Origin of the sequence: Arthrobacter sp. ISL-48, from assembly GCF_018613805.1 — a bacterium.
Taxonomy (GTDB): domain Bacteria; phylum Actinomycetota; class Actinomycetes; order Actinomycetales; family Micrococcaceae; genus Arthrobacter.
The window spans coordinates 1-56,541 of record NZ_JAGGPL010000022.1 but is presented as its reverse complement, the minus strand read 5'-3'; the positions used below and the strand labels follow the sequence as shown (position 1 = coordinate 56,541).

Genomic DNA, 56,541 nt, shown 5'->3' with positions numbered 1-56,541 from the left:
CTTCCAACCGGCTCCAGAACGTCTACGAGGTCACCGACAAGGTGTGGCAGTACCGGATCGACGACGTGGACGAACACCTCGCCCGGTCTGGCAGGGTCCTTGAGGTACTCAGCGAGCACCTGTGCCAGGGCTGGCTGGAAGGTTATCTCCTGACCGGCCGGCACGGCGTGTTCAGCTGCTACGAGGCCTTCATCCACATCGTTGACTCGATGTTTAACCAGCACGCGAAGTGGCTCAAGGTTCACCGCAAGCTTCACTGGCGCCAGCCGGTGGCCTCCCTGAACTACCTGCTGTCCTCGCATGTCTGGCAGCAGGACCACAACGGGTTCTCCCATCAGGACCCCGGCTTCATCGACCACGCGGTGAACAAAAAGGCCGAGGTCATCCGGGTGTATCTGCCGCCGGACGCGAACACCCTGCTGTCCGTCATGGAGCACTGCCTGGCATCGACGGATTACGTGAACATCGTGGTCAGCGGCAAGCAGCCTTCGCCCACCTGGCTGGGTCCCGCAGACGCCGCGCACCACTGCCAGCGCGGGCTGGGGATCTGGGAGTTCGCGGGTTCGGAGGTGCCGGGTGAGGAGCCGGACGTGGTGCTCGCCTGCGCCGGCGATGTGCCCACCGTGGAGACTGTGGCCGCAGCGGAACTGCTCAAGAAGGGTGCTCCCGGGCTGAAAGTCCGTGTGGTCAATGTAGTGGATCTGATGCGGCTCCAGGACGCGGGCGAGCACCCGCACGGCATGACGTCACGCGACTTCGACGGCGTCTTCACGGCGGACAAGCCGATCATCTTCGCGTACCACGGCTATCCGTCGCTGATCCATCGACTGGCCTACCGCCGCTACAACCAGGAGGGCCTGCACGTGCGCGGCTATAAGGAGGAGGGGACCACCACCACGCCGTTCGACATGGCCATGCTCAACGGGATCGACCGCTTCCAGCTGGCCATTGACGCTATTGACCGTGTTCCGGGCATGGCGGAAAGGCACTCTCTGCTCCGCCAAAACCTTCAGGACCAGCAAATCCGGGCCCGCGAACACACCCGCACCCATGGCGAGGACCCGGAGGAAATCAGGAACTGGTCGCTCGGTACCTGAATAACCGCTCAGTCCCGTGAGACGCTGCACGGATTTTGGTCAACATCTGGCGGCTTTGCCACTTCGGAAGTCGCCGTGGCTGGACAAAACCCCGGTTTACGCGGAGCGGTACCGGAAGGCGCCGGGCATGCCGCCGCTGTGGCCCAAGCCGTCCCCCCGGGCAAAGGATGCCCAGAGCCCCCGCAACGCCCGTCCGACGTCGTCGATCTCTTCCCAGGTGGCGCCGTCGAGAAGCCCGGCAGCTGCCCAAGTCTTCTGGTTTCCAAATAGCAGCGGCAGGTCCACAGTATGGGCGGCGCCGTAGTAGTTCCCGGGCGCTCCCCACGAGAGCACGTACCTGTGTGCCCTGCCGCCGGCGCGGGCGTGGCGGCGTGCAAACTTCCGGGCTGCCCGTCCATACACTGCTTCCGTTACCACCCGGCTGATCATCCTGACGGCGGTCCTGCCGACAACAGGGACTTTGCCCAGTTGACTGACCAGGGGGCTGCGAGGCAGGAACAGGCGCGCCTCTTCGGACGTGTGTCCGATCAGCACCTCGATCCCCGGCGCGGCGCGGTTCCACGCAGCTTCGATGCCGGCTTCCTCCGGCAGCGGCGCGTGGCCGTACTGTGTCCCGAAAGGCATTGCTGCCAAGATCCCGAATTTGCGGGCCACCTGGGCCACGTCGTCCTCCCGCGCCACCACATCCATCGCCGGGGTCTCCGCGGTGACGGCCTCCGCCGCGATGCCCATGGCGTGGTTCATCCTGCCCCTCCCCCGGGCGATGCCCAGGGGTGCGCTCTGGATGATGGCGCGCTGGAAAAGCGACGGCGCCTCCGGGGTGGCCATCAGGTGGGCGATAGCGTCACCGCCCGCAGACTGGCCGAAGGCGGTAACCCGGCCCGGGTCGCCGCCGAATGCGGAAATGTTCCGTTGCACCCAGCGGAACGCCTCCAACTGGTCCAGCAGGCCCAGGTTCCCCGGACGGCCTGACCGTGTGGCCAGGAATCCGAACAGGCCCAGCCGGTACGTCACGGACACCACCACCACGCGGTTTTCGGCCACCAGCACGGCGGGGTCGAAGATGGCCAGGTCGCCGGAACCCGTGGTGTAGGAACCGCCGTGGATCCACACCATGACGGGCAGCCGTTCATCCGTGCCGAGGTCGGCCGGCATGGTGATGGACAGGTTCAGGCAGTCTTCACTGCCGGGGAGTTCGCCGTACCGGGTGCCCAGGATGTCGTCGAGAAACGGCACCGGTGCTTGCGGGCAGGCTGGCGCTGGGGATGTTGCCTCAAGGACCTCAGTCCAGGCAGCCGCTGGGAAAGGCGGCTGAAAACGCCCGGCAGTGGCATAGGGGATCCCGGTGGCGCGGATCACTTCCCCATCCCGCCAGCCGGCGACGGGCCCGCACGGCGGGGCAAAGGCCGGTTTCACCTGCATAAGTCCCACACTTCCTAGTCGTCCAGCATCAGAGCTGTTAAACGCCGACGGCGGCCGCCCGGTTCCGCGGAACCCGGCAGCCGCCGTCGTGCTCCCCTGGGGAGCAGGGGATGAGGCTAGTGGGCTACCGGAACGTAGCGCTTGATGGAGGCTTCGAGCTCGGCTTCGGCGGCGGCGCGGTCGCCCCAGCCCTCGGCCTTGACCCATTTGCCCGGCTCCAGGTCCTTGTACCGGGTGAAGAAGTGCTCGATTTCCTTGATCAGGAATTCGCTGACATCGCTGACTTCCTGGATGTGGTCAAAGCGGGCGTCAACCGGGACGCAGAGAACCTTGGCGTCTCCGCCGCCGTCGTCGGTCATGTTGAAGACGCCGATGGGGCGGGACTCGACGATGACGCCGGGATGCAGATCGAAGTCCTGCAGGAGCACCAGTGCATCCAGCGGGTCGCCGTCTTCGCCCAGGGTGTTCTCGAAGAACCCGTAGTGCGTGGGGTACTGCATGGAGGTGAAGAGGACGCGGTCCAGGCGGACGCGGCCGGTCTCGTGGTCAACTTCGTACTTGACGCGGGATCCCTTGGGAATCTCGATGGTCACGTCATGCTTCATGGAATGCTCCTCGGCAATTGCAGGGGGTTCGCGGCACAACTTAACGCTCGGCAAAAGGAGGGTCAGTGCCGCCGACTACTATTGAGGATATAGCGAGAGGCCCAAGTTTCAGGAACTGTGGGGAATTTTCGGGACTTGAGGATCAGCACCAGCATGAAGGAAACAAGCCGCCCGCGGGCTGTCGAGGGCGCGCCCCAGCGCCTCAACAAGGGCACGGTCAGCCGCCTGTTGAAGGCCTGGCCCGACCTTCTGCTGCTCGTGCTGATCGTCGTGCTTGCCATCCCCGCGGCCCTGGTCGTGGCGCCGGCCTTCGTCGGTCCTGAACAGCCAGCCGCCACCCCCCTGCCGCCGTCGTGGCAGCAGCCCCCTGCCACGCTCGCCCCGCGTCAGGGCCTGCCCCCGCTGCAGGACAAGGCGCAGGTCCCGTTGCCTTCCGCCGTAACGGCGCAGCTGGAGCCGCTGTTGAAGGCCGACGGCGGCGGCGGCTTTACGGGGCTCGTCCAGGATGCGCTCACCGGCCAGGTCCTCTTTGACCACGGTGGATCCGACAACAGGATCCCCGCCTCCAACATGAAGCTGCTGACCGCCGTTGCTGCTTTGCGGGCCATGGGGCCGGACCGCCGGTTCAGCACCAAGGTCCTCGCCGGTCCCGCGGCGGGGCAGGTAGTACTCACCGGGGGAGGCGACGTCCTCCTCGGCCCCGGCGAATCTGTGCCAACCCAAGTGATGGGCCACGCCGGACTGGCCACGCTCGCCGCATCAACCGTTGCGGCGCTGCAGAAGAGTGGTACCACCGGGCAAGTGACGGTCCTGGTGGACGATTCGCTCTTCAGCGGGCCGGCCCTGAACCCGGCGTGGGCGCAAGGTGACGTGGACGCCGGTGAGGTGGCACCGCTCTATCCGCTCGCACTGAACTCTGCCCGCTTTGACCCTGCCGTCACCACCGGTGCCCGGCCCCAGGACGGGGCGGCCGCCGCAGCAGAAGCGTTCGCCGTTCAGATCAAAGCGGCCGGTGCCGCTGCCGGTCTCACCGTGGCGGACGGCGTCGGGCGTTTCCAGGCTTCTTCCGCGCCGGATGCAGGTGCCGGCGCACCGGCCGTCCTGGCAGAAGTGCAATCCGCCACGGTAAGCCAGCAGGTGGACCTGATGCTGCAGACCTCGGACAACTACCTGGCCGAGGCCCTTGGGCGGATGTCCGCAGTGGCCGCCGGGCAGCCGGGCAGCAACGGTGCGGCCACGGAGGCAGTACGGAGGCAGCTCACGGAGCTGGGCATCCCCACGGACAACATGAGGCTTGCGGACGTGTGCGGGCTGGCGCTGGATAACCAGGTCTCTGCCCGCCAGTTCGCGGAAGTGGTGCGTGCCATCACCTCCGGCGCGGACACCAGGCTCCGCGCGGCTCTGGCCGGATTCCCGGTGGCCGGTCTCACCGGAACCCTTGGTACCCGTTACGGGGACGACGCCACGGCCCGCGGCGCCGGCCTGGTGCGGGCCAAGACCGGGACGCTGAACTCGGTCATCGCACTCAGCGGCTACGTGGTCGACGCGGATGGCCGCCTCCTAATCTTTTCCTTTATCGGCAATGGACTGACGCCTGGAGCCGCAGGCAACAAGGAAGCCCTGGACCGGGCGGCCACGGCGCTGGCGGCCTGCGGCTGCCGCTAAACACCGGTGCGGAACGGATCGGGCAGGATCGGAGAAGCAGTCACGGAGGCCGCAGCCTAAAGTCAAATGCACGACCCACCCGACTCACCGAAGGACCTGCCATGACTTCCATAGAATCCGTAACCCTCGAAGTACCCGACCCCGCGGCCGCCACTGCCTTCTATGCCGCCGCCTTCGGACTGGGCCCGCGGTTGCGCGTGCGAGCCTCGGATACCTCGACGACAGGCTTCCGTGGGTTCACGCTGTCGCTCATCGTGTCGCAGCCGTCCACCGTCAGCAGCCTCATCGACACCGCACTGGAGGCTGGCGCAACGCCACTGAAGCCGGTCAATAAGTCGATCTGGGGCTACGGCGGCGTCGTGCAAGCTCCGGATGGCGCCATCTGGAAGGTCGCGACGTCGGCGAAGAAGGACACTGGTCCGGCCACTCGGGCGGTCGAGAAGATCGTGCTCCTGATGGCAGCCACGGACGTGGCTGCGAGCAAACGGTTCTACGTTGACCAGGGCCTCACAGTAGGTAAGAGCTTCGGCAAGTACGTCGAGTTCGCCATGCCCTCGAGTCCGGTCAAGCTGGGGCTCTACGGGCGCCGCGCCCTCGCCAAGGACGCCGGCGTCGACCCCGACGGCTCCGGATCCCACCGGCTCGCGATCGGCAGTAATGCCGGGCCCTTCACCGACCCGGACGGGTTCACGTGGGAGGCCGCATAAGCCTGGGCAAAAGGGAATAGGATATGTTCAGCCGAGACTTTTTGGGGGACAGGCAGTGGAACCGATCACGGTTGAAGGCGGCAAAGGCACGGTAGCACTTGAGGCCGATCAGATTATCCACCTTGTGTGGAGGCAAAGCGTCAGGATCGAAGCGGTCGACGCCCACGCTGCAATGGCGGCAGTTAATGAGGCCGCCGATGGGTCGGAGTATCCGATGCTGGTTGACATGGCCACCACGGCATCTGTGAGCCGTCAGGCCCGCGCCGTTTTTTCCATCCCCTGCGCGGCCTCCCGGATCGCGTTGCTGGGATCCAGCCCCGTGGACCGGGTCCTCGCCAACTTCTTCCTCGGCGTGCACATCCCACCCTGCCCCACCCGCTTTTTCAATTCGAGGACCGACGCCATGAATTGGCTGATGGAGGAGCGCGCGCCGCAGTCCTGATTCCCGTCGCGAGGGGCCGGACCGTGGCACAGGCGTTCGCCGGTCAGCGAACTTAAGGCCGATCCGCCGTCGTCTGTGGTCTGATGGGAACTATGGAGTCCACAGCACGTGATTCGTCCGCACAAGCGTCGCCCGGCCCGGCCCAATCCCTCATTAACTGGGACCTCGCCGCCTCCACCGCAGCGCGCCTGGCGTCCGCGGGCCCTCTGCTGGATTCGGCCGAAATCGGTGATGCCGTCGACAGCCTGCGCCGCCTCGCCGACGCCTCGGTACCGCATGTTCACGAAATCACCGGCCTGGAAGCCGCCCGGGACCTCCGCGACTCGTCGGTCCTGGTGGTGGACCGTGCCAACTGGGCCAAGGCCAACACCCAAAGCTTCGCGGTGATGCTCAAACCAGCTATGGAGAAGATGCTCGAAAGCCGCCGCGGCAGCATGAGCCCCGCGGCAGCCAGCGTCAGCGGCGCCATCACAGGCAGCCAACTGGGCGCCGTTCTGGCCTTCCTGTCCAGCAAGGTACTCGGCCAGTACGATCCATTCGCCGCCCTGGCAGAGGGTTCCACGGCACCGTCCGGTGGGCGGCTGCTGCTGGTGGTCCCTAACATCGTTTCGGTGGAGCGCCAGCTTAACGTCGTCCCCGAGGACTTCCGGCTCTGGGTCTGCCTGCACGAGCAAACCCACCGGGTGCAGTTCGCGGCGGCTCCCTGGCTCCGCCACCACATGCTGGCCGAGATCGACAACCTCAGCGGGCACTTGCTGGGGAACGTGGACTCGCTCATGGAACGCGCCTCCGCCGCGGCCCGCTCGCTCAAGGACCGCAGCGCCGGCGGCGACGCCCCAGGCCGCGGCGCCATCCTGGATCTCCTGCAGAATCCGGAAGAGAAGGCGTCCCTGTCCCATCTGACGGCGGTCATGAGCCTCCTGGAAGGCCACGCAAACGTGGTCATGGACGCCGTGGACGCAAGCATTATTCCGACCGTAAAGACCATCCGGCAGCGCTTCAACGACCGCGGCAAGGACCGTGGCGTGATCGAGAAATTTATCCGCAACCTGCTGGGCCTGGATGCGAAGATGCGCCAGTACTCCGACGGCGCCAGGTTTGTCCGCGCGGTAGTGGATGTAGCCGGGATGGACGGGTTCAACAGGGTTTGGGAGTCAGCCGACAACCTGCCCACCGAACCGGAAATCCACGACGCCAAGCTATGGCTTGACCGGATGGGCCTGTAATTGCCCGGACTTCCAAGCGGACGACGCCGGCCCGGCAGGTTGGCGCCCGTCGTTGGCAAGGCGCGGAAACTGGTTGAGGACGCCTTGGCCCAGGCGGGATACCCGGAACATGTGCTCGTGGCCTGCAGCGGCGGTCCGGACTCCCTGGCGCTCGCGTCGGTGGCCGCCTACTTTGGCCGCCGCGGTCATGTTGGCGGGCACCCCGTGACCGTAGGGGCGGTGGTGGTGGACCATCAGCTTCAGCACAGCTCGGCCGACGTCGCTGCCCGTACTGCCCGTGTCCTGGCGGAATTGGGACTTTCGCCAGTGGAAATCCGGACGGTGGATGTCGACGGGACTGGGATGGGCCCTGAGGCCGCTGCACGGGACGCGCGCCATACCGCGCTGGAAGCAGCGGCCGCCGAACAAGGAGCCGCCGCAATCCTGCTGGGCCACACCCTGGATGACCAGGCCGAACAGGTCCTGCTGGGCCTGGCGCGGGGCTCGGGCACACGGTCCCTGGCGGGAATGAGGCCCGCCCGCGGGATCCTCCTCCGGCCCTTCCTGGGATTGCGCCGCGCAGACACCCTGGAGATCTGCGAGGTTGAGGAACTGGACCCCTGGCACGACCCCAGCAATGCCGACCCAGCGTATGCCCGTTCCCGGACGCGGGTCGAAGTACTGCCCTTGCTCGAGGAAAAGCTGGGTCCCGGCGTCGCTGAGTCACTGGCGCGGACAGCTTCCATCCTGCAGTTGGATGCCGACTACCTCGAGGACGTGGCGGACAGCACCTTTGCTGCCCTGGCGGAGCGTTCAGGTGCGGGCGTGAGCCTCCCGGAGCAAGCGCTGGGGGAACTGGCGCCGGCCATCAGGTTCCGGGTGATTGCCAAGGCGGCGTCCGACGTCGGGGGCCAACAGCCCAGCTACCAGCGCCTCATGGCGGCGGAAGCGCTGCTGCGGCGGCGAGGTTCCGCCGGTCCGGTGGAGCTCCCCGGCGGGGTGAGCGTGTACCGGCTGTCGCTGGCGGAGCTGGACGCTGCTGGCCGCCTCGACGCCCCGGGACCTCTGCCCGACGGCGGTGCTTCCGTTCCCCGCGAAGGCGCCCGCTGTGGGAAGCTAGTATTCCGGCCTCAAAAACCGCCCCAAAAATAGTCGCACCCCGCATCTACACAGGAGCCATTGGTGGATTCAAACGACGTCCAGGCAGACCTCAAGCACGTTCTCTACACCAAGGATCAGATCCAGCAGCGGATCAGCGAACTCGCTGCCCAGATCGACAAAGACTACGAAGGCCGCGAACTCCTCATCGTCGGTGTGCTCAAGGGCGCAGTCATGGTCATGGCCGACCTCGCCCGCGCGCTGCACAGCCATGTTTCCATGGACTGGATGGCGGTTTCCTCCTACGGCTCCGGCACCCAGTCGTCGGGGGTGGTGCGCATCCTCAAGGACCTGGACACGGACCTGATGGGCAAGGACGTCCTGATTGTCGAGGACATCATCGACTCCGGCCTCACCCTGTCCTGGCTGAAGACCAACCTGGAATCCCGCGGCACCGCCTCGGTGGAGATCTGCACCGCCTTCCGCAAGCCCACGGCCGCCAAGGTCCAGATCGACGTCAAGTACGTCGGCTACGACATCCCGAACGAGTTCGTGGTGGGATACGGCCTGGACTACGCCGAGAAGTACCGCAACCTGGACTTCGTGGGCACGCTGGCCCCGCACGTCTACGAGTAGCCCTGCGCTTCCTGGGCTCCGGGCCTTGGCCCTCCTCCGCTACGCCCAGAGGGAACTTTTCGGCGCCACCGTGCGTGATTTACTCCGAACGGTGTAAAGCTAGAAGCTGACGCAGCACCACACGCGCGCCGACCTATTCGCCGTGCAGGACTACCAGGAGGGACGGGGCCAGCCCCCGAACAGATGAAAGCTAAGAGTTTCTTCAAGGGCCCGGGTATCTGGATCGTTGTCGTGATCGGCATGCTCCTCGTGGCTTTTGCAACGCTGGCTCCCGGCGGCGCAGCACGGATCGACACGGACAAGGGCCTGGGCCTCCTTGCCGACGGCAAGGTAGAGCAGGCCAGGATCTTCGACGGCGAAAACCGCGTGGATCTGACGCTCAAGGACGACCTCCAGATCAACGGTCAGGACAAGGGCAAGAGCGTCCAGTTCTTCTTCGTGGACGCCCGCGCCGTGGACGTGGTCAAGGCCGTCACAGACGCCAAGCCTGCCAGCGGCTACACCGACCAACCCATTGAAAGTAACTGGTTCTCCGGCCTGCTTTCCCTCCTGATCCCCGTCATCCTGCTGGGCGCGCTGTTCTGGTTCCTGATGACCCGGATGCAGGGCGGTGGCTCCAAGATCATGCAGTTCGGCAAGTCCAAGGCCAAGATGGTCAACAAGGACATGCCCCAGGTGACGTTCGTCGATGTTGCGGGTGCGGACGAAGCGGTTGAGGAGCTCCAGGAAATCAAGGAGTTCCTGCAGGAACCGGCAAAATTCCAGGCAGTTGGCGCCAAGATCCCCAAGGGTGTGCTGCTCTACGGCCCTCCCGGAACCGGTAAGACCCTCCTGGCCCGGGCCGTCGCAGGCGAGGCTGGCGTACCGTTCTTCTCCATCTCAGGCTCGGACTTTGTGGAGATGTTCGTCGGCGTGGGTGCCTCCCGAGTCCGCGACCTCTTCGAGCAGGCCAAGGCCAACTCGCCCGCCATTATCTTTGTGGACGAGATCGACGCCGTGGGCCGTCACCGTGGCGCCGGCATCGGCGGCGGCAACGACGAACGCGAACAGACCCTTAACCAGCTCCTGGTTGAAATGGACGGCTTCGACGTCAAGACCAACGTCATCCTCATCGCCGCCACAAACCGGCCCGACGTCCTGGACCCGGCACTGCTGCGTCCCGGCCGTTTCGACCGCCAGATCTCGGTGGAAGCCCCGGACCTGATCGGCCGCGACCAGATCCTTCAGGTACATGCCAAGGGCAAGCCGATGGCCTCGGGCGTCGACCTGAAGGCCGTGGCAAAGAAGACGCCCGGCTACACAGGCGCCGATCTCGCCAACGTGCTGAACGAAGCAGCACTGCTTACCGCGCGCTCCAACGCCAATCTCATTGATGACCGCGCCCTGGACGAAGCCATCGACCGCGTCATGGCCGGACCTCAGAAGCGTAGCCGCGTCATGAAGGAGCACGAGCGCAAGATCACCGCGTACCACGAGGGCGGGCACGCACTGGTGGCTGCCGCGCTGCGGAACTCTTCCCCGGTCACCAAGATCACCATCCTTCCCCGCGGGCGTGCGCTGGGCTACACCATGGTGGTTCCGGACAATGACAAGTACTCCGTGACCCGCAACGAGCTGCTGGACCAAATGGCCTACGCCATGGGTGGCCGGGTGGCGGAAGAGATCGTGTTTCACGATCCCTCAACGGGCGCGTCCAATGACATTGAAAAGGCCACCGCCACGGCCCGCAAGATGGTCACCGAATACGGCATGAGTGAGCGTGTGGGTGCTGTCCGGCTCGGCCAGGGCGGCGGAGAGCCGTTCCTTGGCCGCGACGCCGGCCACGAGCGCAACTACTCGGACCAGATCGCGTATGTGGTGGACGAGGAAGTACGCCGCCTGATCGACCAGGCCCACGACGAGGCCTACGCCATCCTCACCGAGAACCGCGACGTCCTGGACATGCTGGCTTTGGAGCTCCTGGAGCGCGAAACCCTTAACCAGGCTGAGATCGCGTCCATTTTCTCCGACATCCGCAAGCGTGACTTCAGGGAAGTCTGGCTTTCGAAGGAAACCAGGCCGGTCCAAAAGGCCGGCCCGGTGGAGTCACGCCAGGAAAGGGCAGAACGGGAAGCCCAACAGGAAGCTAAGGAAGCGCGCCTGGAGGAGCCGTTGGACGCCCAGCCGCCGCACCCGCAGGGGGTGCCGGAGGATGCGCCGTTCCAGGGCGGCATTCCCGACTCGGGACCAGACGTACTCCGCGGCTAAGCTTTCTTCTGTGAATCACTTCGATGACGACGCGCCCTCCTCCGCCGGACTCCCGCCGGAGGACGCCTCCCACCCCAAAAAGCACCACAAGGTGGACCGGCCCCGGATCGAGGCGGCCGTACGGGAAATCCTGATCGCCATCGGCGAAGACCCGGACCGCGGAGGCCTCCAGGACACCCCTAAACGGGTGGCCAAGGCCTATTCGGAGGTTTTCGCCGGGCTTCACCACGATCCGGCGGAGATCCTCTCCACCAAGTTCGACCTGGACCATGAGGAACTGGTCCTGGTCAAGGACATTCCGTTCTATTCCACCTGCGAGCACCATCTGGTTCCGTTCCACGGGGTTGCGCACGTGGGCTACATCCCGTCCCACGACGGGAAAGTTACCGGGCTCAGCAAGCTGGCACGCCTGGTGGACATCTACGCGTTGCGCCCCCAGGTGCAGGAACGGCTCACCACGCAGATCGTCGAGGCATTGGTCAGTCACCTCAAACCCCGCGGCGCAATTGTCGTCGTCGAATGCGAACACATGTGCATGTCCATGCGCGGTGTCCGCAAGCCCGGAGCGAAAACCGTCACCAGTGCGGTACGCGGGCAGCTTCATGACCCGGCCACCCGCGCCGAAGCCATGAGCCTCATACTCGGAAGGTAATTATCAGACCATGGACTCACTAGCTGCAGCCCCGGGAACCGGGCCCGCAACGTCCCCGCTGCCTATCCTGCGCAAACCGCGCCCGGCCGCAAAGTTCGAAGACCTGCCCACCGATCGCACCCTGGTGATGGGCATCCTCAACGTCACCCCGGATTCCTTCAGCGACGGCGGCAAGCACCCTACTGCGGACACGGCCATCGCGGCCGGCCTGCGGATGTTCTATGCAGGAGCGGACATCATCGATGTGGGGGGCGAATCGACCCGTCCCGGCGCGGACGATGTCAGCCCGGAGGAGGAGCAGCGCCGGGTAGTCCCGGTCATCGGGGCGTTGGTCAAGGCGGGCGCACTGGTCAGCATCGACACGACTCACACCTCCACGGCAGCGGCCGCGCTGGAAGCCGGCGCAGCCATCATCAACGACATCTCGGGCCTCAGCATGGAGCCGGAGATGGCCGAGCTCGTTGCCACCTCCGGCGTACCGTACGTCCTTACGCACCGGCGGGGGGATGCCCGCACTATGAATTCGCTCGCTGAATACAAGGATGTCGCCGCAGAGGTGGTGGCCGAACTGGCCGGCGTCCGGGACAAGCTCTACGCGGCCGGCGTCAGCCACGACCAGATCATCGTGGACCCCGGGCTGGGCTTCGCCAAGAACGACGTCCAGAACTGGGAACTTTTGCAGCGTTTGGACCAGCTGGACAGCCTGGGGCACAAGGTCCTGGTGGGCGCCTCACGCAAACGTTTCCTGGGCACGCTGCTCACGGTGGCCGGCAAGTCCGCCGCCCCCGAGGAGCGCGACGCCGCCACTTCAGCCATCACTGCCATCAGCGCCTTCCGGGGTGCCTGGGCCGTCCGGGTCCATGACGTCGGCCCCAGCCTTGACGCCGTCAAGGTCGCCTCACGCATCGCTGCCGTACGCACTACCCACTAGGGCCGGGGGGACCCATGGACAGGATCACGCTGAGCGGCGTCACAGCCATCGGCTATCACGGCGTGTTCGACTTTGAGCGCCGCGAAGGCCAGCCATTTGTTGTGGATGCCGTGCTGCATTTGGATTTCGCCAGGGCGGCGGAGTCCGACGACGTCCGGGACACGGCGCACTACGGCCAGGTGGCGGAGCGCATTAAGGACTGGATTACGGGTGAACCGCTTAACCTGATCGAGGCGCTGGCCGTTCGAATCGCCGATGACCTGCTCAGCAAGTTTGGGATCCAGGCGGTGGACGTCACAGTACATAAGCCCAAAGCACCCATCGAGGTGCCGTTCGGCGACGTAGCCGTCAGCGTGCATCGGGCCCGCAAGGTCGGGCAGAGACCATGACCACCGGCTACACCAAGGCCGTGCTTGCCCTCGGCAGCAATCTGGGCGAACGCAACGACACCCTGTCCGAGGCCGTTGCGGACCTCGTCGATCCGCCGGAGGTCCGCCTGCTGGCTGTTTCCCCAGTAGTGCAGACCAAGGCTGTAGGCGGTCCGGCCGGCCAGCCGGACTTCCTGAACATGGTCATCACGGTGGAAACAACCCTGTCTCCGCTGAAGATGCTTGAGCACTGCCAGACCGTGGAGAACAAGCACCACCGCGTCCGTGAGGTCCGCTGGGGGCCGCGGACCCTTGATGTCGACATCATTGTGTATGGGGAACTCGTTAGTGATGATCCGGTGCTGACGTTGCCCCATCCCCGTGCCGCCACCCGTGCTTTTGTGCTGTATCCGTGGTCCTTGATCGAGCCCGGCGCCACTCTGAACGGGGAACGAATCAGCGTGCTGGCCACCCGCGCCGCCGATTTCGGTGACCTTGCGCCTTTCGATGGATTTGGCGACTTTGACGGGGTCCCAACGGCCGGGGCGGTTGAGCAGCCATGAAGCCGATCAATCCGGTGCGGCTCCTGTTCATTGGCCTCATCCTGGCCGTGGCGGGCTGGGCTGCCACCGTCATCACCAACCGCTTCAGCATGGCCACGCCCGTCCTGCCCGCCACGGCCCTGGCCACCATGGCCGTCATCGTGGTCATCACGCTGGTCCTTGGCATCAGGGTCTTTAGGTGGCGCAACAGCATCAAAGACAGCACCAAAAAGAAAACCGTGCTGGATCCCCTCCTGGCGGCACGTACCCTCGTGCTGGCCCAGGCCTGTGCCTACGCCGGAACGGTGCTGCTGGGTTGGCACACGGGCATCTTCCTTGACCAGCTGCGGGTCTGGAGCCTGCGCAGCGACCAGGGCATCACATGGCTGGCACTTGCGATGGCGGGTGGGGGCCTGGCCATGATCGTGGTTGGCCTGCTGGTGGAGCGCTTCTGCAAGATTCCGCCCGAGGACGGCGACACCCCACCCGGCGAGGGCCAGCCCGGCCGCGGTGCCCGTGGCGAAGCCGCAGGGGAAGGCGAATATGCGTACCGAGGCGATTGATCCCCCGGGCATCATGTGGCAGCGGGTCTCGCCCAAGTACGTCACTGTGCGCGTCGTGCAGTGGGCCATCGGTAACCTGGTCGCGGTGCTCGTCCTCAGCCTGCCGCTCCTCCTGGTGCTCACTGGCTGGTGGAGGTGGCTGCCGCTGTGGCTGGCCATCACGGTCCCGGCAGCGATTCTAGCCCTGGCGATCTGGCGGCTGCTGCTGATCCCGCGGCAGGTGCGTGCCATCGGCTATGCCGAGCGCGACGACGACCTCCTGATCCGCACCGGCATCTTCTTCCAGCGCACCGTGGCTGTTCCCTACGGCCGCATGCAGTATGTGGACATCGCGGTGGGCCCGGTGGAACGCGGACTGGGGCTCTGCACCCTTAAGCTGCACACCGCATCGCCCGGCACGAATGCGCTGATCCCCGGCCTGCCCGCCGCCGAGGGGGCGCGCTTGCGTGAACAGCTCTCCGCCCGCGGCGAAGCCAGGCTGGCAGGACTGTGACAGCTGAGGGCATTCCTGTTGAACCGGCAAAGCAACCGGCACAGCAGCCCGCGCAACCGATTTCACCCCTGGGCACGCATGAAGCACCCGACGGCGAGTGGCTGCGCGTGCATCCCGCGTCGCCCTTTATCCGCGGGTGGGTGGTTCTGGCCGCCATAGGCTTTTTCTTCGGCCGGGACCTCTTCGAACGGATGCTCCAGGGCAGGCCCGTCCTGGAAGACGGCTTCACCGGCCGCGTGCCCTGGCTGGTTGCTGGCGGCGGGACCGTGCTGCTGATCGCGGTGCTCGGTTTCATCCTGACCTGGTATTTCACCAAGTACCAGGTGTCCGAGGGCTACGTTCGGGTCAACACGGGCTTCGTGTTCCGGCAGCAGCGGCAGGCGCGCCTGGACAGGGTCCAGGCCATAGACATCGTCCAGCCTCTGCTGGCCAGGATCTTTGGCCTGGCCGAGCTCAAGTTCGAGGTGGCGGACGCGGGTGAATCTGCTGTCCGTCTTGCCTACCTGCGGACGGACGTTGCCCGGCAGCTCCGGGCAACCATCCTGGCCAGGGCCAGCGGGGTGGTGCAGGCCGCAGGCCGCCCTCAGGAGGCTGTACCCGAGGCGCCGGAATACCCGGTGCTTTCGGTGCCGCCGTCGCGCCTCATCGGTTCGTTGCTGCTCAGCGAGCAGAGCTTCTTCGTCGTGCTGGGCGGTGTGGCGTCGGTAGTCCTGTCCGCGGTGACAGAAAACCGCAGCTTCTATTTCTACCTGATTCCGGCAGTGCTGGGCCTGGGAGCGAGCTACTGGGGGTCCTTCAATAAGGGCTACAACTTCACGGCAGCCATTTCGCCGGACGGTATCCGGCTGCGCTATGGACTCCTGGACACCCAGGCGCAAACGCTGCCGCCCGGCCGCATCCAGGCGCTGAAAGTAGTGCAGCCGCCGCTGTGGCGGATGTTTGGCTGGTACCGGATCCAGGTGAACGTGGCCGGCTACGGCGCTGGGGGAAACAACGGCGAGGCCGCGTCGCGGACCACACTGCTGCCCGTGGGCAAACTGGTGGACGTGATGAGCATGCTCTCACTGGTGCTGCCGGATCCCGGAACCCCGGAGCCCGGCAGGATTTTTGCGGCCGGGCTCAACGGCCTGGATTCCGACGGCGGCTTTGTCACCACGCCCCGCCGTGGCAGGCTGTTGGCCCCGTTGGGGTGGCGCAGTAACGGCTTCGCAGCCACGGACACGGCGCTGCTGCTCCGCTCGGGCCGCTGGTGGCGTCAATTGGTGATGGTGCCGCACCAGCGCACGCAGTCCATCGCCATGCACCAGGGTCCGCTGGCGCGGCGCTTCCGGCTGGTGGATCTCGTGCTCCACACCACGGCCGGTCCGGTCCAGCCTCGGCTGATCCAGGCGGGGCTGGATGAAGCCAGGGCTTTGTTCGACGAACAGTCAGCGCGCGCCCGCCTGGCCCGAAAGCGGCAGACCAGCGAACAGTGGCTGGCGCAGCTGGATCCCCACCAGGTAGAGCGTCTCAAGGAGACGATCCCCTCCATTACTCCAGTTCAGGAAGGCCAGCAGGATGGCTAAGCCAGGACGCCTCGGCGTCGGAATCATTGGCGCCGGCAAAGTGGGTGCCGTCCTGGGTGCGGCACTGCGCGCGGCCGAGCACGCCGTCGTCGGGGTTTCCGCCGTCTCCGACGCCAGCCGGGAGCGGGCGGAAGCCCTGCTTCCCGGAGTGCCGGTCCTCGACGTCCAGGACATTGTGGAGCGCTCGGAACTGGTGCTCCTCGCGGTTCCGGACGATGCCCTGGCCGGGCTGGTGAAAGGCCTCGCCAAACTTGGGGCCTGGCAGCCGGGACAGCTGGTCGCCCATACCTCCGGCCGGTTCGGCGTTGGCGTCCTGCACCCCATCCGGGCAGCCGGATCGGTCCCGCTGGCCATGCATCCCGCCATGACCTTCACGGGCATGAGCCTGGACCTCACCAGGCTGCTGGACTGCACCTTCGGCGTTACCGCTGATGCCGCCATGCTGCCGATTGCCCAGGCTCTGGTGGTGGAGATGGGTGCCGAGCCCGTCGCTATCGCCGAGGGTGACCGCACGCTCTACCACGCGGCCCTGGCCCACGGCTCCAACCACCTGGTCACCCTCGTGGCCCAGGCGTCCCAGCTGCTGCGGGACGTGGGCGTGGAATCGCCCGAACGGATGCTCGGACCACTGCTTCGCGCCACGCTGGAGAACGCCCTTGCTTCCGGCGAGACGGCGCTGACCGGGCCGGTGGCCCGCGGGGACGTGGGGACGGTGGCGGCCCACGCCGAAGCATTGCGTGAGTACGACGCCGGTTCGGCGGGCGATGTGCTGGAGGCCTATCTCGCCATGGCCCGGGCCACGGCGCGGCGGGCAGAAAGCCGCGGGCTCTTGAAAGCGGGCCAGCTCGAGGCACTCCGTGCGGCGCTGGAACCGGGTGGGAACCATGGCGGGGAACTTGACGGCGGCGAACACGATGGCGGGCCGCGGGCCCCGGAAGGACAGTGACATGCCCATCAAACTGGTCACGACCGCGGCCGAACTGCGGTCCGAGAGCGCGCGGCTGCTGACGCAGAAGCAGGGCGCGTCGCAGGGCCTGGTGCCCACCATGGGTGCACTCCACGAGGGCCACGCGCAGCTGGCGCGCACCGCCGTCGAACAGAACGATGTGGTGGTGGCGTCCATCTTCGTCAATCCGCTTCAGTTCGGTGATGCCGCTGATCTGGACCGTTACCCCCGTAGCCTCGACGCCGACCTGGCGCTGCTCGAGGAGCAGGGCGTGGACTTGGCGTTTGCGCCGTCGGTGGAGGAGGTTTACCCCGGCGGCGAGCCGGTGGTGCGCGTAACGGCGGGATCGCTGGGGGAGAAGTGGGAAGGTGCATCGCGGCCGGGGCATTTCGATGGCGCCCTGACGGTGGTAGCCAAACTGTTGCATTACGGCATCCCGGGGGCGGGGTTGCAGGCTGGCGGTGCGTTTGTTTCCGGCAGCACCGGGGGTCTGCCGGCCTACCGCGCGTACTTTGGCCAGAAGGATGCGCAGCAGTTGACCCTGGTCCGCCGGATGGTGGCGGACCTGAACTTTCCGGTGGAGATCGTCGCGGTGCCAACTGTCCGCTCAAGCGGGGGGCTGGCGTTGTCCAGCCGCAACCGGTTCCTGTCGGAGGAGCAGGCGGAAGCCGCGCTGGTGCTGTCCCGTGCGCTCCGACTTCTTGAGGAGCGTGCCAACGGCCACGAGCCGCTGGACCTCGAGTCGGCCGAGGACCTGGTGGCCTCACAGCCCCTGGTTGAAGTGGACTACTTCGACGTGGTGGATCCACGCACGCTGGAACCGCTGGCCGAGAACTGCAAGGAGACCCCTTTCCGCGGCGAGGGCCTGGCGATCATTGCCGCCAAGGTAGGGCCCGTCCGGCTGATAGACAACGTGCCACTAAGTTCCTAAGCGGATGGAGGTCTGGCCGGTTGCGTTAGCCGGCGTTGGGACCGGTCCGGACCGCAAGGCTGAGCCGCTCCACTCCGTGCATTGCGTCAGCTGCCCGGACCAGGGCCAGATGGGAAAAGGCCTGTGGGAAATTGCCTGCCATCCGCCGTTCCTCTGGAGCATATTCTTCGCTCAGCAGGCCAAGCTCATTGCAGAACCCCACGAGCGTATCCATGAGCGCCTTTGCTTCTTCCTTACGGTTGGTGCGGGCGTACTGTTCAACAAGCCAAAAGGAGCAGGCAAGAAAGGGATGTTCGCCTGGTTCAAGCCCATCGACACCTGACTCCGTCCGGTAGCGCAGCAGGAGGCCATGCCCGGTCAGCAACTCCTTTTCGAGCTGCGCCACCGTGCCAAGCATCAAGGGGTCGTCGTACGCGAGGAAACCAACCTGCGGCATGGCCAACAGCGCGGCGTCCGTCTGGCTGCCGCCATAGCTCTGCGTGAATGAGTTGAGCTCCTGGCTGAAACCCCTGTCCATGATTTCTGATCGCAAACGCCGCCGCAGTTCCTCCCAGTGCTCCGCCGGGCCCTGCAGCCCGTGGTCGCGGACGCCCCGGACCCCGCAGTCGAAGGCCGCCCACATCATGACCCTCGAATGTGTGAAGTACTGGGCGGAACCCCGCATCTCCCACAGGCCGAAGTCCTTGTCATCGAAGTGTTTCTCCACAAATCCGAGCAGGGCCCGCTGGAGCGCCCAGGAGAACGCGTCTTCCTTGCCACCGGCCAGGCGCAGCCTCTCAAGCGCCACCATCACTTCGCCCACGACGTCTGCCTGGTATTGGGAGACCGCAGCGTTGCCGATCCGCACCGGTCCCGCGTCCTGGTAGCCGGGGAGGTGGCTCAGCACTGTCTCCGGAAGGTCCCGTTCACCGGCTACCCCGTACATGATCTGGACGTCCTCGGGGTCACCGGCAAGAGCGCGAAGCAGCCAGTTGCGCCACTGGAGGGCCTCGAATTCGTAGCCATGGGTCAGCATGGACTCGAGCGTCAGCGCGGCATCGCGGAGCCAGCAGTAGCGGTAGTCCCAGTTGCGCGAACCGCCGAATTCCTCAGGCAAGGAGGTGGTCGGAGCGGCGACGATGCCTCCAGTTTCGTAGTGCGTCAGGGCGCGGAGCACCAGCAAGGACCGCTTGACCGCAGCCCCGTAGAATCCGCCCTGCCGGTAATTGCCACCCCATCTGGTCCAATAGCTCACTGTCTCCTGAAGGGCTGAGTCAAAATCGAGCTGTGGCGGAGCTTCCCGGTATGAAGGAAACCACGTCAGTTCGAACTCGACGGTCTCGCCGGCCGAAACCTCGAATCTCCCCAGATGCATACGGCCGTGCGCCTCGGGCAAACGGCGGCTCTGTAAAGCCCAGGCGTCAGGCCCGGCCATGGCTAAAAGGGCATCCCCGCTGCCCGGCGTTGTATTTTTCCGTATGCGGCTCGTCCACGGTGTCAGTGCCCCATACTGGGGACGGATGATCAGCTCCTGATGCACCGGCACGGTTCCGGTGAGGCCTGTCACGCGTCGCAAAAGGGAGGAGGGGCCTTGACCCGGCGGCATCAGGTCTGTGACACGGATCTGGCCGCCCGGGGCCTGCCAGATTGTCTCCAGGACGAAGGTCGACTCCAGGTATTGACGGTCAAGGACTACAGCCTCGGGCTCGGCTGGTGCGAGCAGCCACCGGCCGTGGTCTTCATGACCCAGCAGGGCTCCAAAAACGGAGGGCGAGTCGAAACGTGGGAAGCAGAGCCAATCCACACTTCCGCGCCGGGAGATCAGGGCCCCGGTAGCGAGGTCTGACAGGAGTGCGTAATCCTCTATGGGTTCCGCCATGCTCCTAGATAAGCACAACATTTTGCGCAGCGGCAGATGGCGCCGCTCCTCCGGGCTGGAAGCTGGCTGATGTCCGGGGGCCAAGGATGTGGCGGGTGCCAGTGGGCTCCCGTCCGGAGTTAGCGGTTTGTTCTGCTGTCCGGCCGCGCCTGACTTTAAATATGCCTTGACGCCAGATGTGTTAGCGCTCACACTTAAATTGCAGTTAGCGCTAACAATTCATCTCTCTCAGCGCAGCTCTAACTCGACAATCTGAACCAAGGAAGCCAGCCCGAAATGACCCGCGAAGAAGCATACTCTCGTTGCCCGGAGGACTCGTATGTGGAGTACTACGGAAGCCAGTGGCTGATCGTCCCGTTCCAGCCCGTAGAGCAGCCCAGCTTCTTCGTCTGCCACCCGGGAGTCCAGCCTATCTTCGCCTGAGGTCGGCGCCGGCGCGCACATGATCCGCAACTTATCGGGCCGGTCCGTGAACCCCGGTAGGGTCTCAACGTGATTACCCACATTTCAGGAGAAGGTCGTGCCCTCGTTGCGATCCATGGATTCGGCGTAGACCATCGCATCATGCTCCCGCTGGAGGAGTTTGTGAGTGCGGCGGGTTGGCAGCGCATCTATATAGATCTGCCGTGGGCTTCGTCCCCTCCAGTCCGCAGCGCGGCCAGCGCTCAAGACGTCGCAGACGGCGTCGTGGACGAAATTCGCCAGCACCTGGGGGAAGAACCCTTCGCCGTCATTGGAAACTCATTCGGTGGCATGATCGCACGCTTTGTTGCTCATGAGCTGCGCGAGCAGGTGCTCGGACTGGCAACTCTCGCCGGGGTGTTCGAGCCTGATCATGAGGCACGCTCGCTCCCCGCTCGTCAGATTCTGCGCCGAGACCCAAAGGCCTTGGCGCATGCAGGACCGGCACTCGAGGACTATGAAGAAATGTCGGTCATCCAGACCGAGGCCACCGTGGCGGCATTTACGCGGTATGCGCTTCCTGGCCTGCAGGCTGCAGACCAAACCGTCATTGATCGCATCTCGGCGGACTATGCGCTTCGTGTTCAACCAGAGGTTGAGTACCCCGCCCCGTTTGAGGCGCCCTCTTTGCATGTGTTTGGACGGCAAGACCATGTAACCGGGTATGAGGACGGTTGGCAGCTACGCGACCACTACGTTCGCGGCACCTATGCAGTACTGGATGCAGCGGGACATAACGTCCACCTTGAACAGCCCACGCTCACTGCCGCCTTGGTGAGCGACTGGCTCGCACGGATCGACTTGGCTGCCCGCTGAGGGATCGGCTATCGGAGACGACGTCGCGGAGCGGCTGATTGAACCGGCCGGGTCACCGCCAGATCCAGCGGAGGGCATCGGGGAGCAGGACGCCACCGTGGTTGAGGCTGTGACCGCCGTCGCCCAGGACGAGGCGGAAGTCGTAGCCGGCCTCCGCGAGGGCGGCTGCTACTCGAAGGTTGTTGGCCAGCCAGTTCCGCTCGGGCTGGTTCCAATTCAGGTCGCGCTGGCCCGCCTGCATGAAGACGCGCAAAGGCTTGGCGGGCGTGATGGGAAGCAGCTCGGGGTAGGGGTTGCCGCCTGGCATCTGGGCGAAGCTGGACAGGAACCCGATAACGCGGCGGAACCTGTCGGGACGCAGCCAAGCGGCTGTGAAGGCACAGTTGCCGCCGCTGCTGCCTCCGCAGATCCCCCAGCGGTCAGGGTCCTGAGAGATCGTGTACCGCTTGGTAACCTCGGGGATGATCTCTGTCAGGAGGAAGGTGGCGTAGCGGTCGTCGAATGCGTCATACTCCGCGTTCCGGTTCTTCGGATTCTCGGCATCGACGAAAACGCCAGGGTCAACGAAGACCCCTATAGTGACGGGAATGTGTCCCTGATGGATGAGGTTGTCCAGGACGATTCCGCCGCGGACGTCCCCCTCGGGGTCCAGATACAGGCGCCCATCTTGGAACACCATCAACGAAGCGGGCACGGCAGGGTCGTACCGGTCAGGCACGTGCACCCAGAATTTCCGCGTGGTCCCCGGATAGACCCGGCTCGCGTTCCATTCGAACTCGACAGTTTCGCCAGAGGGTAGGCCCGGCTGCACTTCCGAGTCCGGGCCGTGGAGATAGCGGACATCTGACTGGTCGCCGGACAGCGGTACGTACGGCACCTCAATGGGGGTGGTGCTCGCCAAACCTGCTCCTACGATCGTCGATATGAGCCGAGTCGTTCTCATGTGTGCGGGTCAGCCGGCGCTGGCAACTTCACCGATATGAGACTACGCGCTGTGCCCCTCGAGCCGGGGACTCCGCGCGCCACGTAGTTCTCTTAGCCGGTGGCAACGAGCCCTATTTCGAAGCCATCGGAGTTCACGAGGTAGGCAGCATAGTGTTCGGGCTTTGAACCGGGGCAATGCTTCTGACGGGTGATAGTCAGCTTGCTTATTACTTTGGGCTTTCCTAGGCTGGATGGTGTCAGACAAACAACTCTCGAAGCGGGTACTGCCGCGCGCCACAAGCGCGCACAACCCCGCCTCACACGAGGAGGAATAATGTCAGAACACAGCATCGCAGGCAAGAAGGTCGCTTTCCTGCTGACGGACGGCGTGGAGCAGGAGGAGCTCACCAGCCCGTGGCAGGCCGTGAAGGAGGCTGGCGGGCAGCCCACACTGGTGGCGCCCTCCAGCGGGCGGCTGCAAGGCTACAACGGCACGGACAAGGGCGATACGTTCAACGTGGACCTCACGGTGGCAGAAGCCAACGCCTCGGACTTCGACGCCCTGGTGCTTCCGGGCGGTGTGGTGAACGCCGATCACCTGCGTGTGGACAGGGACGCCCAGAACTTCGCGCGAAGCTTCTTCGAGCAGCATAAACCGGTGGCCTCCATCTGCCACGGACCGTGGCTGCTGATCGATGCGGGCGTGATCCGCGGCCGGAACGTAACCTCTTATCACACGCTGCAGACCGACCTGAAGAACGCCGGGGCCAACTGGACGGACCAGGAAGTAGTGGTGGACCAGGGCCTGGTGACCAGCCGTAGCCCCAAAGACCTTTCCGCCTTCAACAGCAAGCTTGTGGAGGAAATCTCGGAAGGCTTGCACGCCGGCCAGACCGCCTAGGCAAGGTTGTTCCCCCAGGGATAAAAGGGATAAGAAAAACCCGTGCGGAGGAATTACTCCAGCGGGTAGAGTGTTGGAGTCTGCAGCGACCATGCTCGCGCACCAGCAATCTCGCACTCCCTGGGGGAACACGCATGTCCACAGAAATATCTTCGAACGCCCACGGCGAACCCGTGCGCGCTTCCGAAGCGAAGCCGTCCGCGCCGGAGAAAATGTCCCGCGAATCGGTGACTATCATCGCCACGCTCCTGGTGGCAACCTTTGTGGTGATCCTCAACGAGACCATCATGAACGTGGCCCTGCAGCGGCTCATGGTGGACCTCCGGGTGGACGCGCCCACCGTGCAGTGGCTTTCCACCGGCTTCATGCTCACGATGGCGGTGGTCATCCCCACCACCGGTTTCATCCTTCAGAGCCTCTCCACCCGCGCCGTCTTTATGCTGGCCATGGGCCTCTTCGCCGGTGGCACTGCCCTGGCTGCGGTGGCCCCGGGCTTTGAGCTCCTGCTCCTGGCCCGGATCATCCAGGCCGGCGGAACGGCGATCATGCTTCCGCTGCTCATGACCACCATCCTCACCCTGGTGCCGGTCGCTAAGCGAGGGGCCGTGATGGGCAACGTCAGCATCGCCATCTCGGTGGCTCCGGCCATGGGCCCCACAGTTTCCGGGTTGATTCTGGAGCACTTCACCTGGCGCTTCATGTTTGTCTTCGTCCTGCCGGTGGCCCTGGCGGCCTTCGCTATCGGGGCCAAGTACCTGACCAACGTGGGCGAGACAGAGAAGGCCAAGCTCGACTTCCTCTCGGTGGTCCTGACTATTCCTGCCTTCGGCGGGGTGGTGTACGGCCTTAGCCAGATCGGCGGCGGCCAGGGCGAGGGCGGTCCCAGCACGATGGCCATTGCGGCACTGGTCATCGGGGTCGCCAGCCTTGCCGTGTTTGTCTTCCGTCAGCTCCGGCTGCAGAAGGCAGAGGCGCCCCTTCTGGACCTCCGGGCGTTCAATTTCCGCATGTTCACGGTCTCAGTGCTGCTGATGGTGGTGGCCATGATGGCCCTCTTCGGCGGGGTGATCCTGCTGCCGCTTTATCTACAGGAGATCCGCGGCCTGCATTCCCTGGAGACAGGGCTTACGCTGCTTCCTGGCGGCCTGGCTATGGGCTTGTTGGGCCCGGTCATCGGCCGGATTTTCGACAAGGTGGGTCCGCTGCCTCTCACCGTGTCCGGTTCGGTCCTGATGGTGCTGGCGCTGTGGCAATTCTCAAGGCTCGACGCCGCCACGCCCGTCTGGTGGATCGTCACGCTTCATGTGGGGTTGAGTTTCGGACTGGCGCTGCTTTTCACGCCTGCGTTCACCACTGGGCTGAATCCGCTGCCGCCGCACCTCTACTCGCATGGCTCGGCCATCATGAGCACGACGCAGCAGGTTGCCGGCGCCGCGGGGACGGCCCTGCTGGTATCCATCTTCGCCGTGGTTTCCGCCGCCTCAGGACTCGTCGCCGGGATGAGTGCCGCGTTCCTGACGGCCACCGTGATAGCCCTTGCCGCCGTCGTGCTTTCCGCAATGATGCGCAAGACGGAAGGCGCCGCTCCCGGACACGGCGGGCACTGACCCACCTAGTGCTACCTACATGGAGTCAGCCGGCGTAGAAGTCCCTGAGCTCGGTGATGAGCTTGTCCGGAGCCCGCAGGACGCCGTCGTGGCCGAGGCCAGGCAGGATGGTGTAGCTGGACCCGGACAGGACGTCGTGGATCTGGCCACAGGCCACCCCGAAGTACGCCGGGCTCTTCTCGCCCACCACGATCAGGGTTTCCAACGGCAGTTCCAGGAATGGCTCGGCGGGCATGTCGGCGGCGATGATCGCCTTGATTTCCCGCACGCCGGTGCGCATCAGCTCCCGCATCTGCTTGCCCATGGACGTGCCCGCCGTGAGTTTGTTGGCGATGGTGAGCATGGACAGCGGCATCCGGGAGAACGCGCCACCGGTCTCCAGGCCCTTGGTGAGGACGGCGAGGGCGCGGTCGTCGTCCCCGGCCGCCGTCGCACGTTCGTACTCCGCGGTCCAGTCCGCTTTGACGCTGCCGTTCACGGACACAGCCGGGTCATAGACCGCAAGCCTCTCCACCGGAAGGGTGCGGGCTGCATGCAAGGCAACGGCGCCGCCGAAGCTGTGCCCGAAAACGTCCGTGCTGGACGTGTGCTTCATGACGGCGTCGAGGTCCCGGATATCCACATCCAGCGTGTAGTCCTCGGGCTGCGGTGACGAGGATCCCCGGCCGCGCCGGTTGAACGTGTGAACGGGGCGGCCCAGCGCCGCGCTGAGTTTCTGCGCAAACTTGGTGTAGTCGGCGGCCGTCACCATGGAGGGCGGAACAACCACCACGCCGGAACCGGCTGAGGCAAGTTCCGCGCCGGTGGAAAATACCTCCAGCGTGCCGCCGTCGGGGGTCTTGATGTTCTCACGCGTCATGTTCCGAGCCTAGCCGAGGTACCTGCTTGCTGGCAGCCGCGGTCCGCCGCAAACCGAAGGATCTTACCCGAGGCGTTCGATCAGCGCGCCGCTCTCCGCCCGCGCAGCGGGCAGTTCGTCAACCAGGCCGCAGAGGATGAGTCCCGCATCTGCCGCCTGCAGCGGAGATTCCGGCGTGGCCAACCCATCTGCTCTGAGATTGATCAGGGATTCGACCAGGCGGAAGGTGAAGTCGCCGCAGCTCGCGTCCGGGTTCCCGGCACCGCTGGCGGGAGACAGGCCGGCACCCAGTTTGCCGTACAGGCTGCGCAGCTCCTGCCGGTCGGCCAGGAACCGCCCAAAGCGTGCACTCCGGACCTCGGGCAGATGGTAGAGAATCCCGAGGTTCCAGCGGGCCCCGCAGAGCTGGGTGCCGTCATAGAGGGCGACGGCGTGAAGCCGGCTTCCAGCCGTGCCGTCGCCCCGGGCCGAGGCGGCGACAGCCCGCGCAAACTTCAGCCCTCCGGACACGGTGCCCTCGAGGAGGTCCTCGAGGATGTCGTCCTTGGTCTTGAAGTGGTGGTACAGCGAGGACTGCCTGATTCCGACGGCGTCCGCAATGGACCTGGTGGAAGTGCTCGCGAAGCCTTGGGTGGTGAAAAGCTCAGCAGCCGCATCGAGGATTTCGTCGCGGGCGGTGGCCCCTGGTCGGGAGGGCTGCTGGTGGCGAGGTCGTCCCGGTCCGGCTGAAGTCACTGCTTCATTCTTGCATCCCGGCACGGGGCGAACGGCAACCTCAGGAGATGTGAGGGTATGGAAAAGAGCCGGAAACAAGATGTCAATGCGCCTTTTACAGAAGTGAAACTGTTTGGGGACACGGCGCTGGAAAACTATCAAGTGACCGGTAATAAGCAGCCATCGGCCGAACGCTGCGCTGCCGGGAGGCTTTACCCCCATGCCGTCCCAGCCCCCGGAGGTTCCGATGACTTCAACCGTTCTTCCCACCGTCCATCAGGACGATGCAGATCTGACGTCCCTTGGCTATCAGCCCACTCTCCATCGAAAGCTCGGCCGCTATGCTTCGTTCGCCGCCGGTTTCTCCTTCGTCTCCATCCTGACCACCATCTTCCAGCTGTTCGCGTTCGGTTACTCGTTCGCCGGGCCGGCCTTCTTCTGGACGTGGCCCGTTGTGCTGGTGGGCCAGCTCCTTGTGGCCTTGAATTTCGCAGAACTCGCCGCCCGCTATCCGCTGTCCGGCGCCGTATACCAGTGGGCCAGGCGTGTCGGCGGCGAGGCCGTGGGCTGGTTCGCCGGCTGGTTCATGGCCATCGCGCAAGTGGTTACTGCTGCTGCCGCCGCCATCGCACTGCAGGTGGTGCTGCCGCAGCTCTGGGGCGGCTTCCAGGTGGTGGGCGGTGAGCCGGCCCTAAACACCGTCACGGGAGCCGCGAACGCCGTGGTCCTCGGGGCTGTTCTCCTGGTAGCCACCACCGTCATCAACTCCCTGGGCGTTAAGCTCATGGCCCACGTGAATTCCGTTGGAGTGACTTGCGAAATCGTCGGCGTCATCGCTGTAGTCCTTGCCCTCCTCACGGCGGCCCAGCGCGGGCCGGGCGTCGTTGCTGACACAACGGTGATTCAAGGATCCGGACTCGGTCCTGTGGGAGCATTTCTGGTCTCCGGCCTAATGGCCGCCTACGTCATGGTGGGATTCAACTCCGCCGGCGAGCTGTCCGAAGAAACCAAGGACCCGCGCCGCACGGCCCCGCGGACCATCCTCTCCGCCCTGCTCATCTCCGGCATCGGCGGAGCGCTCATGATCATCACCGCCCTGATGGCGGCGCCGAGCCTCGACGACGGCCGGCTGGCCACCGAAGGTCTGCCTTACGTGCTGACAGCTGTCCTGGGCACCTTTTGGGGCAAGGTACTGCTGGTGGACGTGGCCATCGCCATCTTCGTCTGCACCCTGGCCATCCAGACCGCCGGTTCCCGCCTGGTGTTCTCCATGGCCCGGGACGGCAAGCTTCCCGCTTCTGCCTTGCTGTCCTCGGTGCACCCCACGCGGGGTACGCCCATGTGGCCCTCCATCGTCATCGGCGCGCTGGCGGTCGGTGTGCTTGCCATCAACGTCGGCAACGCTTCCCTGTTCACCACCCTGTGCAGCGTCTGCATCGTTATGGTTTACCTGGCCTACCTCCTGGTCACGGTGCCGCAGCTAATCAACCGACTCCGCGGGGACTGGAGCCGGGTAGGGCAAACCATGCCCGCGGGGCTCTTCTCTCTCGGCCGCTGGGGCCTGCCAGTCAACATCCTTGCCGTCCTATACGGAGCCGTGATGGTGGTCAACCTCGCCTGGCCCCGTCCCGAGGTCTATGACCCCTCCGGCGAGAACGGCTTCCTCCTCTACTCAGCGCCGCTCATGGTGATAGTCGTGCTTCTCCTGGGCATCTGGGTCCGCCGCCGCAACCTGGCAGCGACCGCCTGAGAAAGACCCACCTCAAGCCCGCCAATTTCTTCGCCAGAAGCACGGCGTTGGAACGACTGCTTTAGAACAACCCACAGGACTGACATGACACAGACCATCAAAACACCAGCAACCCGCACCGCCACCACGGCCGGCGCCCGCGCCCATGCCCGGGAAGAGCACGGCAGGATGGTGGACACCATGCGCTACGTGCCGGCCGCTTCGGCCCCGGATCGCCTGCTGGAGGGAGTTCCGGGCGGCGCCGCCGCGTCCCTGACCTGGGCCGAATCCCTGGCCTTCGGGCGCTACACCACCATGCAGCTGGCGCGCGGTACCAGGGTCAGGCTCACAGACACCTCCGGTGACGCTTGCGTGCATACCCTCCTGTACCGGGCTGGCGCCCTCCACGAACGCCTCAATGTGGCGGACACCGTCAAGGTCCCCTGGCAGGCCTACCCCGGGCCAGGCCACCCGCTGCTTTCCGATGCCGGCCGGCTGATGGCCACGATCGTGGCTGACACCGCTTCCCGCCATGACGCACTGACAGGTGCCACCACGCTGGCCGGAAACACGGCACGGTACGGCGCCGGAAGCGCCCACAGCGCCTCGCCCGCGGCCCGGGAACTGCTCACCCTCGGAGCCCTGAAGAGCGGGCTGGGCTCCCGCGACGTGGCGCCGTCGCTGTCCTTCTTCAAAGGCATCGCCGTTGACCCCGCCGGCACCATCGCTTTCACGGGAAGCGCAGGACCAGGCGCCGCCGTCGAACTTTTGCTCCAAATGGACGTGGTGCTGGTGCTCGCCAACACGTCGCACCCGCTGGATCCCCGCCCCAGCTTCACCGGGACGGCCGTTGACGTCGTCGCCTGGCAAGCGCCGCAAGACCTGGCAGCACTGGAGGCGGGCCAGCTTGCCGGGCCTCTGGCTCCCGAACACCTCCAGGCACTCCGCAACACCGAACACGACCAGACCGCAAGGAATGCCCGATGAACACCGCCATTGCAAACAGCCACATCCCGGACGCGGGCCGTATCGCACTCACACCCGGGGAAGTGGTCCTCGACGAATTTGTTGAAGCACGCGGCCCGTGGTCAGCGGTGGTGGCAGCCGGTGACGTGTTGACCATCGTGGACCTGGAAGGAAACCAGGCGGTGGACTGCCTGCTGTACGCCGCGGAGGACACCTCCGTGCGCTACTCGGCAGCGGTCACTATCGCCCAGCAGCAGTCGATCGTCCTGACCACGGGTTCCGTGCTGCGGGCGGATACCGGAGTTGCCCTGATGACAGTGGTGGCTGACGAGGTGGGAGTCCACGACACTATAGGCGGCGCATGCTCGCAGGAATCCAACACCCTCCGGTACGGCCAGCACACCCGTGAACAGCACGCCTGCGTGGAGAACTTCCTCATCGAGGGTTCCCACTGGGGCCTGGGGAAGCGTGACCTGGTTTCCAACATCAACTGGTTCATGAACGTTCCCGTGGACCCGGACGGTGCCCTGGGCATTGTTGACGGCCTTTCGGCGCCGGGCAAGCGCGTGGCATTGATGGCGCAGGTGGACACGCTGGTACTCGTCTCCAACTGCCCGCAGATCAACAACCCGTGCAATGGCTTCAATCCCACCCCTGTCCGGATGATCGTCACCCGGCCGGAGGCAGCCCTGTGAGCAACTTTGATAGCCTGCTGATCGCCAACCGCGGCGAAATTGCGTGCCGCATCATCGAATCGGCCCGAAAACTGGGATTGCGGACCGTTGCCGTGTTCTCTGACGCGGACCGCGGCGCACGCCACGTCAAGCTTGCAGATGAGGCCGTGCTGCTGGGTCCCGCACCGGCCAAGGAGTCCTACCTCCGCGTGGACGCGCTCCTGGCCGCCGCCAAGTCCACCGGGGCCGGAGCCATCCACCCCGGGTACGGATTTCTTTCCGAGGATGCAGCTTTCGCGGAATCTGTCGAAGCGGCAGGACTGGTCTTTGTCGGTCCCACGGCTGAGCAGCTGCGTATCTTCGGCACCAAGCACACCGCCCGGGATGCCGCAAATGCCGCCGGCGTACCCATGATTGCCGGGTCAGGGCTTCTGGCTGACGTGGACGAGGCGATCGCGGCCAGCGTCGCGATCGGCTTCCCACTGATACTCAAGGCCACCGGCGGCGGCGGCGGGATCGGCATGACGGTCTGCCGCACCGGGGTCGAGCTCCTGGAGAGCTTCCCCCGCGTGGCCCGGCTGGCCAGCGCCAGTTTCGGCACCGCCGGTGTCTTCGCCGAGCGGTACGTCGAAAACGCGCGGCACATCGAAGTACAGATCTTCGGCGACGGCGACGGCCGGGTGGTCAGCCTCGGGGACCGGGACTGCTCTCTGCAGCGCCGCCACCAAAAAGTCCTGGAGGAAGCACCCGCTCCGGATCTGCCCGACGAGCTGCGGGAAGAACTTCACCGCAGCTCCCGTGAACTGTGCGCCTCCCTCAGCTACCGCTCCGCCGGGACCGTCGAGTTCGTCTACGATTCTTCCCGCCGCGAAGCCTCCTTCCTGGAGGTCAACGCCCGGCTCCAGGTGGAGCATCCCGTCACCGAGGCCATCACCGGCGTGGACCTAGTGGAGTGGATGCTACGGCTGGCGCAGGGCGGCGCGGAGGCCAAAACGGTCCTTGCCGGCGTACCGGACAGCGTCCCGGTTTCAGGCAGTGCAGTGGAAGCCCGACTGTATGCCGAGGACCCTGCCCGCGGGTTCCAGCCCAGCGCCGGGACGGTCACCAACGCTGTTTTCCCCGTTACAGAGGGCGTCCGCGTGGACGCCTGGGTGGAAACCGGCACAGAGGTTTCTACCAACTACGATCCCCTCCTGGGCAAAATCATCACCGCCGGAACAACCCGGTGCGAAGCCTTCGACCGGCTGTCCGCCGCGCTCGCCGACACCCGGATCGACGGTATCGAGACCAATCTGGGGCTGCTCCGCGCTGTGGGCGGGCTGGACGTCGTCCGCAGCGTCCAGCACTCCACCAACACGCTGGATACAGTCGGAGATCCAGAACCAAGGATCACGGTGGGCCGCCCGGGACTGCAGACGAGCGTTCAGGACTGGCCCGGCAGGACCGGGCTGTGGCAGATCGGTGTTCCGCCGAGCGGCCCCATGGATGACCTGTCCTTCCGGCTGGGCAACACAGCATTGGGCAACCCGGAGGGCGCGCCCGGGCTGGAGTTCACCATGACCGGTCCCAGCCTGACGTTCACGCACGCCACCACCGTCTGCGTCACCGGCGCGGACGTTTCCGTCACAGTTGACGGGGCCGAGGTGCCCACGTGGGTGCCCGTCGTGGTCCAAGGGGGAGGAACCCTCGACGTCGGCACGGCCGGGGGCCGCGGGCTCCGCGGCTACATCCTGTTCCAGGGCGGCCTGGATATACCGCAGTACCTGGGCAGTGCTTCCACCTTCACCCTCGGCCAGTTCGGCGGCCACGCCGGCCGCGTCTTGCGTGCAGGCGATGTGCTTCGTGCAGTGAAACCTGCGGCCGGCCCCGGTGTTGAAATAGCAGTGGCCGCCGAGGTGCCGCTGGACAGCCGGCCTGCTCTGACCTCGACCTGGGAGCTGGCCGTGGCCGAAGGTCCGCACGGAGCCCCGGAATTCTTCCAGCGGGAGGACATCAAAGAGCTGTACGCCGCGGAGTACGAGGTTCACTTCAATTCGGCCCGCACAGGAGTCCGGCTGACCGGGCCCAAGCCCCGATGGGCGCGGACCGACGGTGGCGAAGCAGGTCTGCACCCCTCGAACATCCACGACACTGCGTACTCCGTGGGCGCGCTCGACTTCACCGGTGACACGCCTATCCTGCTGGGACCGGACGGACCCAGCCTGGGCGGGTTTGTCTGTCCGGTCACCGTTGTGACGGGGGACCGCTGGAAGCTCGGCCAGCTCCGGCCGGGGGACAAGGTCAGGTTCGTTCCCATCAAAGTCAGCCAGGCGCCGTCGGCCAAGGACCTGGGCCCTGGCCGACAGCTGGTACTGCCCGGCGACGCCGGATGGTCAGCGGACCCCTCATCGGCGAACCACTTTGCCGGGGCGGCAAGACCTGCCACGGGCCAAGGCGAAGGGCAACGCGCTGCACGGGGGGACGGCGACGACGGCGTGCTGGGCCGGGTGCCGGAAGGGCCAGCCCGGCCCGCGGTCACCTACCGGCGCTCCGGCGACGACAACCTCCTGGTGGAATATGGCGAGATGGTGCTGGACCTCGGCCTCCGCGCCAGGGTTCACGCCCTGCACCAGCACATCGAGCAACTGCGGGTGCCAGGCATCGTGGACCTCACCCCGGGAATCCGCTCCCTCCAGATCAAGGTGGACCCGTCGGTCCTGCCGACCAGGCACCTGCTGGGACTGGTTGAGGAGATCGAGGCGGCCCTGCCGGCGAGTTCCGAACTGGTGGTTCCCAGCCGTACTGTCCGGCTTCCGCTGTCCTGGGACGACCCCGCCACCCGCGAAGCGATTGCGCGTTACATGGCAGGTGTCCGGGACGACGCCCCCTGGTGCCCCTGGAATATCGAGTTCATCCGCCGGATCAACGGACTGGACTCCGTCAACGACGTCTTCGACACCGTCTTCAACGCTGAATACCTGGTCCTCGGATTGGGCGATGTCTACCTTGGCGCCCCGGTGGCCACGCCGCTGGACCCGCGGCACCGTTTGGTCACCACCAAGTACAACCCCGCCCGCACCTGGACGCCCGAGAACGCGGTGGGCATCGGCGGGGCATACATGTGCATTTACGGGATGGAAGGACCCGGCGGCTACCAGTTCGTGGGCCGCACCACCCAGGTCTGGTCCCGCTACGCGGACTCTGCCCCGTTCGAGCCTGGCTCGCCCTGGCTGCTCCGCTTCTTCGACCGGATCTCCTGGTACCCGGTCAGCCCCGAGGAACTCCTGGACCTGCGGGCCGACATGGCCGCCGGGAGGGGCCGGGGCGTCGAGATCGAGGACGGCACGTTCTCGCTGGAAGAGCATGAAGTGTTCCTGAAGGAAAACCACGGGTCCATTGCGGCGTTCCGGGAAAAGCAGGGAGCGGCGTTCGCCGTGGAACGGCAGGCATGGGCGGACGCCGGCGAGTTTGACCGCCTTGACGCGTTGGCCGCCGTTGCGGCGCCGGCGGCAGACGAGGTCGTTGTTCCGGATGGAGGGTTCCTCGTCTCTGCACCTTTCGCGGCGAGCGTCTGGAAGGTTGATGTGGCCGCCGGCGACCGGGTGGTGAAGGGTCAGCCGCTGGTATCCCTCGAGGCAATGAAAATGGAAACAGTGTTGGAAGCACCCTGTGACGGCATGGTGCTCCGCGTCCTGCAGGATGCCGGTTCCCAGGTGGTCGCGGGCGAGGCCGTGGTAGTCCTCGGCGGCCCCGAATCCGCGACCCGAACCGAGGGCAGCGGACTGGAAACCCTGGAACTGGAAGAAGCAGCAGTATGAGCAACGTCACCACGTCCGCTGCTTCCATGCGCGTGCGGGCCGCCTTCGCCGCCGTCGAGGCTGTGGACCGGCCGGAAATTTGGATAACCCTGCGCGGCGAGGACGAACTCCTGGCCGAAGCGGCCTCCATTGACACCGCCGTCGCCGGCGGCGCCCATCTGCCGCTCGCCGGGCTCCTGCTCGCCGTCAAGAACAACGTCGACGTCGCTGGCATCCCCACGACTGCTGCCTGCCCCGGCTTCGCCTACTTGCCGGAGAAGGACGCGGACGCGGTGGCCCACCTCCGTGCAGCGGGTGCCCTGGTGCTGGGAGCCACGAACCTCGACCAGTTCGCCACCGGGCTGGTCGGCACGCGAAGCCCGCACGGTGCTGTCAGGGACTCCCGCCGCCCGGGCTTCATTTCCGGTGGCTCCAGTTCGGGTTCCGCCGTGGCGGTGGCACTGGGCCTGGTGGACATCGCCATCGGAACGGACACGGCGGGATCAGGCCGCGTGCCGGCGGGGCTGCAGGGGATCGTGGGCATCAAACCGACTCTGGGCATCGTGTCCACCGCCGGTGTGGTACCCGCCTGCCGGTCCTGGGACGCCGTCACGATCTTTGCCCGTCACCTGTCCACTGCGGAGCTCGCCATGGGCGTTATGGCTCGCGGCTCCCGCCCCTGGCCCACAGATGTTCGGCTCGCAGCACCATCGAAGCCCCGCGTCGCCTATCCTGCCAGCCTGCCCGCCCTTCCGGACGCGTGGGCTGCAGAGTTCGCCCGCCAGCTCGACCGGCTTCGAGACTCAGGGGTGGACGCTGAGGCAATCGAATTCGACGCCTTCCTTGAGGCCGCCCGGCTGCTGTACGACGGCGCGCTGGTGGCCGAGCGCTACGCCGCCGTGGGCGACTACATCGAAGGGTTCGACGGGGGAACGGACGGGCAGGCGGGCCTCGATCCCACCGTGGGGGGCATCATCCGCGCGGCCGGCAAGCTGTCTGCCCACCGGTACGTCGCTGATACGGAAAAGCTGGAAGAGCTGAAACGCAAGGCGCTGGCACGGCTGGAGGGGTTCGATGCCCTCCTGGTTCCCACGGCGCCGTTTCACCCCACTCTGTCTGAGGTGGCCGCTGACCCCGTGGGACTGAACTCCTTGATGGGCACCTACACAAACTTCTGCAACCTCTTCGATCTGTCTGCCGCGGCTGTCCCCGCAGGCGAGGTGGAAGGTGCCCAGTTTGGTTTGACGGTGGTGGGCCGGACCTTCGATGACGCCGTGGTGGCTGATATCGCCCGCAGGGTCGAAGTGACCCCGGCAGTGCCGCCACTCTTCGCTGCCGGCGCTGAGCCGGCGGTGCAGTCAATGGCCGGGCAGCCGCCGTCGTCCCTTCCCTGGCCGGTAGCTGCCGGCGCCGTGGCATTGCCGCTGGTTGTCGTCGGGGCTCACCGCAGGGGCCAGCCGCTGGCCCCCCAGCTGGAGGACCTCGGCGCTGCCTGGGACGGTCCCGTGCGCACCGCAGCCCGCTACCGCATGGTGTCCCTGGGCACCGTGCCGCCCAAGCCGGGCGTGTACCGGTCCGACGACGGCGCGGAGCTCGTTGGCGAGCGATGGCTGCTCTCCGAAGCGGGGCTGGGATCGTTCCTGGCCGCCCTGCCGGAACCCATGCTGCTCGGATCCGTACAGCTTGCGGACGGTACCAGCGCGGTCGGGTTCGCCTGCGATGCCGTTGCCGCGGCAGGCGGGGAGGACATCACCTCCTGGGGCGACTGGCTTGCAGACCGGAAAGGCGGGATCAAGGGACGAAGCGTCTGGCACACTCTGGGGGAAGCCGGCCCCGCCGCGTTCAGCAGGGGGGAGCGGGGGTAGTGCACGCGCGGCCCTACCCGCCTGCCCGACCGCCCCTGGGCCTACGATGTCCCAGCCTGCGGACCTCGGTGCCGCCGCCGTTGATGAACCGGGCCATCCTCACAGCGAGCCCTTTGCCTGGACGAATAGGACCCTCATGGAGCTGGCCCGGCACCACAGCAAACTCGATGGATGGAACCGCCGCGGCGAGCTCCCGGCCCGTCTGCGCAAAGTAGGCCGGGCTCCAGCCGCCACTGAGCATCAGAATAGGTGTGGTGAGGGCCGTGAAGTCCTCAAGCTCGGCGTTTGCGTCCAGCACTGCCCGCATCTCTGCGACTGCCGTGGGTAGCAGTTGCCGCATTTCCGCCCCCACAGTGGTTCGCGCGGAGAGGATGCTCAGCATGCGGAGCGCGCCGAGCGGCAGGTAAGAAACCGGACCTGCCGTTGCCAGGCCCCGGACCAGGTGCGCCCAGGCATGGTTGAGCTGACCCGCAGTGACGGCGTCCTCCAGCTCCGGCCGCCATCTGTGATTGAGGCTCCCGGAGAGTGACACGGCAGCGTCATAAGTCACCAACCGGCCAATCGGCAGCGTGCGGGCAGCCTGCAACGCCACAAACCCGCCGTAGCTGTGCGCCACCACGTCCGTGGACCCGGTCTCGCGCATCACCGCTGTCAGGTCGGTAATCTCGGTCTTCACCGAGTAGTCGTCAGGCTGCGGCGCGGAGCCGCCCCGGCCGCGCCGGTTGTAGCAGTGCACCGGCCTGCCCAGAAGGACGCTTAGCTTCCGGGCGAAAGGCCGGTAAAGGGCATCGGTCACCAGAGTGCCGTGGATGAGTACGACGCCGGGAGCACCCCCCGCCGTCCGCTCTCCGTCCGCTGGCGTGCTGGCAGTCCTGCCGGCCGCGGTGGCCGCCGGGCTGAGGAACGAGTGCACCGCCAGGCGCCCGCCGTCGTCCGTTTCCACTGTCCACGTCTCCACAGCCCGAGTCTAAGCCCCACCGGCGGCCGGAAGCCGGTGACGCGAAGTCCCGGTAAACTTGGGGATTGTGACTTCCCAAAACACCCCCGCCTCCAAGAATGCCCCTGAGCCGCTCGACGCCAGCGAACAGATGCGCATCCGCATGGAAAAGCGCGCCAAACTGATTGAACGCGGCACCGAGGCGTACCCGGTGGGTGTGGAGCGCACGCATTCCCTCACCGAGATCCGCGAAAAGTACGCGCACCTTGAGGCCGATGACACCACCGGCGACCTCGTGGGTGTAACGGGCAGGGTGGTGTTTGTCCGCAACACCGGCAAGCTCTGCTTCGCCACTCTGCAGGAAGGCGGAACGGACGGCAAGGGTACCCGGCTGCAGGCCATGCTGAGCCTAGCCAACGTCGGCGAGGAAGCGCTCGCGGACTGGAAGGCACTGGTTGACTTGGGCGACCACGTGTTTATCAAGGGTGAGGTCATCTCCTCACGCCGCGGCGAGCTGTCTGTCATGGCGGAGTCCTGGTCCATGGCCTCCAAGGCCCTGCGTCCGCTTCCGGTGCTGCACGCGGAACTGAACGAGGAAACCCGCGTCCGCCAGCGCTACGTGGACCTGATGGTGCGCGATGAAGCCCGCGAGATGGTCTATACCCGCGCCGCCATCACCCGCTCCATCCGTGAAAGCCTGCACCGTCACAGCTACGTGGAGGTGGAAACCCCCATCCTGCAGCTGGTCCACGGCGGCGCCCTGGCCCGCCCGTTCGAGACGCACATGAACGCGTTCGACCAGAAGATGACCCTCCGCATCGCCACGGAGCTCTACCTCAAGCGCGCCGTGGTGGGCGGGATCGACCGTGTCTACGACATGGGCCGGGTCTTCCGTAATGAAGGCGTGGACTCCACCCACAGCCCCGAATTCACCACCCTTGAGTGTTACGAGGCCTGGGCGGACCAGTTCATCATGGCGGATCGCATCAAGGAAATCATCCTGGACGCCGCGGATGCAGTAGGTGCCGGACGTACCCTGCAGACGGACGCCGGGGAGATCAACCTCGACGGCGACTGGGCCTGGCTGTCGGTCTACCCCGGGCTTTCCGACGCCGTTGGCCAGGAGGTCACTCCGGACACTTCGCTTGAGGTGCTGCGGGGCATCGCCGCAAAGCATGAGGTGAAGGTGGATCCGAAGTGGGACGCCGAGAAACTGGCCGTGGAGCTGTTTGGCGAGATCGTGGAGCCCACGCTGCTGAATCCCACCTTCGTGTACGACTACCCGCCGTCCGCCCAGCCGCTGGCCCGCCCGCACCGTAAGGACGGCCGGCTGATCGAGGCCTGGGACCTCATCATCGGCGGAATGGAGCGTGGCACGGCCTTCTCGGAACTGATCGATCCCGTCATCCAGAGGGAACGGCTCACCGAGCAGTCCCGGCACGCTGCCGAGGGCGATGACGAGGCCATGCAGCTGGATGAGGACTTCCTCCGGGCCCTCGAATACGGTGCTCCTCCCATGGGCGGCATAGGCCTGGGCATCGACAGGCTGGTCATGCTGTTCACCGGTGCCGGCATCAGGGAGACCATCCTCTTTCCGCTCCTTAAGCCTGAAGGGCACTGACCATGGAATATGTCGCCGTACTCCTCCCGTCGCTTGTGGTGGGCCTGCTCTTCTGGTTCGCGATGAAGTCGATCTTCAATGCCGATAAATCGGAGCGGCAGGCGGAAGCGCGAGCCAAGGCAGAAGCAGATGCGCGCAGCGCAGAGCCATCGAACGGCACTGGCACGGATTCCGATTTATAAAACGAAAGAATTTACTGTGAATATCCACAGGAACCATTCGTCGCTTTGACGCGTTGCCATAAAGAGGGTCATACTTTTTACAGGACATCCTGCTTTTACGATTCCCCGCTTTTGTGAAACCCCGTACCTTTCCAAGAGGAAGACAATTTAATGGCACAGAAAGTAAGCATCATCCTCGTAGATGATCTGGATGGGGGAACCGCGGACGAGAATGTCCGTTTTGGCCTCGATGGGGTCAGCTACGAAATTGATCTGTCGGCGCCTAATGCTGCCGAGCTCCGTTCCGCACTTGAGCGGTTTGTGGCCGCTGCCCGTAAGACATCCACGGGCCGCCCTACCCGGACCAAACCGGCTACAGGAGCGCGAGGCAACGATTCCGCGCAGATCCGTCAGTGGGCGCGCGAGAATGGCTACACGGTTAACAGCCGCGGCCGAATTCAGGCCGAAATCCAGGAAGCCTACCAAAAGGCAAATTCGTAGTAGCGGGCTTCCGGACGTCCCTTTAAGCCCTGTCTTCGTCTGTTGGCGAAGGCAGGGCTTTTTTGGCGCAAAGTAGTTTATGCTCGCCCGCCGCTGCGGTGGTATGGAATACCTTCGCGCATTCGCAGCTCCCTGGGGTCGCAGACGACAAAGTCCACGCGAATTTTCCCCACCCGTTTCCAGCCGGTGTGGCCCCGGCGGCGCCAATGGAACACGGCTGCGGCGCCCTGTCCGGGCCCCCGCGGTCTATTCCCGGGCCAGCCACGGTTTCCCCCGTGGCGAACACGCTCCACAATGCCGGGTCCGCCACGTAGCATCAAAGTACGTCGTAGCTAGGAGTGTGGCGAAATGTTTGAGCGATTTACGGACCGTGCCCGTCGCGTAGTTGTGCTTGCCCAAGAAGAGGCACGCATGCTGAACCACAATTACATTGGAACCGAACACATCCTGTTGGGTCTGATCCATGAGGGTGAGGGCGTTGCCGCCAAGGCCCTCGAGTCCTTGAGCATCTCGCTCGACGGCGTCCGCGAGCAGGTGCAGGAGATTATCGGTCAGGGCCAGCAGGCCCCGTCCGGTCACATCCCCTTCACGCCCCGCGCCAAGAAGGTCCTGGAGCTCTCGCTGCGCGAGGCCCTCCAGCTGGGCCACAACTACATCGGCACGGAGCACATCCTGCTGGGACTCATCCGCGAGGGTGAAGGTGTTGCCGCCCAGGTGCTGGTTAAGCTCGGCGCAGACCTCAACCGCGTCCGCCAGCAGGTCATCCAGCTCCTCTCCGGCTACCAGGGCAAGGAAACCACCGGCGCCGGCGTCGGCTCAAGCCAGCCCGAAGGCACGCCCGCCGGTTCCGTGGTCCTGGACCAGTTCGGCCGCAACCTGACCCAGGCTGCGCGTGAGAACAAACTGGACCCGGTGATCGGACGCGAATCCGAGATGGAACGCGTCATGCAGGTCCTTTCCCGCCGCACCAAGAACAACCCGGTGCTGATCGGCGAGCCCGGCGTCGGCAAAACCGCCGTCGTCGAAGGCCTGGCCCAGGCGATCGTGCGTGGGGACGTCCCGGAGACTATCAAGGACAAGCAGCTGTACACCTTGGACCTCGGTTCCCTGGTGGCCGGCTCCCGGTACCGCGGTGACTTCGAAGAGCGCCTGAAGAAGGTCCTCAAGGAAATCCGCACCCGCGGCGACATCATCCTTTTCATCGACGAGATCCACACCCTCGTGGGTGCCGGAGCCGCCGAAGGTGCCATCGACGCCGCGTCCATCCTGAAGCCCATGCTGGCCCGCGGTGAACTGCAGACCATCGGTGCCACCACGCTGGACGAGTACCGCAAGCACATCGAGAAGGACGCCGCGCTGGAGCGCCGCTTCCAGCCGATCCAGGTCAAGGAACCCTCGGTTGCGCACGCGATTGAGATCCTGAAGGGCCTGCGTGACCGCTACGAGGCACACCACCGCGTCACCATCACCGACGGCGCCCTCGCCTCGGCCGCGAACCTCTCCGAACGCTATATCTCGGACCGCTTCCTGCCGGACAAGGCGATCGACCTGATCGATGAAGCCGGTGCACGGCTGCGGATCCGCCGGATGACTGCCCCGCCGGAGCTGAAGGCCATGGACGAGCGGATCGCCCAGCTCAAGATGGAGAAGGAATCCGCCATCGACGCGCAGGACTTCGAAGGCGCAGCTTCGCTCCGGGACAAGGAGCAGAGGCTCATCACAGAGCGTTCAGAGAAGGAACGTCACTGGAAGTCCGGCGGCATGGACGATATTTCCGAGGTGGATGAGGATCTCATCGCCGAGGTATTGGCCAACTCCACGGGTATCCCGGTGTTCAAGCTGACCGAGGAGGAGTCCTCGCGCCTGCTGAAGATGGAAGACGAACTGCACAAGCGCGTGGTCGGCCAGAACGAGGCCATCAGGTCCCTGTCCCAAGCGATCCGCCGCACGCGTGCAGGCCTGAAGGACCCGAAGCGTCCCGGTGGTTCGTTCATCTTCGCCGGCCCCACGGGCGTCGGCAAGACCGAGCTGGCCAAGGCGCTTGCCGAGTTCCTGTTCGGTGAAGAGGACGCCCTGATCACCCTGGACATGTCCGAGTACTCGGAGAAGCACACGGTCTCGCGCCTCTTCGGTGCGCCTCCGGGCTACGTCGGCTACGAGGAAGGCGGGCAGCTGACCGAGAAGGTCCGGCGCCGTCCGTTCTCCGTGGTCCTGTTCGACGAAGTGGAGAAGGCCCACGCGGACCTCTTCAACTCGCTCCTGCAGATCCTGGAAGACGGCCGCCTGACCGACTCCCAGGGACGTGTGGTGGACTTCAAGAACACCGTTATCATCATGACCACCAACCTAGGTACCCGGGACATCTCCAAGAGCGTTGCGACCGGCTTCCAGTCGGGCACGGACACGCAGACCGGCTACAACCGGATGCGCGCCCGGGTCACGGAGGAGCTCAAGCAGCACTTCCGCCCCGAGTTCCTGAACCGTGTGGATGACGTCGTGGTGTTCCCGCAGCTCACCCAGGACGAGATCATCGAGATCGTGGACATGTTCGTCGGACGCCTGGAGAAGCGCCTCAAGGACAAGGACATGGGCATCGAGCTCACTACCGCGGCCAAGGTTCTCCTGGCAACACGCGGCTACGATCCCGCCATGGGTGCCCGGCCGCTCCGCCGCACCATCCAGCGCGAGATTGAGGACCAGCTCTCCGAGAAGATCCTGTTCGGCGAGATCCACTCCGGTGACATCGTTGTGGTGGACGTCGACGGTGAAGGCGACGACGCCAAGTTCACGTTCGCCGGCAACGCCAAGCCGCGCATTCCGGAAATCGCACCAAGCGTCTAGACGCTTCTGGACCGCCAAGGCCCCGCCCGCTCCCGAAAGGGAACAGGCGGGGCTTTCGCCTTTTTCGGCGCATGCGTGGCCCGTGACCGCATAGACGGTTGTGGGCAGCACCGTTCGTGCGGTTCCGGGCTGCTTGTGCCAGAGGCGCCGCGCCTACCGGGTTGTGGGGCATAAACCGTGTTGAATCGGGGCATGGCAACCGATGACCCGGCGATCCTGGGCGAGCAACCTGAAACCCCCTTCCACAATCTTGACCACTACCTCGCCATCCCGCGGGTGAGCGGCCTGGCCTTGAGTCCCGACGGCCGCAGGTTGGTGACCACCGTGTCCACGCTCAACGGCAAGGGCACTGACTTCGCCACTGCGCTGTGGGAGGGCCATTGTCACCCACGCCAGCCTGTGGGCACTGGACCAGTTCGGCCCCACCACGGATGCCTCACAATACTGGCTCAAGGAAATGACCGAACAGATGGCGACGGACAATTCGCCGCACCTGCATGTGGAGAAGATCAGCACACCCATGCTGGTAATCCACGGTGACAAGGACTACAGGGTGCCCATCGGCGAGGGGCTGCGGCTCTGGTATGAGCTGCTGTCCAGGTCCCGGCTGGCGGCTGACCAGGACGGCCAGACCCCGCACCGTTTCCTGTACTTCCCGGATGAGAACCACTGGGTCCTGCAGCCGCAGCACGCCAAGGTCTGGTACGGGGTGGTGGAGAGCTTCCTGGCCAGGAATGTGCTGGATGAGGAGCTGCCCGTTCCTGCTGAACTGGGTCTTTAGTACTGCCCTCGCCTCGTAGGATGGATTCTGTGACCGACTCAGACTCCTTCCAGATCCGTCCTGCCCGCACCAGCGATGTTCCCGCCATTAAGAGACTGGTGGCCCCGCTGGCAGAGCAGAGGATCCTCATGGCCAAGGAGACGGTTGCCTACTACGAAAGCCTGCAGGAGTTCCGGATCGCCGAATCCGACGACGGCGAAGTCATCGGCTGCGGCGCCCTTCACGTGATGTGGGAGGACCTGGCCGAGGTGCGCACCCTTGCTGCGTCAGATGCCTGGCGCGGGAAGGGGGTGGGCCATGTCCTGGTGGAAAGCCTCGTGGAGGAGGCACGCGCCCTCGGCGTGGCGCGGGTCTTCTGCCTTACGTTCGAGGTGGACTTCTTCAAGCGCCACGGCTTCGAGGTCATGGCTGACCAGACGGCGGTGGACCCGATGGTCTACTCGGAACTCCTTCGCTCCCATGACGAAGGTGTGGCCGAGTTCCTGGACCTGGCTCGCGTCAAGCCCAATACATTGGGCAATACCCGCATGATCAAGTTCCTCTGAGGAGAATCCCCGCCACACCATCAACTGGGTGAAGGCGGCCCCTCCAAGGCGGCGGCGCACGCACCGAGGGCCTGGCCAAGCGCCGCCGTCTCGTGTTCTGTGAGCCCGGAGAGCATCCGTGTTTCGACGTCGTCGACCAAAGCCTGCGCGTGGCCGAGCAGTTCCGCTCCGGCGGAGGTCAGAACCGCAGGCAAGGACCGGACCGGATTTTATCTCGTTGCAAGTTCGCGATCTCGAGAGGGCGGCCACGTTCTACGAGTCCGTCCTGGGGTTGACCAGGGCAGAGGCCTCACCACCGCACGCGGTGGTTTTCAACACCTCTCCCATCCCTTTTGCCGTCCGTGACGCCGTGCCTGGCATTGATCTTGACTCGACCCCGCGGCCCGGACTTGGCATGGGACTCTGGTTCCACGATCCGGACACGGCAGGGCTTCACACCGCCGTCGTCAGGGCCGGGGCGCAAGTGGTGCAGGAGCCCTTCGAGGGACCCTTCGGGACCACCTTCACCTTCCTCGACCCGGAGGGATACGCGATCACAGTGCACGATCGCCAGTGAGCTCGGGCTTCGCACACTGACCATGGCATGTGGTCCGGAGCTTCCGCCGTCCCCGTGGCGGTAGTAGGGTCAAAGTGACATCCTCCAGGAAGCACCCACAGCCAGGAGCTCCGCCATGAAAAAACTCATCAATGATCCCCGTTCAGTGGTTGACGAGTCGGTGGAGGGCTTCGGCCTGGTCCACGCGGACCTCGTCACCGTCAGTGCAGATCCCACGTTCATCACCCGCAAGGACGCGCCGGTGGAAGGAAAGGTGGGGCTGGTCTCCGGAGGCGGAAGCGGGCATGAACCCCTCCACGCCGGCTTTGTCGGGATGGGAATGCTCGACGCCGCGGTGCCTGGGGCAGTGTTCACCTCACCGACGCCGGACCAGATCCTTCCGGCGACGCTCGCCGTCAACTCAGGCGCCGGGGTCGTGCACATCGTGAAGAACTACACCGGTGACGTCCTGAACTTCGAAACGGCGGGCGAGTTGGCGCAGGCGGAAGGGGTGGAGGTCCGCACGGTGCTGGTGAATGACGACGTCGCGGTCGAGGACTCGCTGTACACCGCCGGGCGGCGCGGGGTGGGCGGAACAGTGCTGGTGGAAAAAATTGCCGGCGCCGCCGCCGAACGCGGAGACGGCCTCGACGCGGTTGCCGCGATTGGCGACCGGGTCAACGGCAATGTCCGCACGATGGGCGTCGCGCTCTCGGCCTGCACCGTGCCGCACGCCGGCACGCCCAGCTTCGACCTGGAGGACAACGAGATCGAAATCGGCATTGGCATCCACGGCGAGCCGGGCCGGCACCGGATCCAGATGGAGAACGCGAACGGCATCACGGACCGCCTGCTGGAACCGGTACTCGGCGACCTGGGCATCGCGTCGGGCGACAAAGTGCTGCTGTTCGTCAACGGGATGGGCGGCACGCCCCTGAGTGAGCTTTACATCGTCTATCGGCGGGCGGCGCAGGTGATTGCGGACAGGGGTGCAACGGTGGAGCGCTCGCTGGTGGGAAATTACATCACCGCCCTGGAAATGCAGGGCTGCTCCATTTCCGTGCTGCGCCTGGACGACGAGCTGACGCAGCTTTGGGATGCCCCCGTCCACACGGCTGCACTGCGTTGGGGCGTGTAGCCATGATGCTGGACGTGAAGTGGGCCGTGAAATGGTTGACGATGTGCGCGCAGGCCATGGCGGAGCACCGGGTCGAGCTCATTGAACTGGACCGCGCCATCGGGGACTCGGACCATGGCGAGAACATGGACCGCGGCTTCCAGGCAGTCCTGGACAAGCTGGCCGAAGCTCCGCCTGAAACTCCCGGCGCGGCCCTCAAATTGACGGCGATGACCCTCATGTCCAAGGTGGGCGGGGCAGCAGGCCCTCTGTACGGCACGGCATTCCTCCGCGCGTCCACTTTTCTGGGTGACGCCGCCGAGGTGGATCCCGCGGCGCTCGCCGGAGCGCTGCTGGCTGCACGTGACGGCATCGTGGCCAGGGGCAAGGCAGAGTCGGGCGACAAAACCATGGTGGATGCGTGGACACCCGCCGCCGAGGCGGCCCAGGCCGTTGCCGCCGGCGGAAGCGGCAACGTCCTCGCTGTGCTGGTCGCCGCCGCGGAGGCCGCCGAGGCAGGTGCCGTGGCGACCGATCCGCTGGTGGCCCGCAAGGGCCGGGCGAGCTACCTGGGGGAGCGGAGCGCGGGCCACCGTGACCCCGGCGCCGCTTCCAGCGCTCTGATCCTCCGCGCTGCCGCCGGGGCCGCGGCGTGACCGTCCGTATCGTGGTGGTGTCGCATAGCGAAAAGATAGCCGACGGCGCCGTCGAGCTTGCTGCCCAGATGGCGCCCGACGTCGTGATCCTTGCAGCCGGGGGCACCCCTGACGGCCGGATCGGCACGAGTCTGGAGAAGGTTATGTCTGCGCTGGACCAGGCTTCGGGAGGGGACGGCGTGGTGGTCCTGACGGATCTTGGTTCGGCCGTGATGACCGCAGAGTCGGCGATGGAACTGGCGGACGATCCGGCCGAGGTGCTGCTGGCCGATGCGCCCTTGGTGGAGGGTGCGGTGGCCGCCGCCGTCGCGGCCCAGGGCGGGGCAGACGCGGAGGCCGTTAAGCGCGCCGCCGAGGCCGCCTACCCCTCAGCCCTTGGCTCCGGAGCCGATCCGGCGCCCGCCAGTACTGTCTCGGAAGGCTCTGTCACTGGTGGCGGCCCGGAGTTCACTGGAGATTTTGAGCTGATCAACCAGGCCGGCATGCATGCCCGCCCGGCTGCCAAGATCGCGGGCGGCATCTCCTCCCTGGACGCAGAGGTAAAGGTTAACGGGGTGGACGGTGCCTCAATGACCGGGCTGATGACATTGGCGGCGGGGAAAGGATCAGTACTCCACGTGGAGGCCTGGGGTGCTGACGCCGAGCGCGCCGTGAACTACGTGGGCGGGCTGGTGCAGGCGGGCTTCGGCGAACCGTAGAGTTGATTCCGGGTTGCTTACGCCAGGCTTGGCCGGACCGAAACGAGGTCATCTCATGACTACGCGGGCTGAAGATGTCGGCTTCCGTTCCGAGCGGGGCCCGGTCCTCATCGCCCTGATGCTGTCGAGCGGCCTCGTCGCCATAGACGCCACGATCGTCGCCACGGCAGTGCCGTCGATAGTGCGTGACATTGGCGGGTTCTCGTCCTTCCCGTGGCTCTTTTCCGCATACCTGCTTGCCCAGGCCGTCTCCGTGCCGGTTTACGCGAAACTTTCCGACATGGCAGGCCGCAAACCGATTATCCTCACGGGAATCGGCCTGTTCCTCCTTGGCTCCATTCTGTGCGGATTGGCATGGAGCATGCCGGCGCTCATCGCGTTCCGTGTGGTGCAAGGCCTGGGCGCCGGAGCAGTCCTGCCTGTTGCCATAACCATCGCCGGTGACATCTACTCCGTGGCCGAGCGTGCAAAGGTGCAGGGCTATCTGGCCAGCGTATGGGCGGTCTCGTCCGTCGTCGGTCCCACGCTCGGCGGGGTGTTCTCCTCCCTCGGCATCTGGCGTGGAATCTTCCTCGTCAACGTGCCGCTCTGCCTCCTGGCCGGATGGATGCTGGTTCGGACGTTCCACGAGGACATCGAGCGCACCAAGCACCGCGTGGACTACCTCGGAGCGGTGCTTCTGACCATCTCCTTGAGCTTGCTTATCCTCGGAGCCCTCGAAGGCGGCCAGGCGTGGGCCTGGGACTCGCCAATCAGCATCGCGGCGTTCGCCGTCGGAGCTGTTTTGCTGGCCATCTTCCTCCTGGTAGAGCGGCGGGCGGCCGAGCCTGTCCTGCCGCCGTGGGTCCTGTCGCGGCGCCTGCTCGCCACCACGACCTCTATTTCTTTCGGCGTCGGTTCAGTGATACTCGGCCTCACCTCGTACGTTCCGACGTTCCTGCAAGGAGCCGTTGCGACCTCCCCGGTTATCGCCGGGCTTTCACTCGCTGCGCTGACGATCGGGTGGCCGATCAGTGCTTCCCAGTCCGGACGCTTCTATCTTCGGCTCGGGTTCAGGACCACCGCTTTGATCGGAATCTCGGTCACGGTCGTCGGCTCCCTGATCCTTGCCTTCACCGCCTACACACCCAACCCCGTGTTCGTCGCTGCCAGCTGCTTCATCGTCGGACTCGGCCTCGGTCTTGTTGCAACGCCCACCCTCATCGCCGCCCAGTCCAGCGTTGAATGGAACGAACGCGGGGTAGTCACGGGCGCCAACCTCTTCGCGCGGTCCATCGGCAGCGCCCTGGGCGTAGCCGTATTCGGCGCGGTAGCAAATGCTATCTACGCGGGCGTTCCCGATGGCCACACAAACCCGCATGCCGTTGTGGCCGCCTCCACCGCCGTGTTCCTGGCCGTAGTGTTGGCTGCCGTACTCACCGTCGCGGCGGTGCTCGCCATGCCGTCCGTGGTGCGTGAATCCGCCTCCGGCCAGGCCGACGTCCATGCGCCTTCTGCCGGGACAGCTCCGCCCGCAGATCCCTAAGGGCGGGGCGCACCGATGGCCGGCAAGGGCAACGACGTCGCGGAATCGGCGCGAACTGGCAGCAGATGACCTGAAAAAGCAGTTTTGAGGGCATCTGCTGCCAGTTCGGGCCTTGCGGGTGGCTCAGGCCCGCTGGTTCAGAGCGGGCGATTTCAAGGCGGCTGGCTTAGCCCTGGCCGCAGAACTTCTGGTAGGTGCTGCCGGCCTCTTGGTAGCCGTCCTGGAGTGTGCTGAGCTTTTCGGCGTCCGGGGTCTCTTTCGCGGATTCGTCAGTGAACTCGATGATCGACTGCAGCGCTGCCTTCAAGTCATCCGAGGCTACGGCCTCGATTGGCCGGATCTGGTTGGCGAGGCGGGTCATCCCGGTCTTGCCAATGGCGTTGGCGGGGCTCGATACCGCGATCTTGATCCGGTCACAGGTTTCCGCCGTGGACAGCTTGGTCTCCGCGGCGCAGGCCGACGCGGAGAGGATGAGCCCGGTGGCGAGCAGGGCCGTAGTGAGTTTCTTCATGGTTCCCTCAGTAGTAGATCGACGGTTTCATCCTACGTTGCCGGAAAATGGCCCGATTAGGAAACGTCACGCAGCCCTCCGGCGTCGAGCTTCACTGAGGCGGTCACAAACCTGCCACACTGTTCGCCGTACGGGTAGGCACCGCGGGGCCGGAAATCCAGGGTGCGCACCGGCAGGGCCGCTCCGTCAGGCGCTGTTCCGGTGGCCGTCAGCGCCATGGGCGCTTCTGTGAGGGTGTCGAGCATCAGCATCCCCATCATGGTCCCGTCCGGCGAAACGGTGGCGGAGCAAATTCCGTCCGGCCTGCAGCCCTGGTCCACGGATACAGAGCCTGGGAAGAGTTCCAACTCCGCTTCCTTGCAGGCGCCGTCCTGGCAAGCCTTCAGGCGAAGCGTCTTCACGTGGGGAACATAGTCCCGTGCCACCGCCACGGACACCACCGACGCCTGAGCGATCGCCGGGCATGGCGCTGCGTAGGGATAGCAGGCAGAGGTGAGTAGCGCCGTCGTGGTTAGTGTCAGCAATACCCCGGGCTTGCCCATACTTAAGCGTAGGGCCGGCTATGGCTGAGCCCCGCGGGCGCCAGGGAAGTGATGTAAACATTGTTATGCCCCCGCGCCAAAGACTGCCGGAATGAGACCCGGGATCAGGCGGGAAGCTGGTAGCCGCCGTGGTGAAGTTCTGCGAGGCCATCGCTGAGCAGCCCGGCCAAGGCACGCTCCAGCTGCTCGGGCGCCGAATTCAGCCGGTGAAGCGCAGACAGCGGCACGCCGATTCCCTCAGCCCTGAAGCCAAGGTCCGCAGGCTCCTGGTGGAACATCTCCGGCTGCACTGGCGTGTCCGCGAGCCGCAGCACAGCCAGCACGGCTCCGCGGACCTGGCGGTCGGTGCCGTGCCAGGCCTGCCCTTTAGGGGTGTACGACGGCGGCGGCTCACCTGCCGCCAGCCACGCGCAGGCGTCACGGACGGGGCAGGCGGCGCACTTCGGCGCCCGCGCCGTGCATACCAGCGCCCCCAGCTCCATCACAGCTGCGTTCCACCGGACGGAGGTCTGGGTGTCATGCGGCAACAGCTCCGCCGCGAGCCGCATCTCTGAGGCGGTCAGCGACGGCGACGGAAGGGCGACGCCGGAAATGAGCCGGGCGTGCACGCGCCGGATGTTGGTGTCCACCACCGTTTCCCGGCGTCCGAAGGCAAACGCGGCGACGGCGGCGGCCGTGTAGCTGCCTACGCCCGGGAGGGCCAGCAGCTCCGGGTACGCGTCGGGGACTTTCCCGCCGTGATCGTCCACGATGGCTACCGCAGCAGCATGGAGCCTGAGCGCGCGGCGGGGATAGCCCAGCCTGCCCCAGGAGCGGACCGCCTCGCCGGCAGGTTCACCGGCCAGGGCCGTAGGGTTTGGCCAGCGCGTGAGCCACTCCTCCCAGACGGGCAGGACCCGCACCACCGGGGTCTGCTGGAGCATGATCTCGCTAACCAGCACGCCCCAGGGTGAGCAGTTGGCATCGCGCCAGGGCAGGTCGCGGGCAGTCTCACCGAACCAGTGGACGATCCTGCGATGGAGGGTGTCCAGTGCGGGTCCGGGGCTGCGGGTACTGGCGGGCATGGCTGGGGACTTGGTTGTAGCGTCGATCCCAACACTGTAATTGATGTGCTGCAGTGGACGGGATCCGGGAGCCGGAAAAACTGGATCGGGAGCCCGGGAACAAACCGTGACCATAGCGTTGGCCCGGCATCCGGCGTGGTGGGCCATCAGAGCCCCGGGGGTTCCTTAGCCTAGAAGGATGGGCAGGCAAGGCAATTCACCACGCAAGACAGCATCCAACTCGCGTCCCCGCACAGCTTCCCGCGGAGGTTCCAGCGAAGTGCGGGGGCCAAGCGACGCTGTCTACCGCCGTCGTCGGCTGTTTGTAGGGGCAGCCTTGCTGATAGCGATAGCCGTGGTTTTCAGCGGCTTTGCAGTGGCCGGTGCCTTCAGCGGAAACGCCGAAAAGGTCTCCTCCACCGGTGCTGCTGCTGGTGCGACGGGCACGACTGGCGCCGCCCCTGACACCTCTCCGTCCGCTGGCTCCAGCAGCACGCCGACGGCCAGCAGCACCCCGACGCCGGCGCCCACCCCCACGTGCGACCAGAACCTGGTCACCGTCGCGGCCTCCACCGACAAAGCCGCCTATGGCCCGGAGGAGAATCCGTTGTTGACCCTCAAGGTGACCAACGGTGGGCAGATGCCGTGCGACGTGAACATCGGCACGTCGCAGATGGAGTTTCTGGTGACCAGCGGCTCGGACAGGATTTTCTCGTCGAGGGACTGCCAGGCGAAGAGCGAGGACTTGGTAAAGACCATCCAGCCAGGTGCGAGCGAGACAGCTAATTTCCCCTGGCCGCGGAACCGCACCGTGGAAGGCTGCCAGCCCGTCCAGGCCAAGCCCGGGGCAGGCGGCGCGTACTACGTTTTCACCGCCAAGCTCGGCTCGAAGACCAGCCCTAAGGCCGTATTTAAGCTCAACTGACACTTCCCATCCATTCGACGAGCGAGCTAACGTCAGAAGCGTGATCGAGACACGAGACATTACGTACGACGTCGGCAACGAGACGATGGTGGGGTATCTCGCCAAACCGGAAGGCACGGGATCGTGGCCCGTGGTTCTTCTCGGCCACGACGGAGTTGGTCTCGACGACTATCAGCGTGGTCGAGCCGATGATCTCGCCGAACACGGATATCTGACGTTCGCTATGGACTACCACGGAGGTCGCACCTTCTTCGGGGAGCCTGAAGCAATGCTGAACCGGGTCATGCCCATGATGGCTGACACCGATCGCATGCTCTCGATCGGACGAACTGCGTTGGATGTGCTGCTAGCCGAGCCGGGCGCAGACCCCGGTCAAATCGCCGCAGTCGGCTACGGCGCAGGTGCCCGAATTGTTTTGGAACTTGCCAGAGCAGGAGCCGGCTTCAAGGCCGTAGCCGTCATACACCCTGGTCTCCCGCTCACTCAGTCCGAGGAGTGGGCGGATGCCGACGCGACATACTTACTGTGCACCGGCTCTGACGACCCCCTCTGCACTCCGACCCAGTTGTTGGATCTAGGGAACACCATGCAAAATGCCGGTATCGATTGGCGTGCAAACATCTACGGCGGAGCCCAACATGCGTTCTGGGCGCGCCCGAAGCAGAGCACAGGACCGGGCGATGCGCCCGCCGAACGCACCGTGCCCGGCGTGGGCTATCACGCCACCCACGCGCAGAGGGCGTGGCAGGCAGTACTCGATCTCGTCAGGGGCGGCGACGGCGCGCAGCTGGCATAGCCCAAATGCCGTGGTTGTTGGGGATGCCGGCATTTCGGCCGGGTTGACGACGCTGGGGTGCCGTAGTCTTCCTGCTGGGCATTGAGGTGCCGTACCGGCCACCCCGTTGTCGGGGTGGCCGGCAGTTTCAGTGCGCTGTTGGTGTTAGTGATCCGCTTCTGCGGCAGCCTTCTTGGCGTTTTTCCCGGCGTCCTTCTGGGCGCGCAGAGCCTCCGCGTCGTGCTGTTCCTCGGCTTTTTCCTGGTGGATGACCTCTGCGAAGAGCTTCTCCATCTCCTTGGCCACGCCGGCGGCTGAGGCGGGGTTCTGGCCGGTCACCAGCCGGTCGTCAACCACGACCTTCTCCTCAAAGACATCAGCGGAGACGTGGGTGGCGCCCTGTTCCTCAAGCCGGTCTGCCAAAAAGAACGGGATCACCTTGTCCTTCCCTGCGGCAACCTCCTCGGCGTTGGTAAAGGCGGCCACTTTCCGGCCCTCGACGAGCCGAAGCCCGTTCTCCAATTCCACGTTCAACAGGCCGGCTGGTCCGTGACAGACCGCGCCCACCAAGCCGCCGGCGTTATAGACACTGGCCACCAGGTTCTGCAAGCCTTCGCTGTCCGGGAAGTCCCACATGGTGCCGTGGCCTCCCACGAGGAAAACTCCGTCGTACTGTGCGGGATCAACGACGTCGACGCGGGCAGTGTTGTAGAGACCTGCACGCGTGGTCTCGTCCTCCGTGAAGGCAACCTGGATGGGATCTTCTAAGTCCACCTCGTCGCGCGGTGGCTGGCCGCCCTGGATGGACGCGAAGTCCACGAAATGCCCGGAATCCTTGAAGACCTTCCAGGGATGCGCAGCCTCGGCCACGTTGTAGCCGGTCTTCTCTCCCGTATCGCCGATCTCGGAAACGCTGGTCAGTACCATAAGAATTTTCTTCATGAAGTGCTCCTATCTTCCGACTTCCACCCTACGCCCCGCCCAATTCAGGCCTCCCCTCCGAGTCCTAGAGGTGGTAGTGGTCTGCGCAAGGGTCTGCGGACGATTCCTCTGCCGCGGTCAGATATACCTTGGTCGATAGGATCAAAATCATGACTGATTCCCCTGACCTCGCTCTCCCCTCCGGCTACACCGATCTTCTCGGCGAGCTCAAGAACCGGGTACGAGCTGCGCGGACCCAGGCGATAAGGACTGTTAACAGCCAGCTCATCGCGCTGTACTGGTCCATTGGCCGGACTATCCTGGAACGTCAGGAGGTGGAGAGCTGGGGGAGTGGGGTCATCGGACGGTTGGCGGATGACCTTCGGGCGGAGTTCCCTGAAATGAGAGGCCTTTCGCGTTCAAATGGTCCCGGAGCGTTCTCATGAACATGAACATGATCATGAACAAGACTCTGGAACGGACCGGAGCGGCGCCCTCAAACTTTGTGCAACAGCTTGTTGCACCAGATTCTGAGCTCATCTGATCATGGCCGCTCACTTCTTCAGACCGGGTTTCCGGGGCCTACCGGCGGTGCTTGTCCTGCTGGCCGCGGTCCTCGGCGGCTGCAGTGCGCCTGACGGAACATCTACTGGGTGGGGTCCCTTGCAGCCCTTCGCCCATGAACCGATGAATGAGACGTCGATTGCGGTTCCAGTCGCCAGCGGGGGAGAGGCTGGAACCATCGCCCATTCGCTGAAGCTGGCGGGTTTCTTCTGCGCGCAGGTGAGATCCAACGACACTTCCCGCCAGATCTGGTGCAGAACCTCCCCCTCGGAGAACGGTGATCCAGGCCAGTCGGCAGTTACCCATGTCGACCTTGTCAGCGCCCTTGACGGTCGGCTCCAATATGCCCACATCGGCCTTCCGGATCCGACCGGAATCACCTGGGACCCAGAACAAGCCAAGAGCCTGATGTCGGTCCTTAATGCGTCCGTTCTGTCGCTGTGGCCCGCCGACACGGGACCGGTCAGCGGCGCGGTGGACAAAGTCGCGAACCCAGGAACGGGCCTCGGGAAAGACAGGGACGATCCGAGGCCTCCGGCCCGGGAAAGCATCACAACCGATCACGCCACCTATTCGGTGGGCGAAGGACGGTACTTCGGAGAAGGGATCACCGTCAGCGGGGCGCCCGTGCTGACGCTCACTGTGACAACAAAGGTCGCAAAAGACCGCAGCTGGCCATACGGCGGAGCGCACTACGCAACGACCACGACCGCTGCAGCACCGGGTCTGGAAGCGGGAGGGTTCGACTGCTACGGCCCGGAACAATCCCCGTGCACGCGGCCCGCGGGTAACCAGCAGGTCAATTACACGATCCGGAACGGAACAGACCAGATCCTAACGGCAAGCGTCGGAATGGGTGGAGGCCTCAGCGAACCCGGGCAGGGTCTCACCAGCATCGCCGAATGGGGCTTTCCGCAGGGCCTAACTTTCCTGACACCCACAGTCCGCTCCGCAGTGGAAAGGCAACTCGACCGCGCCCGGCTGACGGGGGAACCGTTCATCGGTATCGTCGAAGGAACCGTCGTGCTGCTCGAGACCCGCCACACTCCACCACAGCCGGACGGGACGTACGCCGTCCGCGTCGACCTCACCATCGGCGCACCGCTCCCCATCATTCCGGGGACCTAGCCAAACCGGCAGCCATATGTTGGAGCCGCGGCTACCTCCGGACGGCGTGAATTGCGTACGCCCGCGGCAGGGGACGCGGAGGACGGGCAGCGCCCTGACATTGCATCCGGCAAGGGGCTAAATAGAACTGCGGCCTCAAATTGTCAGATGCGCTGTTATCGGCGTTCGAAGCGCAAAACTGGCCGCTCGACGAGCTGACGCTTCTCCTTCTGGTCCAGCGTGAGTAGTGCCAGCACGGCTTGGGAGTGGTGGCGTAGGGGTAATTGACATGGTGGTCCGTTCTTGGAGCCAAATTGTTTAAACGCTTGCGCGTCGGATGCTTGACAAACCTTGCGGCATTTAGCCATGTGAGCTGCAACACAAGAAAAGCTTGCGGTCTGGTTGGGTCGTCATCTAGGCTGGGGCAATCGAATCGCTTCGACATCTTCCTGGCCTAGCTGCCCGGTCGCAGAGCTGCGCCGAGCGGCAGCAGCCCGGCGATAAGCCTGCGTCAGGCCAACAGAAGTCCACACGAAGGAGTGCAGATCATGCTTGGAACCAATGCCTCACCGGAACTCAGCGAGTCCCTGAAGGAGCTCGGCCGCACAGGAGTAGGCCGCCGGTCGTTCCTGGGCCTCATGGGTGGTGCCGTGGCCTTTGCCGCACTCCCTGCGCTCACCTCATGTAGCAGCGGCGGTGGGGCCCCGCAGGCCACCACTTCCGCGGGAATGGCCGACGCCACGTCCAAGCTCGTGCCCAGCTACATCCCGCTGGAAACCGTCAAACCGGACATCCCGAGTGTTAACGGAACGGCGCCCGGCTTCACCAGCATCCCCTCAACCTTGGTCAAATCAGTGCAGGGTATTCCGGGCAAAGGCGGAAGCTATACAGTCATGACCCCGGCCTGGTGGGCAATCCCGCCGGCCGACAACAGCTACTACCAGGCCGTGAACGAACGGTTGGGCGCAACGCTGAACTTCCAGGTCAGTGATGGCAACACCTACGGGGACAAGATCCAGACAGTGCTGGCCTCACCTAAGGACGTGCCGGACTGGGTGGTTATCCCGTCCTGGAACCTCCCGCCGCGGTTCGGCCAGGCAGTCAAGGGCCTCTTCACGGACCTTTCCGAGTACCTTGCCGGTGACAAGATCAAGAAGTACCCCAACCTCGCAAATATCCCCACCTCTGCGTGGAAGTACAGCTGTTTCGAAGGCGGGCTGTACGGGCTGCCGTACCCGTCTGGGGGGATCGGGAACGCCTTCTTCTACCGTAAGGACCTGTTCGATGAAATGGGCCTGGAACAGCCAAAGTCCGCCGATGAATACATCGCCGTGGCCAAGGAAATCACGGACCCGGCCAAGAACCGCTGGGGTTCTGACGATGTATGGACTGCCGCGCAGATCATGCACGGTGTGGACAATTGGAAACTGGTGGACGGCAAGCTCCAGAACAGGGTTGAGTCCGACGAATACCGGGCTGCCCTGGAATGGGGTGTGAAACTCTTCGCCTCAGGCGCTGTCCACCCCGATGCTGTGGCCGGCAACACCCAGAAGGCAAAGCAGCGCTTCGAATCCGGCGCCACCCTAATAACCGGCGACGGCATGGGTGGCTGGGGTGAAGCCCTGGGCCGTGTCCTGCCGTCCAACCCCAAGTTCCAGATGCAGCCCATGGACTTCTTTGCCCCTGACGGCGGCAAGCCAACGTTGTTCCGCGGATCACCTGCCGCCATCTTCAGTTTCATCAAGAAAACGGATGATCCAGCCAAGGTTGAGGAAATGCTGGCCTTGGCCAACTTCGCAGCCGCACCCTTCGGTACGGAAGAGAACATGCTGATCAACAACGGCGTTGAAGGCGTCCACTACACCCGCGACGCACAGAACGCTCCGCAGGCCACAGCTAAGGGCAAGGAGGAAGTCACCAGCACGTACGCATTCCTGGTGAACTCCGCCCCGGTGAACAACTCCGTCCAGTACCCCGGCTTCGTGAAGACCAAGACGGACTGGGAAGTCCGCCAGGCCCCGTACGTGGTTGACCCCCTCTTCTACGGCCTGCAGATCCAGGAACCCAGCAAGTTCGGGTCCCTCTCGAAACCCTTCGACGACCTCTCCAAGGACATTCTCCGTGGACGCAAGAGCATGTCGGACCTTGATGCGGCCGTCGCCACCTGGAAGAAGAACGGCGGAGATGAACTTCGTGACTTCTACGCAGGATTCCTGAAGGCCTAGGACGCCGGCACTGTGACGCGTTCTGATTTCTGGTTGCCGCGCTCGGCCAGCAGGCGGATGAGGTCGGTGGTGTTGTGAAGGCCCCTCGCTGCCATGAGTTCAGAAAGCCACCATTTGTATTGGACTTCGCGTCTCACCATTGTCCTCTCATCTGCACGCTTAGGACTTCGTCCATGGTGGGTCCAGGGCCGCCCGAGGGGTGGAGTTGCGGCAGTCGTCGCTGACGAACTGGTAGACCCCCAATAGTGGAGGCGTGTTCGTGGCCCATTTGTTATCACGAATCTAGGATCCCATCCGTCCTCCAGAAGGTGCGTTGCGTCGGAGCGTCGCAGCGAGTGTAGATCCAGGCCATCCATTGGCTCCGGCGGTCCAGTCGAAGATCGTCAGGACGCTGCGGGGTTTGTGAGGGGGGCCCGTGCGGGACTTGCCGAAGCGGACCTTGCAGACCCCTGATTTCCCGGACCTGCGTGCCTGCGGGTTGGTGGCGAAATCGATGGTTTGTAGGTGCCGGAGCTCGTTGAACCTCAGTCCGTCCGAGCACGTGTCGGTGTCGGTCGAAAACTGAGCCATTGTGACGGTTGAAAACTGAGCCACTCATTCCAAACGATTGGGTGGGTGATCACAGTGGAGGATTGGGCGCTTATTCGGCGGTTGCATCTTGCCGAGGGTGAATCGATGAGGTCTATAGCGGCGCGGCTGGGTATTTCGCGGAACACTGTCGCGAAAGCGGTCAGCGCGGACGGT

Annotated in this window: 56 protein-coding genes and 1 pseudogene (1 of these 57 only partly in view); 43 read left to right on the top strand and 14 right to left on the bottom strand. The window is 65.1% G+C overall.

The genetic code is table 11. The features are described from left to right. Positions 1-1,097, top strand: partial view of a phosphoketolase gene (locus J7E83_RS18275; protein WP_214965052.1) — the final stretch only. It extends 1,399 nt beyond the left edge of the window; only the last 1,097 of its 2,496 coding nucleotides appear in the window; the start codon falls outside the window, past its left edge; its stop codon occupies positions 1,095-1,097. A gap of 96 nt (positions 1,098-1,193) precedes the next feature. Here J7E83_RS18275 and J7E83_RS18270 read toward each other — a convergent pair whose 3' ends face one another. After that, complete coding sequence (locus J7E83_RS18270) at positions 1,194-2,519, bottom strand: carboxylesterase family protein (protein ID WP_214965050.1); 1,326 nt, start codon at positions 2,517-2,519, stop codon at positions 1,194-1,196. Between the two features lie 116 nt (positions 2,520-2,635). Beyond that, positions 2,636-3,124: an inorganic diphosphatase gene (locus tag J7E83_RS18265; protein WP_108600631.1), complete on the bottom strand. Its 489-nt coding sequence runs from the start codon at positions 3,122-3,124 to the stop codon at positions 2,636-2,638. 153 nt (positions 3,125-3,277) lie between these two features. Between J7E83_RS18265 and dacB the strand changes: the two genes are divergently transcribed. The 16 genes from dacB to J7E83_RS18185 all read left to right on the top strand — a co-directional run bounded on the left by dacB (position 3,278) and on the right by J7E83_RS18185 (position 18,115). Next, positions 3,278-4,789: a D-alanyl-D-alanine carboxypeptidase/D-alanyl-D-alanine-endopeptidase gene (dacB, locus tag J7E83_RS18260; RefSeq protein ID WP_214965048.1), complete on the top strand. Its 1,512-nt coding sequence runs from the start codon at positions 3,278-3,280 to the stop codon at positions 4,787-4,789. Between the two features lie 101 nt (positions 4,790-4,890). Then, positions 4,891-5,496, top strand: coding sequence for a glyoxalase (locus J7E83_RS18255; protein ID WP_214965046.1), 606 nt, complete (start codon positions 4,891-4,893; stop codon positions 5,494-5,496). A 55-nt stretch (positions 5,497-5,551) separates the two neighbouring features. Further along, positions 5,552-5,938 carry an STAS/SEC14 domain-containing protein gene (locus J7E83_RS18250; RefSeq protein WP_214965044.1) on the top strand — a complete coding sequence of 129 codons (387 nt, stop codon included), beginning with the start codon at positions 5,552-5,554 and terminating at the stop codon, positions 5,936-5,938. 92 nt (positions 5,939-6,030) lie between these two features. Beyond that, entirely contained in the window at positions 6,031-7,164 is a 1,134-nt protein-coding gene (locus tag J7E83_RS18245) for a zinc-dependent metalloprotease (RefSeq protein WP_214965042.1), read from the top strand. Positions 7,165-7,233: 69 nt separating this feature from the next. After that, positions 7,234-8,295 carry a tRNA lysidine(34) synthetase TilS gene (gene tilS, locus J7E83_RS18240; RefSeq protein WP_214965221.1) on the top strand — a complete coding sequence of 354 codons (1,062 nt, stop codon included), beginning with the start codon at positions 7,234-7,236 and terminating at the stop codon, positions 8,293-8,295. A gap of 30 nt (positions 8,296-8,325) precedes the next feature. Then, a complete protein-coding gene (gene hpt / locus J7E83_RS18235) occupies positions 8,326-8,877 on the top strand; it encodes a hypoxanthine phosphoribosyltransferase (RefSeq protein WP_214965040.1) in 552 nt (183 codons plus the stop codon). 183 nt (positions 8,878-9,060) lie between these two features. After that, on the top strand, positions 9,061-11,124 hold the full coding sequence (ftsH, locus tag J7E83_RS18230; protein WP_214965038.1) for an ATP-dependent zinc metalloprotease FtsH: 2,064 nt from the start codon (positions 9,061-9,063) through the stop codon (positions 11,122-11,124). A gap of 10 nt (positions 11,125-11,134) precedes the next feature. After that, on the top strand, positions 11,135-11,776 hold the full coding sequence (folE, locus tag J7E83_RS18225) for a GTP cyclohydrolase I FolE (protein WP_214965036.1): 642 nt from the start codon (positions 11,135-11,137) through the stop codon (positions 11,774-11,776). A gap of 10 nt (positions 11,777-11,786) precedes the next feature. Further along, on the top strand, positions 11,787-12,707 hold the full coding sequence (gene folP, locus J7E83_RS18220) for a dihydropteroate synthase (RefSeq protein ID WP_214965034.1): 921 nt from the start codon (positions 11,787-11,789) through the stop codon (positions 12,705-12,707). Positions 12,708-12,721: 14 nt separating this feature from the next. Continuing rightward, complete coding sequence (gene folB / locus J7E83_RS18215; protein ID WP_214965032.1) at positions 12,722-13,096, top strand: dihydroneopterin aldolase; 375 nt, start codon at positions 12,722-12,724, stop codon at positions 13,094-13,096. Next, entirely contained in the window at positions 13,093-13,638 is a 546-nt protein-coding gene (gene folK, locus J7E83_RS18210) for a 2-amino-4-hydroxy-6-hydroxymethyldihydropteridine diphosphokinase (RefSeq protein ID WP_214965030.1), read from the top strand. Before folB ends, folK begins: the two co-directional genes overlap by 4 nt. After that, positions 13,635-14,180 (top strand): DUF3180 domain-containing protein, encoded by a 546-nt coding sequence (locus J7E83_RS18205; RefSeq protein ID WP_214965028.1) that lies wholly within the window; start codon positions 13,635-13,637, stop codon positions 14,178-14,180. The genes folK and J7E83_RS18205 overlap by 4 nt, the downstream gene beginning before the upstream one ends. Continuing rightward, positions 14,161-14,673 carry a PH domain-containing protein gene (locus tag J7E83_RS18200; protein ID WP_214965026.1) on the top strand — a complete coding sequence of 171 codons (513 nt, stop codon included), beginning with the start codon at positions 14,161-14,163 and terminating at the stop codon, positions 14,671-14,673. Before J7E83_RS18205 ends, J7E83_RS18200 begins: the two co-directional genes overlap by 20 nt. 59 nt (positions 14,674-14,732) lie before the next feature. Beyond that, positions 14,733-16,238: a PH domain-containing protein gene (locus tag J7E83_RS18195; RefSeq protein WP_311379801.1), complete on the top strand. Its 1,506-nt coding sequence runs from the start codon at positions 14,733-14,735 to the stop codon at positions 16,236-16,238. Then, entirely contained in the window at positions 16,231-17,184 is a 954-nt protein-coding gene (locus J7E83_RS18190; RefSeq protein WP_214965012.1) for a Rossmann-like and DUF2520 domain-containing protein, read from the top strand. The genes J7E83_RS18195 and J7E83_RS18190 overlap by 8 nt, the downstream gene beginning before the upstream one ends. A 1-nt stretch (position 17,185) precedes the next feature. Continuing rightward, positions 17,186-18,115, top strand: coding sequence for a pantoate--beta-alanine ligase (locus tag J7E83_RS18185; RefSeq protein ID WP_214965010.1), 930 nt, complete (start codon positions 17,186-17,188; stop codon positions 18,113-18,115). Positions 18,116-18,140: 25 nt separating this feature from the next. On the opposite strand, the gene J7E83_RS18180 is transcribed toward J7E83_RS18185, so the two are convergent. Beyond that, positions 18,141-19,973: a glycoside hydrolase family 15 protein gene (locus J7E83_RS18180; RefSeq protein WP_214965008.1), complete on the bottom strand. Its 1,833-nt coding sequence runs from the start codon at positions 19,971-19,973 to the stop codon at positions 18,141-18,143. A 276-nt stretch (positions 19,974-20,249) separates the two neighbouring features. On the opposite strand from J7E83_RS18180, the gene J7E83_RS18175 reads away from it, so the two are divergent. Both J7E83_RS18175 and J7E83_RS18170 read left to right on the top strand, forming a co-directional pair. Continuing rightward, the gene (locus tag J7E83_RS18175) at positions 20,250-20,396 is read left to right on the top strand and encodes a hypothetical protein (RefSeq protein ID WP_214965007.1); all 147 of its coding nucleotides are present in this window, start codon (positions 20,250-20,252) and stop codon (positions 20,394-20,396) included. A 69-nt stretch (positions 20,397-20,465) separates the two neighbouring features. Then, positions 20,466-21,251, top strand: a complete 786-nt coding sequence (locus J7E83_RS18170) for an alpha/beta fold hydrolase (protein ID WP_214965005.1) — start codon at positions 20,466-20,468, stop codon at positions 21,249-21,251. A gap of 52 nt (positions 21,252-21,303) precedes the next feature. On the opposite strand, the gene J7E83_RS18165 is transcribed toward J7E83_RS18170, so the two are convergent. Next, positions 21,304-22,152, bottom strand: a complete 849-nt coding sequence (locus tag J7E83_RS18165) for an esterase family protein (RefSeq protein ID WP_251044076.1) — start codon at positions 22,150-22,152, stop codon at positions 21,304-21,306. 357 nt (positions 22,153-22,509) lie between these two features. Here J7E83_RS18165 and J7E83_RS18160 point away from each other — a divergent pair, with 357 nt between their 5' ends. After that, complete coding sequence (locus J7E83_RS18160; RefSeq protein WP_214965001.1) at positions 22,510-23,076, top strand: type 1 glutamine amidotransferase domain-containing protein; 567 nt, start codon at positions 22,510-22,512, stop codon at positions 23,074-23,076. 134 nt (positions 23,077-23,210) lie between these two features. Further along, the gene (locus tag J7E83_RS18155) at positions 23,211-24,683 is read left to right on the top strand and encodes a DHA2 family efflux MFS transporter permease subunit (RefSeq protein WP_214964999.1); all 1,473 of its coding nucleotides are present in this window, start codon (positions 23,211-23,213) and stop codon (positions 24,681-24,683) included. Between the two features lie 25 nt (positions 24,684-24,708). Here J7E83_RS18155 and J7E83_RS18150 read toward each other — a convergent pair whose 3' ends face one another. Together J7E83_RS18150 and J7E83_RS18145 are read right to left on the bottom strand one after the other, a co-directional pair. Continuing rightward, a complete protein-coding gene (locus J7E83_RS18150) occupies positions 24,709-25,542 on the bottom strand; it encodes an alpha/beta fold hydrolase (protein ID WP_214964997.1) in 834 nt (277 codons plus the stop codon). A gap of 63 nt (positions 25,543-25,605) precedes the next feature. After that, positions 25,606-26,277, bottom strand: coding sequence for a TetR/AcrR family transcriptional regulator (locus J7E83_RS18145; RefSeq protein WP_214964996.1), 672 nt, complete (start codon positions 26,275-26,277; stop codon positions 25,606-25,608). 226 nt (positions 26,278-26,503) lie between these two features. Here J7E83_RS18145 and J7E83_RS18140 point away from each other — a divergent pair, with 226 nt between their 5' ends. The 5 genes from J7E83_RS18140 to atzF all read left to right on the top strand — a co-directional run bounded on the left by J7E83_RS18140 (position 26,504) and on the right by atzF (position 35,266). After that, entirely contained in the window at positions 26,504-28,006 is a 1,503-nt protein-coding gene (locus J7E83_RS18140) for an amino acid permease (RefSeq protein WP_214964995.1), read from the top strand. 84 nt (positions 28,007-28,090) lie between these two features. Next, positions 28,091-28,972: an urea amidolyase associated protein UAAP1 gene (locus J7E83_RS18135; protein ID WP_214964994.1), complete on the top strand. Its 882-nt coding sequence runs from the start codon at positions 28,091-28,093 to the stop codon at positions 28,970-28,972. Beyond that, positions 28,969-29,646 carry an urea amidolyase associated protein UAAP2 gene (locus tag J7E83_RS18130; RefSeq protein ID WP_214964993.1) on the top strand — a complete coding sequence of 226 codons (678 nt, stop codon included), beginning with the start codon at positions 28,969-28,971 and terminating at the stop codon, positions 29,644-29,646. Before J7E83_RS18135 ends, J7E83_RS18130 begins: the two co-directional genes overlap by 4 nt. Beyond that, positions 29,643-33,422: an urea carboxylase gene (uca, locus tag J7E83_RS18125; RefSeq protein ID WP_214964992.1), complete on the top strand. Its 3,780-nt coding sequence runs from the start codon at positions 29,643-29,645 to the stop codon at positions 33,420-33,422. Before J7E83_RS18130 ends, uca begins: the two co-directional genes overlap by 4 nt. Next, on the top strand, positions 33,419-35,266 hold the full coding sequence (gene atzF, locus J7E83_RS18120; RefSeq protein ID WP_214964991.1) for an allophanate hydrolase: 1,848 nt from the start codon (positions 33,419-33,421) through the stop codon (positions 35,264-35,266). Before uca ends, atzF begins: the two co-directional genes overlap by 4 nt. A 13-nt stretch (positions 35,267-35,279) precedes the next feature. Here atzF and J7E83_RS18115 read toward each other — a convergent pair whose 3' ends face one another. Then, on the bottom strand, positions 35,280-36,224 hold the full coding sequence (locus J7E83_RS18115; protein WP_214964990.1) for an alpha/beta fold hydrolase: 945 nt from the start codon (positions 36,222-36,224) through the stop codon (positions 35,280-35,282). Between the two features lie 67 nt (positions 36,225-36,291). On the opposite strand from J7E83_RS18115, the gene lysS reads away from it, so the two are divergent. From lysS to J7E83_RS18085, 6 genes and pseudogenes are all read left to right on the top strand, one after another. Further along, complete coding sequence (lysS, locus tag J7E83_RS18110) at positions 36,292-37,824, top strand: lysine--tRNA ligase (protein WP_214964989.1); 1,533 nt, start codon at positions 36,292-36,294, stop codon at positions 37,822-37,824. Positions 37,825-37,826: 2 nt separating this feature from the next. Beyond that, positions 37,827-38,006, top strand: coding sequence for a hypothetical protein (locus J7E83_RS18105; RefSeq protein ID WP_214964988.1), 180 nt, complete (start codon positions 37,827-37,829; stop codon positions 38,004-38,006). 150 nt (positions 38,007-38,156) lie between these two features. Further along, entirely contained in the window at positions 38,157-38,486 is a 330-nt protein-coding gene (locus J7E83_RS18100; protein ID WP_214964987.1) for an Lsr2 family protein, read from the top strand. A 348-nt stretch (positions 38,487-38,834) separates the two neighbouring features. Continuing rightward, entirely contained in the window at positions 38,835-41,327 is a 2,493-nt protein-coding gene (locus J7E83_RS18095; RefSeq protein WP_214964985.1) for an ATP-dependent Clp protease ATP-binding subunit, read from the top strand. 373 nt (positions 41,328-41,700) lie between these two features. Continuing rightward, positions 41,701-42,108, top strand: a pseudogene (locus tag J7E83_RS18090) (alpha/beta hydrolase family protein); the annotation flags it as partial. A gap of 29 nt (positions 42,109-42,137) precedes the next feature. Next, positions 42,138-42,653 carry an amino-acid N-acetyltransferase gene (locus J7E83_RS18085; protein WP_396020572.1) on the top strand — a complete coding sequence of 172 codons (516 nt, stop codon included), beginning with the start codon at positions 42,138-42,140 and terminating at the stop codon, positions 42,651-42,653. A gap of 20 nt (positions 42,654-42,673) precedes the next feature. Here J7E83_RS18085 and J7E83_RS18080 read toward each other — a convergent pair whose 3' ends face one another. Further along, a complete protein-coding gene (locus J7E83_RS18080; protein WP_214965251.1) occupies positions 42,674-42,847 on the bottom strand; it encodes a hypothetical protein in 174 nt (57 codons plus the stop codon). A 23-nt stretch (positions 42,848-42,870) separates the two neighbouring features. Here J7E83_RS18080 and J7E83_RS18075 point away from each other — a divergent pair, with 23 nt between their 5' ends. The 5 genes from J7E83_RS18075 (at position 42,871) to J7E83_RS18055 (ending at position 47,184) form a co-directional block, all read left to right on the top strand. Beyond that, positions 42,871-43,209: a VOC family protein gene (locus J7E83_RS18075; protein ID WP_251044075.1), complete on the top strand. Its 339-nt coding sequence runs from the start codon at positions 42,871-42,873 to the stop codon at positions 43,207-43,209. 115 nt (positions 43,210-43,324) lie between these two features. Then, entirely contained in the window at positions 43,325-44,326 is a 1,002-nt protein-coding gene (gene dhaK / locus J7E83_RS18070; RefSeq protein ID WP_214964981.1) for a dihydroxyacetone kinase subunit DhaK, read from the top strand. A gap of 2 nt (positions 44,327-44,328) precedes the next feature. Beyond that, positions 44,329-44,961, top strand: coding sequence for a dihydroxyacetone kinase subunit DhaL (gene dhaL / locus J7E83_RS18065; RefSeq protein WP_214964979.1), 633 nt, complete (start codon positions 44,329-44,331; stop codon positions 44,959-44,961). Beyond that, complete coding sequence (gene dhaM / locus J7E83_RS18060) at positions 44,958-45,659, top strand: dihydroxyacetone kinase phosphoryl donor subunit DhaM (RefSeq protein WP_214964977.1); 702 nt, start codon at positions 44,958-44,960, stop codon at positions 45,657-45,659. Before dhaL ends, dhaM begins: the two co-directional genes overlap by 4 nt. Positions 45,660-45,714: 55 nt before the next feature. Beyond that, positions 45,715-47,184: an MFS transporter gene (locus J7E83_RS18055; RefSeq protein WP_214964975.1), complete on the top strand. Its 1,470-nt coding sequence runs from the start codon at positions 45,715-45,717 to the stop codon at positions 47,182-47,184. Between the two features lie 166 nt (positions 47,185-47,350). Here J7E83_RS18055 and J7E83_RS18050 read toward each other — a convergent pair whose 3' ends face one another. The 3 genes from J7E83_RS18050 to J7E83_RS18040 form a co-directional block, all read right to left on the bottom strand. After that, positions 47,351-47,695, bottom strand: coding sequence for a hypothetical protein (locus J7E83_RS18050; RefSeq protein ID WP_214964973.1), 345 nt, complete (start codon positions 47,693-47,695; stop codon positions 47,351-47,353). A gap of 56 nt (positions 47,696-47,751) precedes the next feature. Beyond that, positions 47,752-48,237: a hypothetical protein gene (locus tag J7E83_RS18045; RefSeq protein WP_214964971.1), complete on the bottom strand. Its 486-nt coding sequence runs from the start codon at positions 48,235-48,237 to the stop codon at positions 47,752-47,754. 104 nt (positions 48,238-48,341) lie between these two features. Further along, entirely contained in the window at positions 48,342-49,301 is a 960-nt protein-coding gene (locus J7E83_RS18040; RefSeq protein WP_214964970.1) for an A/G-specific adenine glycosylase, read from the bottom strand. Between the two features lie 178 nt (positions 49,302-49,479). Between J7E83_RS18040 and J7E83_RS18035 the strand changes: the two genes are divergently transcribed. Further along, positions 49,480-50,205 (top strand): hypothetical protein, encoded by a 726-nt coding sequence (locus J7E83_RS18035; protein WP_214964969.1) that lies wholly within the window; start codon positions 49,480-49,482, stop codon positions 50,203-50,205. Positions 50,206-50,245: 40 nt separating this feature from the next. Beyond that, positions 50,246-51,001, top strand: coding sequence for a dienelactone hydrolase family protein (locus J7E83_RS18030; RefSeq protein ID WP_214964968.1), 756 nt, complete (start codon positions 50,246-50,248; stop codon positions 50,999-51,001). A 144-nt stretch (positions 51,002-51,145) separates the two neighbouring features. Here J7E83_RS18030 and J7E83_RS18025 read toward each other — a convergent pair whose 3' ends face one another. Then, complete coding sequence (locus J7E83_RS18025) at positions 51,146-51,922, bottom strand: type 1 glutamine amidotransferase domain-containing protein (RefSeq protein WP_214964967.1); 777 nt, start codon at positions 51,920-51,922, stop codon at positions 51,146-51,148. A 149-nt stretch (positions 51,923-52,071) separates the two neighbouring features. On the opposite strand from J7E83_RS18025, the gene J7E83_RS18020 reads away from it, so the two are divergent. The 3 genes from J7E83_RS18020 to J7E83_RS18010 all read left to right on the top strand — a co-directional run bounded on the left by J7E83_RS18020 (position 52,072) and on the right by J7E83_RS18010 (position 55,797). Next, complete coding sequence (locus J7E83_RS18020; RefSeq protein WP_251044074.1) at positions 52,072-52,347, top strand: DUF1016 N-terminal domain-containing protein; 276 nt, start codon at positions 52,072-52,074, stop codon at positions 52,345-52,347. A gap of 241 nt (positions 52,348-52,588) precedes the next feature. Continuing rightward, positions 52,589-53,593, top strand: a complete 1,005-nt coding sequence (locus J7E83_RS18015; protein ID WP_214964966.1) for a hypothetical protein — start codon at positions 52,589-52,591, stop codon at positions 53,591-53,593. A 527-nt stretch (positions 53,594-54,120) separates the two neighbouring features. Continuing rightward, a complete protein-coding gene (locus J7E83_RS18010; RefSeq protein WP_214964965.1) occupies positions 54,121-55,797 on the top strand; it encodes an extracellular solute-binding protein in 1,677 nt (558 codons plus the stop codon). Here J7E83_RS18010 and J7E83_RS18005 read toward each other — a convergent pair. Together J7E83_RS18005 and J7E83_RS18000 are read right to left on the bottom strand one after the other, a co-directional pair. Then, a complete protein-coding gene (locus tag J7E83_RS18005) occupies positions 55,794-55,937 on the bottom strand; it encodes a hypothetical protein (RefSeq protein ID WP_251044073.1) in 144 nt (47 codons plus the stop codon). The genes J7E83_RS18010 and J7E83_RS18005 overlap by 4 nt on opposite strands. 142 nt (positions 55,938-56,079) lie before the next feature. Continuing rightward, on the bottom strand, positions 56,080-56,367 hold the full coding sequence (locus J7E83_RS18000; protein WP_214964964.1) for a hypothetical protein: 288 nt from the start codon (positions 56,365-56,367) through the stop codon (positions 56,080-56,082). A 54-nt stretch (positions 56,368-56,421) separates the two neighbouring features. Between J7E83_RS18000 and J7E83_RS17995 the strand changes: the two genes are divergently transcribed. After that, positions 56,422-56,541, top strand: a 120-nt coding sequence (locus tag J7E83_RS17995; RefSeq protein WP_311379800.1) for a helix-turn-helix domain-containing protein, incomplete at its 3' end; no start/stop codon positions are given.

Bases quoted from the DNA above. Each gene is read 5' to 3' on its own strand.
- J7E83_RS18100 (WP_214964987.1), top strand. From the start codon at position 38,157: ATGGCACAGAAAGTAAGCATCATCCTCGTAGATGATCTGGATGGGGGA.
- folB (WP_214965032.1), top strand. From the start codon at position 12,722: ATGGACAGGATCACGCTGAGCGGCGTCACAGCCATCGGCTATCACGGC.
- J7E83_RS18025 (WP_214964967.1), bottom strand. From the start codon at position 51,922: ATGAAGAAAATTCTTATGGTACTGACCAGCGTTTCCGAGATCGGCGAT.
- J7E83_RS18160 (WP_214965001.1), top strand. From the start codon at position 22,510: ATGTCAGAACACAGCATCGCAGGCAAGAAGGTCGCTTTCCTGCTGACG.
- J7E83_RS18000 (WP_214964964.1), bottom strand. From the start codon at position 56,367: ATGGCTCAGTTTTCGACCGACACCGACACGTGCTCGGACGGACTGAGG.
- J7E83_RS18010 (WP_214964965.1), top strand. From the start codon at position 54,121: ATGCTTGGAACCAATGCCTCACCGGAACTCAGCGAGTCCCTGAAGGAG.
- J7E83_RS18040 (WP_214964970.1), bottom strand. From the start codon at position 49,301: ATGCCCGCCAGTACCCGCAGCCCCGGACCCGCACTGGACACCCTCCAT.
- J7E83_RS18265 (WP_108600631.1), bottom strand. From the start codon at position 3,124: ATGAAGCATGACGTGACCATCGAGATTCCCAAGGGATCCCGCGTCAAG.
- J7E83_RS18245 (WP_214965042.1), top strand. From the start codon at position 6,031: ATGGAGTCCACAGCACGTGATTCGTCCGCACAAGCGTCGCCCGGCCCG.
- folK (WP_214965030.1), top strand. From the start codon at position 13,093: ATGACCACCGGCTACACCAAGGCCGTGCTTGCCCTCGGCAGCAATCTG.
- dhaL (WP_214964979.1), top strand. From the start codon at position 44,329: ATGATGCTGGACGTGAAGTGGGCCGTGAAATGGTTGACGATGTGCGCG.
- J7E83_RS18050 (WP_214964973.1), bottom strand. From the start codon at position 47,695: ATGAAGAAACTCACTACGGCCCTGCTCGCCACCGGGCTCATCCTCTCC.
- J7E83_RS18155 (WP_214964999.1), top strand. From the start codon at position 23,211: ATGTCCACAGAAATATCTTCGAACGCCCACGGCGAACCCGTGCGCGCT.
- dhaK (WP_214964981.1), top strand. From the start codon at position 43,325: ATGAAAAAACTCATCAATGATCCCCGTTCAGTGGTTGACGAGTCGGTG.
- J7E83_RS18180 (WP_214965008.1), bottom strand. From the start codon at position 19,973: ATGGCGGAACCCATAGAGGATTACGCACTCCTGTCAGACCTCGCTACC.
- J7E83_RS18200 (WP_214965026.1), top strand. From the start codon at position 14,161: ATGCGTACCGAGGCGATTGATCCCCCGGGCATCATGTGGCAGCGGGTC.
- J7E83_RS18255 (WP_214965046.1), top strand. From the start codon at position 4,891: ATGACTTCCATAGAATCCGTAACCCTCGAAGTACCCGACCCCGCGGCC.
- J7E83_RS18095 (WP_214964985.1), top strand. From the start codon at position 38,835: ATGTTTGAGCGATTTACGGACCGTGCCCGTCGCGTAGTTGTGCTTGCC.
- J7E83_RS18015 (WP_214964966.1), top strand. From the start codon at position 52,589: ATGAATGAGACGTCGATTGCGGTTCCAGTCGCCAGCGGGGGAGAGGCT.
- J7E83_RS18270 (WP_214965050.1), bottom strand. From the start codon at position 2,519: ATGCAGGTGAAACCGGCCTTTGCCCCGCCGTGCGGGCCCGTCGCCGGC.
- J7E83_RS18185 (WP_214965010.1), top strand. From the start codon at position 17,186: ATGCCCATCAAACTGGTCACGACCGCGGCCGAACTGCGGTCCGAGAGC.
- J7E83_RS18105 (WP_214964988.1), top strand. From the start codon at position 37,827: ATGGAATATGTCGCCGTACTCCTCCCGTCGCTTGTGGTGGGCCTGCTC.
- J7E83_RS18045 (WP_214964971.1), bottom strand. From the start codon at position 48,237: ATGGGCAAGCCCGGGGTATTGCTGACACTAACCACGACGGCGCTACTC.
- J7E83_RS18055 (WP_214964975.1), top strand. From the start codon at position 45,715: ATGACTACGCGGGCTGAAGATGTCGGCTTCCGTTCCGAGCGGGGCCCG.
- atzF (WP_214964991.1), top strand. From the start codon at position 33,419: ATGAGCAACGTCACCACGTCCGCTGCTTCCATGCGCGTGCGGGCCGCC.
- folP (WP_214965034.1), top strand. From the start codon at position 11,787: ATGGACTCACTAGCTGCAGCCCCGGGAACCGGGCCCGCAACGTCCCCG.
- J7E83_RS18190 (WP_214965012.1), top strand. From the start codon at position 16,231: ATGGCTAAGCCAGGACGCCTCGGCGTCGGAATCATTGGCGCCGGCAAA.
- J7E83_RS18135 (WP_214964994.1), top strand. From the start codon at position 28,091: ATGACACAGACCATCAAAACACCAGCAACCCGCACCGCCACCACGGCC.
- dacB (WP_214965048.1), top strand. From the start codon at position 3,278: ATGAAGGAAACAAGCCGCCCGCGGGCTGTCGAGGGCGCGCCCCAGCGC.
- J7E83_RS18140 (WP_214964995.1), top strand. From the start codon at position 26,504: ATGACTTCAACCGTTCTTCCCACCGTCCATCAGGACGATGCAGATCTG.
- J7E83_RS18020 (WP_251044074.1), top strand. From the start codon at position 52,072: ATGACTGATTCCCCTGACCTCGCTCTCCCCTCCGGCTACACCGATCTT.
- J7E83_RS18150 (WP_214964997.1), bottom strand. From the start codon at position 25,542: ATGACGCGTGAGAACATCAAGACCCCCGACGGCGGCACGCTGGAGGTA.
- J7E83_RS18175 (WP_214965007.1), top strand. From the start codon at position 20,250: ATGACCCGCGAAGAAGCATACTCTCGTTGCCCGGAGGACTCGTATGTG.
- J7E83_RS18035 (WP_214964969.1), top strand. From the start codon at position 49,480: ATGGGCAGGCAAGGCAATTCACCACGCAAGACAGCATCCAACTCGCGT.
- J7E83_RS18205 (WP_214965028.1), top strand. From the start codon at position 13,635: ATGAAGCCGATCAATCCGGTGCGGCTCCTGTTCATTGGCCTCATCCTG.
- ftsH (WP_214965038.1), top strand. From the start codon at position 9,061: ATGAAAGCTAAGAGTTTCTTCAAGGGCCCGGGTATCTGGATCGTTGTC.
- J7E83_RS18130 (WP_214964993.1), top strand. From the start codon at position 28,969: ATGAACACCGCCATTGCAAACAGCCACATCCCGGACGCGGGCCGTATC.
- J7E83_RS18005 (WP_251044073.1), bottom strand. From the start codon at position 55,937: ATGGTGAGACGCGAAGTCCAATACAAATGGTGGCTTTCTGAACTCATG.